Genomic DNA, 55,438 nt, shown 5'->3' with positions numbered 1-55,438 from the left:
CTGGACACCGGCGTGGTCGTCGCGCTGGTCGACCCGACCGGCGAACGCACCTTCGCGACCGGCACCGGCGCCGAGGGACGGCTGAAGGCGCTCGACGATGTCGTCCCAAAGGATGACGACATCGTGTACGTGACCGGCTACAGTCTGTTGCATAAGACCAACCGTGCGGCGCTTCTCGACTGGCTGCCCCGGTTTCCCGGCACGCGGATCCTGTTCGATCCCGGCCCCCTCGTCAGCGACATCACCCCTGGAGACCTCCATGCCTTACTGTCCACAATAGACATACTGAGCTGCAACGCGCGCGAAGCCGCCGTGCTCGGCGAGCTTCCGCCGGTCGCCGTCGTCCGCGACGGCGCGAAGGGCTGCCGGGTCCACGAGCACGGCCGGACCACCGAGGTCCCGGGCTTCGCGGTCGACGCCGTCGACACCAACGGCGCGGGCGACACGCACTGCGGCGTTCTGGCCGCTGAGCTGCTCCGCGGCAGTACCCTCCTCGACGCCGCCGTGCGCGCGAACGCGGCGGCCGCGCTCTCGGTGACCCGCCGCGGCCCGGCGACCGCACCGGACCGCGCGACGATCGACCACCTACTGACCAGGGACGGGTCATGACCGGTACCGAACGCAAGCTCAAGGTGGAGACCAACGGCCTCGACGTGATCACCGACGCCGAGCGCCGCGGCACGCCGCGGCAGCTGTTCTGGCCGTGGTTCGGCGCGAACGTGTCGGTGCTGGGGCTGAGCTACGGCTCGTTCACGCTCGGCTTCGGCATCTCGTTCTGGCAGGCGCTGGTCGCGGGTGTGGTCGGCATCCTGTTCTCGTTCCTGCTGTGCGGGTTCATCGCGATCGCGGGCAAACGCGGGTCGGCGCCGACGATGCTGCTCTCGCGCGCGGCCTTCGGCGTCCGCGGCAACCGGCTGCCGTCCGCGATCTCGTGGCTGCTCACGGTCGGCTGGGAAACCGTGCTGACCGCGCTTGCGACACTGGCGACGTCGACGGTGTTCGAACGCCTCGGCTGGGGCGGCGGCACGGCGACGAAGGTGGTGGCGCTGGTCGTGGTCGCCGCGCTGACCGTCGCCGCCGGCGTGCTCGGGTTCGACGCGATCATGAAGCTGCAGACGTGGATCACCTGGATCACCGGCGTGCTCACGGTGGTCTACGTGGTCCTCGTGGTGGGCGACATCCACTGGGACGCGGTGAGCGCGCTGCCGTCCGGGTCGGCGCAGCAGTGGGTCGGCGCGCTGGTGTTCCTGATGACCGGCTTCGGCCTCGGCTGGGTCAACGCGGCGGCGGACTACTCGCGGTACCTGCCGCGCTCGTCGTCCGGGCGCGGCGTGGTCGGCTGGACGACCTTCGGCGCGTCGGTGGCGCCGCTGGTGCTGCTGGTGTTCGGGCTGCTGCTGGCCGGGTCGTCACCCTCGCTCAACGACGCGATCGCGAAGGACCCGATCGGCGCGCTGACGACGTTGCTGCCGCTGTGGTTCCTAGTGCCGTTCGCGATCGTCGCGGTGCTCGGCCTGGTCGGCGGCGCGGTGCTGGACATCTATTCGTCCGGGCTGGCGCTGCTGTCGGCGGGCCTACGCGTGCCGCGCCCGGTCGCGGCGCTGGTCGACGGTGTGCTGATGATCCTCGGCACGGTCTACATCGTGTTCTTCGGCGGCGAGTTCCTCGGCCAGTTCCAGGGGTTCCTGGTGACGCTGGGCGTGCCGGTGGCGGCGTGGTGCGGCGTGATGCTCGCGGACGTCCTGCTGCGGCGCCGCGACTACGCCGAGCGGGAGCTGTTCGACCAGACCGGCCGCTACGGCGACGTCCGCGTCGGGCCGATCACCGTGGTGCTCGTGGCGACGGCGCTCGGCTGGGGCCTGGTGACGAACACGTCGGCGGACTGGCTGAAGTGGCAGGGTTACCTGCTGGAGCCGTTCGGCCTCGGCGGCCGTGACGGCTCGTGGGCGTTCGCGAACCTCGGCGTGCTGCTGGCACTGGCCCTGGGTTTCTTGGCGACTTTGCTTACCCGGCAAGGCATCCGGGCACAGGAGGCCGTGTGAGATCGGTACTGGCGGTCATCGACCTGCAGAACGTGTTCGCGGACCAGGCGAGCCCGTGGTTCACACCGCGGTTCGCCGAGGTGGTCCCCCCGATCCAGCGCCTGGTGACGGCTTTCGGCGACAACGTGGTGTTCACGCGGTTCGTCGCACCCACGCGTCCGGAAGGAGCGTGGAAGCAGTACTACGAGCGGTGGCCGTTCGCCTTGCAGCCACCGGATTCACGGCTGTACCAGGTGGTGGCGGGATTCCAGCCGTCGTCCACAGTGGACGCAACGACGTTCGGCAAATGGACCCCGCGGATGGCGACCCGAGTGGGTGGGTCCCGGCTGGTGCTGGCCGGGGTGTCGACGGACTGCTGCGTGCTGTCGACAGCATTGGCGGCGGCGGACGCGGGCGTGTCCGTGACGGTGGTTTCGGACGCATGCGCGGGTGTCGACGACGAGAGCCACATGAAGGCGTTGGACATCATGCGGCTGTACGGACCTCTGGTGACGGTGGCCACAACGGAGGAGGTGCTCGGCTAGGCTGGGCTCGGTGAGCCTCGAAGCCTCGGCGATCGCGTTGACAACTGCGGTGGTGAAAGCCGCCGCGAAGATCTGGCTCGGCGACCGCCCGAGCGCCGCCGACGCCTCGGCCAAGGTGTTCGACCTGCTGGAGAAGCAGGTCACCGGCCTCAACGACCGCCGCAAGCTCCGGCTGCTGTTCACCAACCTCGAGTCCCGGGTCGCGGACCGGCTGCTGCCGTTCATCGACGTCGAGTTCCGCGCCCTGCCCGAGAACGAGCGGGCCGCCGCGGTGGAAGCGGCCCGCGAGACGATGGACAGCGCCGCGTTGACGGACGACGACCTGTTCGCATCCGACCTCGACGCGGCCTACCTGTACCGCTACCTGCTGCGCACGGTCCCCGACGTCACAACACTGCTGTCGAGGGACGCCGTCGAGCTGTACCAACGGGTCCTGCGGGAGTGCTGCGCGTACCTGGTCCAGGTGACGAGCACGTTGCCACGCTTCCAGCCCGGCGCGCTGGTCGAGGTGCTCCGCCGGGAGACAGAGATCCTCGAGACGGTCCGCACCGTGCTGGCCGCGCTGCCCGAGCGCCGCCACCCGGACGACTTCGCGGCGGACTTCCGCCGCCAGGTGGTCACGGCGCTGGACCGCATGGCCCTGTTCGGGGCCGGCCTGTCCGACGCGACCCGGCTCTACCCGCTGTCGGTCGCTTACTTGAGCCTGAGCGTCAGCTCGGAAGGCAACGTCGCGGCCGGCGACCGGATCGAGCAGGTCCTGCCACGGACGTCGAGGATCCTGCTGCGGGGCGAGGCCGGCTCCGGCAAGACGACGCTGCTGCAGTGGCTGGCGGTGCAGTGCGCGAGCCGCCGGCTGGGCGACATCGAAGGCTGGGACGGCCTGGAGCCGTTTCTCCTGCGGCTCCGCCGGTTCAGCCAGGCCGCGTTGCCCACCCCCGAGCGGTTCCTGGACGAGATCGGCCGGCACATCGCCGACGAGATGCCGCCCCATTGGGTGCACCAGCGGCTGCGGCTGGGCCGGGCCGTTGTCCTCGTGGACGGCATCGACGAGCTGCCCGAGAACCGCCGCGAAGAGGTCCGGGCCTGGCTCGGCGAGCTGATCAGCGCGTTCCCGCGGGCCCGGTACGTGGTGACGACCCGCCCGGCGGCGGTCGACCCGAACTGGCTGGCCACCGGGAACTTCACCGAGGTCCGCCTGCAGCCGATGACCCCGCGCGACGTCCGGACGTTCGTAGCGCGCTGGCACCGGGCGATGCCCGCCCTCGAAGGCCGCGGCGACGCGCTGGTCGCCGCGATCGGCGCGCGGAGTGCGTTGCGCCGGCTCGCCGAGAACCCGTTGCTGTGCGCGTTGCTCTGCGCCCTGCACCACGAGGGGAACGGGCAGCTGCCGGACAACCGGATGGAGCTGTACGACGTCGCGCTGCGCATGCTGCTCGACAGCCGCGACCTCGAGCGCCACGTCGAGCTGGATGTCCGGCTGTCCTTGACGGACAAGCTCCTGCTGCTGCGCCACCTCGCGTACTGGCTGGTCCGCAACGGCTACAGCGACATCTCGGCGGCGGACGCGGAGGCCCGGATCGCGGCGAAGCTGACGTCGATGGGCCAGATCGCGGCCACCCCGCACCAGGTGTTCCGCCACCTCCTCGACCGCGGCGGTGTGCTGCGCGAACCGGTGGTGGGCCGGATCGACTTCGTCCACCGCACGTTCGGGGAGTACCTCGCGGCCAAAGCGGCGGTCGAGGAGGACGACATCGGGGCGCTGGCGGCGAACGCCCACCTGGACGAATGGCGCGAGGTCGTCGTGCTGCCGCGGGCCACGCCCACCCGGCCCAACGCGAACGGCTGATCGAAGGGATTCTCGAGTCGACCGACCCGAACGCCGACCTGATCGCGCTGGCCTGCCTGGAGACGTCCCCCGAGCTGCCCGGGCGGTTGCGCACCGAGATCGAGCAGCGGACGGCGTCACGGATCCCGCCCGAGAACTTCGAAGTCGCCGAATCCCTGGCGATCGCCGGCGAGTTCGTGCTGGACCTCCTCGCGGCCCGCGAGCCGCGGGAGCCGCTGACCGTGGCGTCGACGGTCCGCGCCGCGGCGCTGATCGGCGGCGCGGGCGCGCTCGAGCTGATCACCCGCCACCGCGGGAACGCTCACCGGGCCGTGACGCCCGAGCTGATCATGGCGCGGGAGCGGTTCGACCCGGCCGAATACGCGGAGCGCGTCCTCGCCGACGTCGAGCTGCCGGACCGGCAGCTGGAGGTGTCGGACCCCGCGATGCTCGCCGGCCTGCCTCACCTACGCCACCTCGAACGGCTCACTTGCCGCTTCGCCGAAGGCTACGACGACCTGGACGGGTACGACTTCCGGTTGCTGGCGGGCGCGTCGCTGCGCCACCTCACCCTCACCGGGAAGCTCCCGGCCCGGTCGACCGACCTCGGCCCGCTCGCGGACGTCCCCACGCTCCGCGAAATCGACGCCGAGGTGCAGACCCACGGGTGGGGCCGGTTGGGCGAACTGCCGGACCTGACGTCCCTGAACCTGAGGTGGATCGACGACGTGCGCCGGCTCGACGAGCTCGCGTCCGCGGTGCGCCTGCCGTCGTTGCAGCTGCATCGGGTTCCCCGGCTCGAAACCCTGTCCCCGCTGTCGTTCTTGGAGCGGCCGCGAAGCCTGCGGTTCGTCAACTGCCCCGCGTTGCGCGACATCTCCACCCTCACGAACTGGGCCCACAGCCTGAACGAGCTCAGGCTCGAGCTCTGTCCCGAAGTGGACCTGACTCCCTTGGCGGCGTTGACCGAACTGGGCTCGCTCTGGCTGCTGGACATCCCGACCATGGACCTGAGCCCGCTCGCCGGGCTCAGGGGGTTGAAGAAGCTCTGGCTCGGCAACAGTTACGGCGACGACGTCGACCTGCGGCCGCTGGCCGGGACCTCCGGTCTGAAGGTGTGCGTCGGCAAGAACACCCGGCTCGTCGGCGAACACCTCCTCGGACCACGGTGCCGCATCGAACGGTTCTGACCGGCCACCACCCGTTCAACCGCGCGAAGTAGATTCGAGCGCGTGATCGACCACATCAGCATCCCCACCGAGGCCGGTTCCTTCGACGCCATCGCCGCCGGGCCCGAAGACGGGCGGCCCGTGCTGTTGCTGCACGGTTTTCCCGAAGCCGCGACCGAATGGGAGCACCAGGTCGCCACCCTCGGGGTGCTCGGGTACCGGGCCGTCGCGCCCGATCAGCGGGGTTATTCGCCTGACGTGCGGCCCGAAGCGGCCTCCGACTACTCGATCGACCACCTCGTCGGGGACGTCGTCGCCGTCGCCGAACAGCTCGGGTGGGAGCAGTTCGACCTCGTCGGCCACGACTGGGGTGGCGCTGTCGCCTGGTGGACCGCCGACATGCACCCCGAACGGCTGCGCAGCCTCACCGTCGTCTCGACGCCGCATCCCGGCGCGCTCGCCGATGCCATGAAGAACGACGAAGACCAGTACCTGCGGACGCAGTACATGACCGAGTGGCGGCAGACGCGCGTCACCGAGCGGCGGATGCTCGAGAACGACGCCCGCGCGCTGCGGGACATGTTCGAGCGGCGCATCTCGCCGAGCAAGGTCGACGACTACGTGCGGCGGCTGTCCGAGCCGGGCGCGCTCACCGCCGCGCTCAACTGGTACCGCGCCGGGCGGCCGGGCGGGAAGATCGGGCCGATCTCCGTGCCGACGCTCTACATCTGGAGCACCGAAGACGTCTCGTTCGGCTCGACCGCCGCCCTCGACACCGCGAACCGGGTCACCGGGCCCTACCGCTTCGAAATGCTCGAAGACGTCACGCACTGGGTGCCGGAAGAGGCGCCGGAAGCCGTCACCTCGCTGATCGTCGAGCACCTCGACGCGCGGTGACGGCCCGTCACCCGGGCGGGCGGACCGCCGGTAACCCACCCGCCTTGCGGTACGAGGCGCTCGGGCCCGTCGTGTTCACTGGGCGCGTGGATACCGCGACCGAACCCGAAACCGAGCAGGTCGTCTTCGTCACCGAGGACGGCGTGCCCACCGGCGAGACCGGCCCGAAGCTCGCCAGCCACCACGAGCACACCCGGTTGCACCTGGCCTTCTCGTGTTACGTCCTGCGTCGCAGCGACAACGCGCTGTTGATCACGCAGCGCGCGCTGCACAAGAAGGTCTGGCCGGGGGTCTGGACCAACAGCGTCTGCGGCCACCCCGCGCCCGGCGAGTCGCTCGAGGACGCCGTCGGCCGTCGCGCCGGTTACGAGCTCGGGCTGCCGTCGCTGTCCGGGCTGCACTGCGTGCTGCCGAAGTACCGGTACCGGACGCCGCCGTTCGAGGGGATCGTCGAGAACGAGTTCTGCCCGGTGTTCGCCGCCTGGGCCGACGCCGAGCCCGAGCCCAACCCGGCCGAGGTCGGCGACTGGCGCTGGGTCGCCTGGAGCGACTACCAGCAGTTGCTGACCGACAAAACGGCTAATGTGAGTTACTGGGCCAAGGACCAGTATTCCCAGCTCAAGGGCCTTGAGCCCTTCGTCGGACTCTGAGCGCGCAACTCCTCAGAGTAACCATCGTCGTCCCGTTGAGCTAAATTCGCCTTTCGGCCGGACCGACACCTCAAGCGCGGTCTCCACTGCGACGACAACCAATGCGTGGTGGAGGTGGGCATGGTCGCCGAGGACGACGGCGCGCTGCGCCGGAGCCCGCGGGCGCCGGACCTGCTCCGGCTCCACGAGGCCATCGCCGGCCTGTTCGCCACCCAGGGCGACTGGCGCCGCGCCTACCAGCACCTTCGCTCCGCGCTGGACATCGCGCGCGACGGCAGCCTGCGGGACGCGCTGACGTCGAGCTACAACCGCCGTTACCTCGACGAGCGGTTGTACGGACCGTTCGCCGACCGCCAGACGGCCCGGCCGCGGCCGCCGCTGGGCCTCGCGCTCATCGATCTCGACCGCTTCAAGCGCGTGAACGACACGTACGGTCACCTCGTCGGCGACCGCGTCCTCCGCCGGGTGGCCGACCTCCTCCAGGAGGAGCTGCCGCCGGACGGTTTCTGCGCCCGCTACGGCGGCGAGGAGTTCGTGCTGTGGCTGCCGGGGGTCGACGCCGGGCAGGCGGTGCGCATCGTCGACGCCGCCCGGCTGCGGGTCGCCCGTCACCCCTGGTCAGAACTCCAGCCGGGACTGAACGTCACCATCAGCGCCGGACTGGCGCACGCGGGCGCGCCGACGTCACCCGAGCGGCAGCTGCGCAGCGCGGACTCCCTGCTTTATGCGGCGAAACGTGCGGGCCGGAACAAAGTCGCCTATCACGACGCGCAAAGCACGCAGTTAATAACACACTCTGAGTAACGTAAACGCGGCATTACTCCGGATTGCCGATGCCGGCCTTCACCCGTTTGTCGACGCCCAGCGGCCGTTCGTCGACTCAAGGTGAAGAAAATTCCGGGAGGGTGTCGTCACGAACGGGGGGTATCCGTACGATAACGAAAACCGCCGGGGGAACGATCACCTCCTGCGGGGGAAGACGGCCAACCAGAGCCCAACCCCTCGACCGTGCGAAAGGAGACCGAGTGCCGGACGAGCACGACAGCCCGGGAACCGGTCGCCGCACCGATGGTCCCGCGCGTCCCCGCACCGGCAGACGCCGGTCGATGGAGGACCAGGGCGGGCTCAGCGTTTCGGACGTCGTCGCGAAGACCACCGGGGTTCGCCCCGTGCCCCCTGACCAGCCGGGACGCCGGGCGGCGGAGCCCGCTCCGCAGCCGCCGCGCACGCCGCGACAGGCCCCTGCGGAGAACTCAGTACCCACGGACGCGACACGTCAACCGCGCCCGCCCCGCCCCCGCCAGCCCCGCCGCACGACGGCGGCGGCCCCCCAGCCGGAGGCCCCCCTCCAGCGCCGCCCGCCGGCGGCCAACCCGGGCCCGCAGCAGACCTCGGCGGCACCCCAGCCCCCACGCCGAATGCGCCGCCCGGCGCCTGAAGGCACAGAGGGGACGGCTCCTCGCCGCCCTGGTGCGGCTGCTGAGGAGGCGGAGCAGCCTCGACGTGCAGCTCCGGCTGATGGTCGCGCGACGGCCAGGCCCGCGCCTCGTCGCGCTGCGGCTGCTGAGAGTGCCGGTTCGCCGGGCGAGGGCGCTGGTCCTCGACGTGCGGGTGGTCCGGATGGAGCTGCGCCTCGTCGGGCCGCCGAAGGTGCTGGCTCGCAGGCCGAAGCTGGTCCTCGCCGGGCCGCACCTGACAGCCCGCCGGGCCGCGGCCTGGCCGAGGGCACTGGTCCCCGCCGGGCAGCCGGTCCCGATGGGTCCGCACCTCGCCGCGCTGCCGAAAGCTCGGCCTCCCAGGCCGAGGGCACCGGTCCCCGCCGCGCAGCCGGTCCCGATGGACCCGCGGCTCGCCGCGCCGCCGCTGAAAGCGCCGGTTCCTCGGCCGAAGGCACCGGCCCGCGCCGGGTCGCACCTCGCCGTGCCCCCGCCGATGGGCCTCGCCGCCCGGGCGCGGCCTCCGAAGGCGCTGCTCCCCGCCGTCCGGGCGCTCCCGAGAGCGAGTCGCAGCGACCCGACGGGCCCGCGCCGCGCCGCGCCGCCGCCGCCGCAACATCCGCGGCCGCCGCCGAGGCAGCCGCCGTGTCCCCGGACGCGCCGACCAAACGACCGGCGAACGCCGTCCCACCTCGGTCTGCTCTCGATCCGCTGACCATGACCGACGAGATGGAAGCGATCGACGAGGCGACCCAGTACCGCCGCAAGATCGACCACACCCTCGCCCGGTTCTCGGCCGCGCACGACGAGATGGAAGCCGAAGAAGCGAAGCGGCGCGAACGCCGTGAGCGTCTCTCGCCGGCTTCGCTGATCGAGAGCACTCGCACGGCGCTTCAGCGCGTCGTCACCACTGCCCCTTCTCCGGAAGAAGAGGCCGAGCAGGCCGCGCAGACCCGGCTCCAGGAGAAGAAGCAGCGGAAGATCGAGCGCTCGATCCGGTTCGGCCGGATCGCCGCCGCCGTGATCGCGGGGCTCGTTTTCCTCGGGATCGGCGGTGCGTGGGGCGCGCAGACCTACTTCGACGCCAAGTTCACCCAGATCTCCGCGCTCGACGAGAACTCCTCCGACATCCAGGACGCCGCCGGCCAGGCGAACGACGAGAACTTCCTCATGGTGGGCTCCGACACCCGGGACGGCGCGGCCGCCGAGGAAGGGGTCGGCACCGCCGACAGCACTCCCGGTGCCCGCAGTGACACCGTGATGGTCGCCCACATCCCGGCGGACCGGCAGCGGGTGGTCGTCACGTCGTTCCCGCGCGACCTCGAGATCAACCGGCCCGACTGCCAGCGCTGGGACCCCGCGCAGAACAAGAACACCGACGAAAAGGTCCCCGGGCAGAAGATCGCCAAGCTCAACACCGCGTACGCGGTCGGCGGCCCGTCGTGCGTGACCAAGGTCATCCAGCAGATCACCGGCCTGCGGATCAACCACTTCGTCGGCATCGACTTCAACGGCTTCAAGGAGATGGTCGACGCCGTGCACGGTGTCACCATCCACAACGAGATCCCGATCGACGACACCATCCTCGGCAAGGTGCTGCTGGAGACCGGCGACGTCACGATCTCCGGCGACCAGGCGCTGAACTTCGTGCGCGCCCGGCACGTCAAGGGCGACCCGACGTCCGACTACGGCCGGATCAAGCGGCAGCAGGAGTTCATCGGCGCGCTGCTGAAGAAGGTCATGTCGTCGGACGTCGTGCTCGACCCCGGCAAGCTCAGCGACTTCATCACGGCCTTCGCGAAGGCCACCTTCGGCGACAACCTCGGTGTCAAGCAGATGATGACGCTGGCGCAGTCCATGAAGGGCCTCGACCAGTCGAAGATCACCTTCCTCACCGTGCCGACGACCGGGGAGTCCAACAACCGCGGCAACGAGGTCCTCGTCCGCAGCAAGACGAAGGCCCTCTTCGACGCGCTGCGCAACAACACCCCGCTGCCCGACCCGAACGCCCCGATCCCGGCGAGCGAGCAGGCTCCGCCGACGAGCACGTCGAAGTCGTCGTCCAAGACCACCTCCAAGACGACGACCAGCAAGAAGACGAGCAGCACGGGCTGACCCGCGAGGATCGTTAGTCCGGGTTCACGTGCGGTTCACCCGGCGATGCGGTGTTTGGTCACGGTTGCCCGTAGGGTTGGGCCATGCGTGAGGCTTACCATGTCGAACTCGAACAGCTCGCCGACAACCTGGCCGCGATGTCGGTCCAGGTCGCCGACGCCATGGAGCGTGCCACGCGGGCACTGCTGGAGACCGACCTCAGTCTCGCCGAACAGGTGATCAGCGACGACGCCAAGGTCGACGACGCCCGCTCCCTCTGCGAGGAGCAGGCGTACGCGCTGCTCGCCCTGCAGGCGCCCGTGGCGACCGATCTCCGCACCGTGCTGGCGGCGATCCACGCCGCGGAAAGCCTCGAGCGGATGGGCGACCTGGCCCTCCACGTGGCGAAGGCCGCGCGGCGGCGCCACCCCGAGCCCGTGCTGCCCGAGGCGGTGCGCGGGTACTTCGCCGAGATGGGCGAGGTCGCGGTGAAGCTGGCCCGGCAGACCGAGCAGGTCATCAAGTCGAAGGACGTCGAAGCGGCGAAGACGCTCGAGTCCGAAGACGACCAGGTGGACGACATCCACCGCCACCTCTTCACCGTCCTGATGGACCGCGACTGGCCGCACGGCGTGGCCGCGGCGGTCGACGTCACGCTGCTCGGCCGCTTCTACGAGCGCTACGCCGACCACGCGGTGTCGGTCGCCAAGCGGATGATCTTCGTGGTCACCGGCCGGATGCCGGGCTACGGCACCGACGACGACATCTGAGCACTGCGCGAAAAGCCCCTGGCCGTCCGGCCGGGGGCTTTTTTGCGTGCCGGCCGATTAGGGTATCGGCCATGCGCACCGTAATCGCCTATGTCAACGTCACCCTCGACGGCCACCTGGCCGGCCCGGCGGGCGAGCTGGACTGGATGCTGCCCGATCCCGAGCTGAACATCGCCCTGTCGAACGAGATGCGGTCTCGCTGCGACACGATCCTGACGGGCCGGAACTTCCACCACGGCATCGAGCAGAACTTCAGAGCCCAGGCGACAGACCCGGCGAGCCCAGCCGAGCTGGCCGACTTCGCCACGTGGATGATCTCGACCCCGCAGGTGGTCTTCTCACGCTCTTCGGCCGAGGTGGCCGCTCCCCACCGCCTCGCCGGGCCCGACCTCGCAGCGGAGTTGGCCGAGCTGAAGGCGGTGCCGGGCAAGGACATGGTGCTCTTCGGCGGGGTCTCGATCGTGCAGGAATTCGTCCGGGCCGGACTGGTCGACGAGTACTGGATCAAGCTCTACCCGACGGCGATCGGCGCGGGACAACCGCTTTTCCAGGACCGGCGGACAGAACTCACTCTCACGGAAAGCAAAGCCTGGGATTCGGGAATCCTGACCCTGCGCTATCTCCCGGCGACCTGATCCACAAAGGACGAACAAAAAGAAGAAGGCCTTTCTCGCCGACCCCGAGCACCGGCGAGAAAGGCCTTCGACCACAACGACGACTCAGCCGAAACGGCCGGAAATGTAGTCTTCCGTAGCCTTTTCGTCCGGGTTGGAGAAGATCTTCTCCGTGTCGTTGAGCTCGACCAGACGTCCCGGCTGGCCCACCCCGGCCAGGTTGAAGAACGCCGTCTGGTCGGAAACCCGGGCCGCCTGCTGCATGTTGTGCGTGACGATGACGATCGTGTAGTCCTTCTTCAGCTCCCCGATCAGGTCCTCGATCGCCAGCGTCGAAATGGGGTCCAGGGCCGAGCACGGCTCGTCCATCAGCAGGACGTCCGGCTGGACCGCGATCGCGCGGGCGATGCACAGCCGCTGCTGCTGGCCGCCCGAAAGACCGCCGCCCGGCTTGTTGAGGCGGTCCTTGACCTCGTTCCAGAGGTTCGCGCCGCGCAGGGCGCGCTCGGCGATTTCGTCGAGCGTCTTCTTGCCCTTGGTGCCACCGAGCTTCAGGCCCGCGACGACGTTGTCCTTGATGGACATCGTCGGGAACGGGTTGGGGCGCTGGAACACCATGCCGATCGTGCGGCGCACCTGCACCGGGTCGACCGACGACGCGTAGATGTTCTCGCCGTCCAGCAGGACGTCACCCTCGACGCGGGCGCCGGGGATGACCTCGTGCATGCGGTTCAGCGTGCGCAGCACCGTCGACTTGCCGCAGCCGGACGGGCCGATGAACGCGGTGACGTTGCGGGGCGGCACGGCAAGGGTGACACCGTCGACGGCGTGGAACTTGCCGTAGTAGATGTCCACGTCCTTGACGTCGATTCGCTTGGCCATGGCTTACAGCTCACTTCTTCTTCGGGGCGACAAGGCGCGCGAACACGGTGGCGAGAAGGTTGACGATCGCGATGATGAGCACCAGCGTCAGCGCCGCACCCCAGATCCGGTCGAAGCCGACCGAGCCGGGGTCCATCGAGTTGGTGACGCGCTCGTTGTTCATCACCAGGGGCAGCGCGGCCTGCTCGCCGCTGAAGATGTCCCAGTTGACGTAGGCCGAGTAGCCGACGAGCACCAGCAGCGGCGCCGTCTCACCCATCACGCGGGCCAGCGCCATCATGATGCCGCCGATGATGCCGGACAGGGCCGTCGGCAGCACGACCTTCATGATCGTCTTCCACTTCGGCACACCCAGCGCGTACGACGCCTCGCGCAGGTCGTCCGGGACGATCCGCAGCATCTCCTCCGACGACCGGACGACCACCGGGATCATCAGCAACACCAGGGCCAGCGAGACGGCGAAACCGCTGCGCGGCAGGCCGAGCGTGGTGATCCAGAGCGCGTAGATGAACAGCGCGGCGACGATCGACGGGACACCGGAGAGGATGTCCACCATGAACGTGGTGGCCTTGGCGAGCTTGCCGCGGCCGTACTCCACCAGGTAGATCGCGACCAGCATGCCGATCGGCACCGCGATGATCGCGCAGACGAGGCCCTGCAGCAGGCTGCCGATGATGGCGTGCAGCACACCGCCGCCGACCTCGTCGGACAGCACGTCACCGAAGTCCTGGGTCCACCAGTTGCTGTACGGCAGCCGCTTGATGCCGTTCGCGACCACCGTGTAGAGCACCCACACCAGCGGGACGACGGCAACCAGGAACGACAGCCACACCAACGTGGTCGCGACCACGTTCTTGATCTTGCGGGCCGCGCTGACCTGCTGGAACGCGGGCGTCGCGGCCGGGGCCTCGAGGGTCGACGTGGACATGCTCAGTCCCCCTTCTTGGCGATGATGGACCGGGCGGCGAAGTTCACGACGAACGTCAGCACGAACAGGACCAGGCCGGCCGCGATGTACGCGCCGGCGGAGACCTCGTTGTTGAACTCGCTGTAGTTCGCGGCGATCTTCGACGCGAACGTCGACCCGCCGTCGAAGAGGCTCCAGTCGAAGTTGCGGCCCTGCGGGATGAGCAGGATGACGGCGAGCGCGATCGTCTCGCCCAGCGCGCGGCCGAGGCCGAGCATGGACGCGCCGACGTAGCCGGCCTTGCCGAACGGCAGCACCGTCGTCCGGATGACCTCCCAGCGCGTGGCGCCGAGGGCCAGCGCGCCCTCGATGTGCGGGACCGGCGTGCGCTCGAACACCTCGCGCGAAAGCGACGTGATGATCGGCAGGATCATCACGGCCAGCACGATGCCGGCGGTGAAGATCGTGCCGCGCACGCTCGGCGCGACGTTGCCGGGCGCCAGCAGCGGGAACCACGAGAAGGTGTCGTTGATCCACTGCGAGAACGGCTCGATCGCCGGGGCGAACACGAGGATGCCCCAGAGGCCGAAGATGATCGACGGCACCGCGGCGAGCAGGTCGACGATGTAGGCGAACGGCCGGGCCAGGCGCGGCGGCGCGTACTGCGTCAGGAACAGCGCGATGCCGAGGGAGACCGGCATCGCGATGACCAGCGCCACGAGCGACGTCGCCACCGTGACCTCGAGGAGGTCGAGGATGCCGAACGACATGTTCGCGGGGTCGCTGGTCGACCAGCCGTGGTTGGTGAGGAAGTTGGCCTTGTTGGCCTGCAGCGCCGGGATCGCCTGGATGAGCAGGAAGAGCCCGATCACGCCGATCAGGACGACGACGAAGATCCCGGCCCCGGTGGTCAGGTTCTGGAAGATGCGGTCACCGGGACGCACCTTCTTCGGTTTCTCACGCGCGGGCGGTTCTTTCTCCGCCGGCGGGGCTGCTTGCTCCGAAATCGGGACCTCCGGGGGCGTGGTGGCGGACGACGAACGCCCACCGGGGTCGCCGGTGGGCGTTCGCGTCGAGGATGACTCGCTCATCGACTAGTTTGTCCAGCCTGTTTCAACTCGGGGAGCGGCCGTGGGGACCAGGTCAGGAAATCGCCTTGATGGAGTCCAGGACCTTGGTCTGCAGCGACTGCGGGATCGGCACATAACCCTTGGCGGACAGCGGCTGCTGGCCGTCGGTGGCCGACACCGTCAGGAACGCCTTGACAGCCTTCGCCACGTTCGGGTCCGCGTACTTCGAGCAGACGATCTCGTAGGTCGTCAGCAGCAGCGGGTAGGCGCCCGGGGTGTTGCTGGAGTAGATGCCGTTGAGGTCGAGCGCCAGGTCCTTCGAGCCGTCCTTGAGGAACTTGGCCGCGTCCAGGGACTTCGCCACGTTCGCCGCGTTGAGCTCGACACCGCCGGAGCCGCTGTCGATCAGGGCCGGCGTGATGCCGTCCTTGGCGAACGCGCCCTCGACGTAGGTGATCGCGCCGTCGGCGGCCTTCACCGCGCTGGCCACACCGTTGGACTTCTCCGCGCCGTTGCCGACGCCGCCCTTGAACGCCTTGCCGTCACCCTGGGTCCAGGCGCCCTTGGAGGCGGCCTTCAGGTACTTCTGGAAGTTGTCCGTGGTGCCCGACTCGTCGGAGCGGGAGACGACCTGGATGGCCTTGTCCGGCAGGGTCAGGCTCTCGTTGCCCTTGACCGCCTTGATGGCCGGGTCGTTCCAGTTCTTGATGCCGCCGTTGAAGATCTTGGCGATGACCTCGGGGGTCAGGACCAGCTTGTCGACACCGGAGAGCTTGTAGGCGACCGCGACCGGGCCGACGACGAGCGGGATGTTCCAGGCGTCGCTCGCGCAGCGCTTGTTGGCCGCGGCGAGGTCCGCGTCCTTGATCGGCGAGTCCGAGCCGCCGAAGTCGACCTGGTTGGCGTTGAACTGCTTCACGCCGGCGCCCGAACCACTCGGGTTGTAGTTGACCTGCTGGCCGGCGCACTTCTTGGTGTACTGCTGCGTGAAGATTTGGATGGCGTTGGCCTGCGCCGACGAACCTTCCGCGGACAGCGGGCTCTTGCCACCGCACTCCACGTCGGCGGTGCCGGTGGCGGCCGGGGCGGCAGCCGAGTTCGAGCTGCTGCTGTTCGACGCCGCGGGATCGGAACCGCAGGCGGCGAGCACGAGGGCGGCGCTCGCGACGATGCCCACCGCGCTCAGGGGCCGCATGATCTTCACTGCTGTTTCCTCCATCAGGAGCTTGACCGGGTCGTCGCGGCGTGCTGCCGCGCCGGATCCGGACATTAGGCAGCCCCGGTGGACGGTCGCCCCTGTCCAGGTGAACGGAAGTTGAACAAGGCCCCGGATGTGAGCAGTGCTACTAGTCCGAAAGGGTGTCGTGTCCCGCCCGTGACCTGGGCGTTCGCACACTGTGACGGACTGTTGGCACGGCGTTTGTAACGCTCACCGGCCGTACTGGACGTCGGTTTCGTGACGCGCAAACCCCAGCTTGGTGTAGACCGCCAACGCCGGTGCGTTGTCACCCTCGACGTACAGGATGATCTGCCGCAGCCCGCGCCCGGCGAGGTACCGCAGCCCGGCGAGCGTCAGCGCCCGGCCGAGCCCGCCGCCCTGCGCGGCCGGGTCGACGCCGACGACGTAGACCTCGCCGACGCGCTCACCGCCGAACCGGCCCGGCGTCGGCTCGTGGACCTTCGTCCAGTGGAAGCCGATCACTTCGCCGTCCTGCTCGGCGAGGAAGAAGCCGTCCGCGTCGAACCAGGCCCGCGCTTCGTCGGCGCGGACGTCCTCGGCGGTCAGCGCGCCCTGCTCGGGGTGCCAGTCGAAGGCCCGCGCGTTGACCCGGACGACGGCGTCCTCGTCCTGGCCGGGCACGAACGTCCGCAGCGTGACGCCTTCGCGCAGCACCGGCTCGGGCCAGTCCGCGCCCTCGACGTCCGTGTGCAGGATCAGCAGCTCGCGCTTGCGCTCCAAACCGGTCTTCACGGCCAGCTGGAGCGCCGCTGGGTGGTCACCGTGGGCCCAGACCCGGAACCCGACCGCGGCGCGCTCGTCGAGCGCCTGAAGCAGCTTCGCGCCGTACCCGCGGCTGCGGTGGGCGGGGTGCACGAACAGCTCGGCGACCTGGTGGCCGAAGGAGTCGCCGGTGGTGTCGAGGTGGACGTACCCGACGACCTCGCCCTCGACGCAAGCGACGAGGTGCTCACCGCCGTCGAACTCACCGGGCAGCGGGCCTTCGGCCGCGACCTCAGGCCGGCCGTCGGCCTCCCGCACGGCCAGCAGCAGCCCGCGGACGTCCTCGAGCTGCTTGTCGTCCAGTTCCTGCCGCCATTCGCCTTCTCCGGTCACCCCGTGACCGTACCCGCGCGCGAGGCAACGCGATGGTTGCCGACGCGTCTTGGGAAGGTGGCGTCAGTGTGCGAGTTCGGGGGTCTCCACCGGGACCTCGGTCGGCGCCGGCGCGGCCTGACGCGGCATGGCGCCCTTCGCGGGCCGCTCGAACTTGTACCCGACGTTGCGCACGGTGCCGATCATCTGCTCGTGCTCCGGGCCGAGCTTGGCGCGCAGCCGCCGCACGTGGACGTCGACCGTGCGCGTGCCGCCGAAGAAGTCGTAACCCCAGACCTCCTGCAGCAGCTGGGCGCGGGTGAACACCCGGCCGGCGTGCTGCGCGAGGTACTTGAGCAGCTCGAACTCCTTGTAGGTCAGCTCGAGGGTGCGCTTGCGCAGGCGGGCGGTGTAGGTCGCCTCGTCGATGACCAGCTCGCCGACGCGCAGCTCGGCGTCGACCTGCGCGGACCCGCCATCGCGCGTCGTGACCAGCCGCAGCCGGGCGTCGACCTCGGCCGGGCCGGCGGTCGGCAGGAGGATGTCGTCGGTGCGCCACTCGGCGCTCACCGCGACGAGCCCGCCTTCACCGACGACCGCGATGATCGGGGTGGACGCCTCGTCCTCTCCGGCGCCCTTCAGCAGCCGGCAGAGGCTCTTCGCCGAGGCCAGGTCGCTGCGCGCGTCCAGGACGATGACGTCGCGGTGGCCCGCGTCGAGCAGGGCGGTCACCTCGGGAGCGCGTACGCGTACGGTGTGCGGCAGCAGGTCCAGGGCGGGCAGCACCGAAGTGGCATCGGCTTCCGCAGTCAGCACCAGAAGGTCCAGGCTCATGAGCCGCACCGCCTTCACAAATCGTCGCCTCACGGTGGCGTTGTTCGGTGCTAAGTGAGAATAGCGGCTCGACGGCCGGGCACCTAACCCTTGCTGGATCGATCACACCGGGGGAAACGCCGGTGGACCCGACGAACAGGAGTACGGACGCGATGGTGAGCAGGCCCGTGACCCGGGACGACCGACCCGCACCGAGGCCGGACGCGCGGCGCCGGGGGCGCCGGCTGCGCCGCTGGGTGATCGCCCTCGTGGTCCTGGCGCTCCTGCTGGTCGGCGCCGATTTCGGGGCCGCCGCGTACGCCGAGCACATGATCTCGCAGAAGGCGCGCACGCAGCTGCAGCTGACCGACGACCCGTCGGTGACGATCCACGGCTTCCCGTTCCTCACGCAGGCGCTCGGCGGTGAGTACGGTCACATCAGCGTGTCGGCCGCCGGGGTGCCGGTCGCCGACAAGCTCCAGGACGTCGCGGTGAACGCCGAGCTGGAGAACGTCACGGCGCCGCTGTCGGACATCACCTCCGGCAACACGAAGGCGATCACCATCGGCCAGCTGACCGGCTCGGTCACGATCAAGGCCGCCGACCTGTCCCGCCTCGCGCCGCTGGACAAGATCAAGGACCTGCGGATCGAGCCGGCGACCACGGACTACGTCGAGAACGGCGACTCCGGCCAGGCCGAGGCGACCCCGACCCCCACCACGACGACCGACGGCCAGACCGTCGACGAGTCGACCACCGGTGTCCGCATTTCGGGACACCTTTCGTTCGCGGGCAAGGACCTGGAAATCTTCTGCTTCGCGATGATCGAGGCCGACGCGAAGGGCGGGACGATCAACTTCGTGCCCAAGCGGCTCCAGTTCGGGAATGACCAGGAGACGACGGTCGTTCCCCAGGCGGTGCAGAACGCGCTGATGCCGAACTTCAAGGCGTCGATCAGCACGAAGGACCTGCCGCTGTCGGTCACCCCGACCGGCGTGCGCGTCCAGAGCGGTTCGGTGACGATCAAGGGCGAGGCGACCGACGTGTCCTTCGCGGACTTGAGCAAGTAGGGAGCGGTGCGTGACGGGGCTGTGGGTGCTCGTGGCGGTGCTGGTGGCCGGGTCGGCCGCCGGACTGCTGCTGCGGGCGCGCAACGGCCGCGTGCGGGCGGCGAAGCCCATGCGTGAGCTGCCCGGTCCCGTCACCGCCGTGCTCGACCCGGCGTCCGCGGTGACGCTGGTCCAGATCTCCACCACCTTCTGCGCGCCCTGCCGGCACGCGAAGGCCGTGCTCGCGCCGCTCGCCGAGCGGACCGACGGCCTGCACCACGTCGAGCTCGACGTGACGAACCAGCCCGAGGTCGCCCAGTCCCTCGCCGTGCTCCGGACGCCGACCACGATCGCGCTGACCCCGGACGGCCGGGAGCTGCTGCGCGTCGGCGGTGTCCCCAAGGGCCCCGAACTGCTGGACGCGCTGCGCCCGCATCTCACGGCTCGGACCCCCTGACCAGGGCTGTGTCCCAGATGGCGGAACTTCTCCCAGAGTGTGAACGTGGTTCCCACTCTGAGGGAGAGCTGGGTACGCTCGCACCCGTGACCAGGCTGACCAACTTCCTCACGCAGCGACGCGCAGTCGACCTCTGCCGCGTCCGCAGCAGCCTGTGTCGCGTTCCGTCCGACCGGCGCTGAACCACGCCCGGAACCAGCCAGCCCCGAAGCCGCTGAAGCGTGCCGTCCGCACGCACCCCCTCTGCTCCAGCTGGAGGAACCATGTCCGCCGGACCGGCCGTCGACCCGCGGGGCCCGCGGTTCGCCGCCATCCTGACCACGGTCGTGCTCGCGGTCGTCCTGGTCACCCAGTGGTGGCCGTTGCTGGCGATCCAGACCGTCGTGTTCGCCATCGGCGCGTTCGTCGGGCTCAAGCCCGCGCCTTACTCGATCGTGTACCGCACGCTCGTCGCCCCGCGCCTCGGCCCGACCGACGAGCGGGAGGACGCGGCGCCGCTGCGGTTCGCCCAGGCCGTCGGTTTCGTCTTCGCGCTCGTCGGCACGATCGGCTTCGCCCTCGACGTCACCCCGCTCGGCATCGTCGCGACGGCCTTCGCGCTCTTCGCGGCCTTCCTCAACGCGGCCTTCGACTTCTGCCTCGGCTGCGAAATGTTCTTGCTCATCAAGCGCTTCACCCCCGCCCGCGCGTCCTGAAGTTCAACCCCAGAAAGAGAGTCCGTTCCATGAGCCGTGAAGACGTCCTGGTCACCACCCAGTGGGCCGAGGAGAACCTGGACACCCCCGGCGTCGTGTTCGCCGAGGTCGACGAGGACACCACCGCGTACGACGGCGGCCACATCCGGGGCGCGGTGAAGTTCGACTGGCGCAAGGACCTGCAGGACGGCGTGCGCCGCGACTTCGTCTCCAAGGAGGGCTTCGAGAAGCTCCTCTCGGAGAAGGGCATCTCCAACGACGACCGCGTGATCCTCTACGGCGGCAACAACAACTGGTTCGCCGCGTACGCGTACTGGTACTTCAAGCTGTACGGCCACCAGAACGTCCAGCTGCTCGACGGCGGGCGCAAGAAGTGGGAGCTCGACGGCCGTGAGCTGAACTCCGACGAGGTCAAGCGCGACTCCACCGACTACAAGGCCCAGGACCAGGACCTGTCCCTGCGCGCGTTCCGCGACGAGGTCGTCCAGTCCATCGGCGCGAAGAACTTCGTCGACGTGCGGTCGCCGGACGAGTTCTCCGGCAAGCTGCTCGCCCCGGCGCACCTGCCGCAGGAGCAGTCCCAGGTTCCCGGCCACATCCCCGGCGCGCTGAACGTGCCGTGGGCGAAGGTCGCCAACGAGGACGGCACCTTCAAGACCGAGGCCGAGATCGACGAGCTCTACAAGGAGCAGGGCATCGACGCGGGCAAGGGCACCATCGCCTACTGCCGCATCGGTGAGCGCTCCTCGATCGCGTGGTTCGCGCTGCACGAGCTGCTCGGCCACGAGGACGTGAAGAACTACGACGGTTCATGGACGGAATACGGCTCGCTCGTCGGCGTGCCGGTCGAGTTGGGAGCCAAGTGATGGCGGTTGACGACAGCTGCGGCGCACCGGTCCAGGAGGCCACGCCGGCGGACTACGACACTCGCGGCCAGGTTGTGCTCGCGGGCAAGGTGACCGGTGCGGACGGGCCGGTCGGCGGCGCGTTCGTCCGGCTCCTGGACGGCGGCGGCGACTTCACCGGCGAGGTCGTTTCCTCGGCCGACGGTGACTTCCGCTTCTACGCGGCGCCCGGCGACTGGACGGTGCGCGCGCTGCACCGCACCGGCAACGGCGAAGCGTCCGTGACGGCCGACGGGCCGGGCGTGCACCAGCTGGCCATCTCCGTCGCCTGACGCACTTTTCGCGAAGGCCTCCCTACTCCGGCGGGGAGGCCTTCGCTGCGTTCAGGACCCGGTCGGTGTGGTCCCGCAGCGAGGGGCACGTCTCGATCGGGTGGTCACGCGGGCAGCGCAGGAAGTGGTCGAGGAACGTCTCCGCGACGGCGAGCTTCCGCCGCCGCTCGGCGAGCTCGGCGATCCGGGCGCGGACCACGGCCCGCCAGTCACCGTGCTCCGGGCCGCGCAGCACGGCGGCGATCTCGTCAAGGCTGCAGAGGCCGGTGTCCTGCAGCATCTTCGCCGCGGCCAGCCGGTGCAGCTCGTCGGGGCCGTAGAACCGCTTGCCGCCGCGGCGCGCGGCGGGGCGCACGATCCCGCGCTCGTCCCAGTAGCGCAACGCGGACACCGCGACCCCCACCGTCGAGGCCGCTTCACCGATGGAAAGCATGCGATGAGTTGACCTCAAGCCGGGTTGAGGTCGCAAGCTGTTTAGGTGACCCTTACCGCTCCCGTGACGCGCCGCGCCGGCCTGCTCGCCGCCGTCTTCCTGGGCAGCTTCATGGCCCTCCTCGACGTCAGCGTCGTGAGCGTCGCGCTGCCGACCATGCAACGCACGCTCGGCACGAGCTTCAGCGGGCTGCAGTGGATCATCGACGGCTACACCGTCGCGCTCACCGCCGTGATCCTCTCCGGCGGCACGCTCGGCGACCGCTACGGCCGCAAGCTCGTCTACCTCACCGGGCTGTCGCTGTTCACGGTCGCGTCGGTCGGCTGCGCGCTCGCGCCGACCCTCGAGCTGCTGGTCACCGCCCGGATCGTCCAGGGTTTTGCGGCGTCCGCCGTGATCCCGGGCTCGGTCGCGCTGCTCGCGCACGCCTTCCCGGCGCCGGCCGAGCGGGCGCGGGTGATGGGCCTGTGGGGCACGGTCGCGGGCTGCGCGCTGGTGCTGGGCCCGCTGATCGGCGGCCCGCTCACCGACGCCTTCGGCTGGCCGGCGATCTTCCTGATCAACCTGCCGATCGGCGTGGTCGCGGTGGTCCTCGGCCGCCGCGGGATCACCGAGTCGCGCGACCCGGCGCACGGCGCGCTCGACCTGACCGGGCAGGTGCTCGGCACGCTGTGGATCGGCCTGCTGACCTTCGCCGTGATCGAGGCCGGACGACTCGGGCTGAGCACGTCCGTGCTGCTCACCGGGGTTCTCGGGCTTGCCGCGCTGACCGCGTTCATCGTGGTCGAGCTGCGCGTGCCGCACCCGATGCTGCCGGTGCGGCTGTTCGCCGGGACCCGGTTCTCGGTGGCGATCTTCGCCGCCTGGAGCCTCGGGTTCGCGGCCTATCCGGCGGTCTTCCTGATCGGCGTCTACCTGCAGCAGGCCCGCGGCGCGACGGCGACCGAGGCCGGGGTCCAGATGCTGCCGTACGTGCTGACGAACGTCGTCGCCGCGTTCACCGCCGGACGGCTCTCGGCGCGCTACGGCGCGGAGCGGCTCCTGCCGGTCAGCTACCTCGTCGCGGCCGTCGGCTCCTTCGCGTTCCTCCTGCTCGACGCCGAAAGCCCGTACTGGCTGGTGGCGGTCGCGTTCGCGCTGGCCGGCGCCGGGGTCGGGCTGTCGGTGACGCCGTCGAACATCGTCGGGCTGGCCGGGCTGCCGGGCAACCGCAGCGGGATCGCGTCGGCGACGGTCAACGCGGCCCGCCAGACCGGCACCGCCCTCGGGGTAGCCGCGCTCGGCGCGCTGCTGGCCGCCGGTCCGACACTGCCGAGCGGCCTGCACGCGGCGATGGGCGTGGCCGGGGTGGTGCTGCTGGCGGTGACCGTCCTCACCGCGACGACCCTGCGCCGGGCCGGGTGAGCGGCGGCGGACTATCCTGCTGGACGTGGAAGCTCTGTTTACGACCTTGCTGGTGCTCGCGGGCGTCGCCATCACGTGGTTCGCCGTGTACGTCGTCTACCGGCTTTACGCGGACCAGCGCTGACCCATGACCGCCAGCGGCGACGACGCCATCGCAGCAGCGGAGATGCGCGCGGAGAGCACCCGCGAGCGCAACCTTCCGCTGTGGGACGACCTGCCCATCCCCAACGACACCGCGAACCTGCGCGAGGGGCCGAACCTCAACGACGCCTGCCTCGCGCTGCTGCCGCTCGTCGGTGTCTGGCGCGGTGAGGGCGAGGTCGACTACCCGACCATCGAAGGCCCGCGCAAGTTCGCGCAGCAGCTGACGATCTCGCACGACGGCCGGCCGTTCCTCGTCCACGAGTCGCGTGCGTGGCTGCTCGACGACGAGGGCAACGTCATCCGCCCCGCCGCCCGCGAGTCCGGGTTCTGGCGGCCGCAGGAGGACGACACGCTCGAGCTGCTGCTCACGCACAACACCGGCATCGTCGAGCTGTACTACGGCAAGCCGCGCAACCAGACGTCGTGGGAGCTCGGCACCGACGCGGTGATCCGCACGGCCTCCGCGAAGGACGTCACCGCGGCCCAGCGCCTGTACGGCCTGATCGAAGGCTCCCTCGGCTACGTCGAGGAGCGCGCCATGGTGGGCCAGGAGATGCAACCCCACTCTTCGGCCCTGCTTCGCCGCGTCGTCGGCTGACAGCGTGCGCTGGCGGCGGTGTGGCGAGGACGCCGCCCTGCTCGACTGCGACTCGCTCGAGCAGATGCGCGCGGCCCACGCGACCGTCTGCGCGGCCCGCCCCGAAGACGTCGTCGAGCTGGTGCCCGGCGCCCGCAGCCTGCTGGTCGTCGGCGGGGTGGCGGCGGTCCGGACTTTGCTCGAAGACGCCGACCTGACGCACCCGCCCGCCGGCGAGCCGCGGGAAGTGACCCTCGACGTCCGCTACGACGGCGAGGACCTCGCGCTCGTCGCTTCGGACGCCGAGATGTCCGAGGAAGCCGTCGTTTCGCTGCACACCGAGACGGTCTACACGGTCGCGTTCACCGGCTTCGCGCCCGGATTCGGTTACCTGACCGGGCTTCCGTCGTCGCTGCGGCAGCCGCGGCTTGAGTCGCCCCGCACGCGCGTCCCGGCCGGGTCGGTCGGGCTGGCGGGCGAGTTCACCGGCGTCTATCCGCGCGAGTCACCCGGCGGCTGGCGGCTGCTCGGGCACACGTCGGCGACGTTGTTCGACCCACGCGCGGACCCGCCCGCGCTGTTCGCCCCGGGTGACCGCGTGCGGTTCCGGAGCGTCCGGTGAGGTCCCTGGAGGTCCTCGCACCGGGCCCGCAGGCGCTGGTCGAGGACCTGGGCCGGCCGGGTTACGCGCATCTCGGCGTCGCGCCGTCGGGGGCGTTGGACACGGCGTCGTTGCGGCTGGCGAACCGGCTCGTCGGCAACCCGGCGGGGGCGGCCGGGATCGAAGCCCTGCTCGGCGGCCTTTCGGTGCGCTTCACGGCGTCCGCGACGGTCGCGGTGACCGGCCCGCCGGTCTCGGTGGTCGTCGACGACCGCGCGTTCGGCTCCCACGTGCCGGTGCCCGTGCGGGCGGGCCAGACGCTCACCCTCGGGACACCGTCGGCCGGGCTGCGCTGCTACCTGGCGGTGTCCGGCGGGATCGCGGTGGAACCGGTGCTGGGCAGCCGCTCTCGCGACGTCCTGTCCGGCATCGGCCCTTCGCCGCTTCGCGCGTCAGACGTGCTTCCGCTCGGCGCGCCGACCGGAATCCCGGCCGGCGCGGACGTCGTGGTGCCCGCTTCGGCGCCGGACGAGCTGGTGGTGCCGGTGACGCTCGGCCCGCGCGACGACTGGCTCGCATCCGCGGCCGACGGTCTGGCCGCGTGGTGGACGGTGACGGCGGAGTCCAACCGCGTCGGCCTGCGGCTCGACGGGACGGCGTTGCAGCGCGCGGCGGAGTACACCGAAGGCGAGCTGCCCAGCGAAGGCGTCGTCACGGGCGCGATCCAGGTGCCGCCGAACGGCCTGCCGGTGGTGTTCCTGGCCGACCACCCGACCACGGGTGGTTACCCGGTCGCGGCCGTCGTGCGCGGGGCCGCGCTGGGCGCGCTCGCGCAGGCTCGGCCGGGCACCCGGGTGCGGTTCCGGATGTCCTGAAAGTCCGGTACCGCCGCGCGGGTGAGACCCGGGTCACCCGGTGCACCCTTCCGGGTAGCGGCTGGAACCATGTCGCGCCGCCGCCCGTCCTGATAGGCGTGGAACAGGTGACGATCAGCGGTGGCACGGGTTTCCTGGACGTGAACAACCGGGCGCGGGCCGAGCTGCCCCAAGCGCTGCGGATCGCGCTCGCCACCGGCCAGCTCCGGCGTCCGCTGGCCACCACGCTCGGCCCGGTGCTCGACCTGCTCGTCGACGGCGACTACCGCGTGAGCGGCCCCGAGCGGCTGCCGGACGACCAGCTGCTCACCCCGACCGACGTCTGGCCGCCGTCCGACGAAGCCCGCGTCGGCTACTACCGGACGGCGATCCGCAGCGGCCACCGCCCGGTCGCCGTCGTGCTGGCCGACGGTGACCGCGAGCTGATCATCGACGGCCACCACAAGATCGCCGCCTACCGCGCCGAAGAGGTCGCCCCCGCGATCGTGCGGATCACTCAGGCGTATTCGCCCTCGTAGGCCGACAGAAGCTCGGCGTACACGGCCGACGAGTCGGGCAGGCGGGCGCCGTCCAGCGTGTGCACCCGCGTGAGCTTGCGCACGCTCGACGCCATGAACACCCCGTCGGCCGCCACCAGGTCGGCCACCCGCAGCGGCTCCACCTTGACCGCCCAGCCGGCCTTCTCGGCGCCGCGGAACAGCGCGGCCTGGGTCGTGCCCGGCAGGATCCCGATGGCCGGCGGCGGGGTGTAGAGCGTCCGCCCCTTCGCGAGCACCACGGTCGACGTCGGGCCTTCGAACACCGAGCCGTCGGTGGCGGTGAAAATCACATCGTCGGCCCCGCGGCGGCCCGCCTCCCGCACGGCGGCCATGTTCACCGCGTAGGACAACGGCTTCGCGCCGAGCAGCAGCCACGGCGCGCGCTCGGCGAGGTCCGGCGGGAAACCCCGGTCCAGGGTGACCGCGGCGACCCCCTCGGCGCGGGCCCGCAAGATCGACGGCGAGACCTCCGAACCCAGCGCGAACCCGGTCGGCACCGCGTCGGGGTCACCGTCGGAACCCCTGGTGTACACCAGTTTCAGCGCCATTTCGGGGCCGCCGGCCCACCGGTCGAGCACCACCGAGACCACGTGCTCCCAGGCCGCGAGATCGGGCTCCGGCAGGTCGAGCATGGCCGCCGAACGCGCCAGCCGCTCCAGGTGGGGCCGCAGTTCGCGGGGCTTCCCGCCGACCACGAGGATCGTCTCGAAGACGCCGTCGCCACGGGTCAGGCCGAGGTCGTCGGCCCTGATCTGGGCGGTGTCGGGGTCGGCCGGGGTTCCGTCGAGGAAGACGAGCACGCGCATACAAGCACGGTACTCACCTAGGCTGGGTGGTATGCCGTACCGCTCGCCGCTGCTGGACGTGCCCGGATCCATCCCTCCGCCCGACGACCACCCCGAAGCCGGCGTCCCCTGGCACTGGGGAGACCCCTTCGCGGAGCAGCGCACGGCGTCGCGTGGCGCTGTCGTGATCGACCGCTCCCACCGGGAGTTCATCGCCGTCACCGGCGAAGAGCGGCTCTCGTGGCTGCACCTGGTGATCTCGCAGCACGTGACCGAGCTCGCCGAGGGCACCGGCACCGAGGCGCTGGTGCTCGACAGCCAGGGCCGCGTCGAGACGCACATGGTGCTCGCGCACCTCGACGGCACCGTCTGGCTCGACACCGACCCGGGCACCAGCGTGACCAGCGCGCTGCCCAAGGGCGGTCCCCAAACACTGCGTGAATACCTCGAGGCCATGAAGTTCTGGTCCAAGGTGGACATCCGCGACGCGACCGGCGAGCTCGCGCTGCTGACCGTGCTCGGCCCGGACGCCGAGCGCGTGCTGAGCGCGGCCGGCGCGGAAGTCGGCCCGGAGCCGTACGCGGTGACAGCGCTTTCCGGCGGCGGGTTCGCCCGGCGGATGCCGTGGCCGGGCCGCTCCAGCGTCGACCTGGCGGTGCCGCGCGATGCCCTCGCCGACTGGTGGAAGCGCCTCACCGACGCGGGCGCGCGGGCGGCCGGCAGCTGGACGTTCGAGGCCCTGCGCGTCGAGTCGGTCCGGCCGCGGCTGGGGGTCGACACCGACGACCGCACGATTCCGCACGAGGTGGGCTGGGTCGGCTCCGCCGCGCACGTCGCGAAGGGCTGTTACCGCGGCCAGGAGACGGTCTCGAAGGTGCATAACGTCGGCCGTCCGCCGCGGAACCTGCTCCTGCTGCACCTCGACGGCTCCCCTGAGATCCGGCCGGAGCCCGGCGACCCGGTGCTGCTCGACGGCCGGACGGTCGGCCGCGTCGGCACCGTCATCCAGCACCACGAGCTCGGGCCGATCGCGTTGGCCCTGGTCAAGCGCTCGACGCCGGTGGGCGCGGAGCTGCTGACCGGGTCGGAGGACAACCTCGTCCAGGCGGCGATCGATCCCGACTCCGTCCCGTCGGAGCAGCCCGCGCCGGGGCGTGCGGCGGCGGCCCAACTTCGTGGCTGAACAAAAGCCCCTGACAGCGACATCACCCTCAACCGGGATAAACTGCGCTGTGATCGAAGTGCGGCCCGGCGGCAGGCGGCGGATCGACCGCGTGCTCGGCCCGGGGTACCTCAGCGGCCTGGGTGAACTGCCGCTGAAGGTGCTGCGCGAGCGGCGCGACGAAGCCGCGCAGGAAGAGACGGACCTGTCCTACCTGCGCCGGCTCCTCCACGCCCGGATCGACATCGTGCGCGCGGAGCAGGCGCGGCGCAGCTCCGGCGGGGAAGACAGCATCGTCGACCAGCTCGCCACGATCCTGGCCGACAACGCGCTCGGCCCGGCGGCCGGCTCCGGACGTCACCAGCAGCTCGAACCCTCCCGCGCCGGCGAGCACCGGCGCCACGCCGAGGCCCTGATCGGCGACACCGACCTGACCGACGTCGAGTCCCTCTCGGACGAGAAGCTCGCCTCCGCTTTGGACACCTACGCCCGCGAAGAGCTGTCGGTGTCGTCCTTCCGGCGTGAGGTCCAAGGCGTGATGGACACCTTCAACGCGGAGATCGCGAAGCGCTACCAGCAGGGTTCGGCCACTGTGGACGAGCTGCTGGAGAGCGAAGGCGGACGCGGCGAGGCTCAGTGACCAACCCCGTCCTCGCCGAAGTCGTCCGATCCGGTTTTGTGGAAAGCGTCCACCGCGGCGCGCTCGTGGTGACCGGCCCCGAAGGCGACGTCCGGATGGCGCTCGGCGACGTCACTTCGCCGGTCTTCCCGCGCTCGTCGAACAAGCCGCTGCAGGCGGTCGGCATGCTGCGGGCCGGGCTCGGCTTCACCGGCGAGGACCTCGCGCTGGCGTGCGCGTCGCACTCCGGCGAGCCCGGGCACGTCAAGCGGGTCCTCGAACTGCTCGAAGCCGCGGGCCTGCACGAAGACGACCTCGCCTGCCCGCCCGACTTCCCGCTGCACGTGCCGAGCATGCGCGACGCCGCCGAGCCGCGGCGCGTGATGATGAACTGCTCCGGCAAGCACACCGGGATGCTGACCACCTGCGTCCGCGCGGGCTGGCCGACCGCCGGCTACGAGGCGCCGGACCACCCGCTGCAGCAGGCGATCGCCGCCGCCGTCACCGACCTGACCGGCGAGCCGATCGCGCACACCGGCGTCGACGGCTGTGGCGCCCCGCTCTTCGCGTTTTCGCTGACGGCGCTGGCCCGCGCGTTCAGCCGGGTCGCGAGCGCGACCGACGGGCCCGAGTGGACGGTCGCGTCGGCGATGCGCGCGCACCCGTGGCTGGTCGCCGGCACCGGGCGCGAGGACACCGAGCTGATGTCCGCCGTGGACGGTCTCGTCGCGAAGGGCGGCGCCGAGGGCGTCCAGGCGTTCGCCCTCCCGGACGGGTTCGCGGTGGCGATCAAGATCGACGACGGCGCGAAGCGGGCCTGCGCGCCCCTGGCCATCGAAGCGCTCCGGTACCTCGGCGTCGACGTCTCGGGCCTCGCCGAGCTGGCCCGTGGTTCGGTGCTCGGCGGCGGCCGGCCGGTCGGTGAGCTCCGGGTGCCGGAGCTGCGCGGTTAGTTCGAGCGTTCGCGGGCGGCCAGGTCGCCCCAGAACTCCCGCAGGTCGGAGAACAGTTCGGCGAGCTCCTCGACGTTGCCCGAGCGCAGCGCGTCCAGGATGTCGTGCACCTCGTCGGCGGTGTTGTCGGCTTCGAGGACGGCGTCGGTGAACAGCTGCACCAGCCCGCCGTAGTCGAGCTCGACCACGGAGTCCGCGTGGAAGTTGTCCAGCCACCGCCGCGTCTCGAACAGCACGCGGCCCGGCCCGGAGTCGCCGAAGGTCTGTTCCAGCAGCTCACCGGCTTCGCGCGCCCGGTGCTGGGCGTCGGCCAGAGTGGTCCGCCAGGACATCTCGCGCTCGGGATCGTCGCGGCCGGTGCCGAGCACGAGCCGCCGTTCTTCGGGGTCGACCAGGACGAACCACGGCAGGGGGACGGTCCACGTCGTCGAGAGCGTGTGCGCCGCCGAGGTGCTCAGGTCCGCCATCGCCGACTTCGTCCGGGCGCGGATCGTCTCCTGCGTGAACCCGCCCTCGTCGAGGACGACGTTCTTCAGCGCGGGGTGCGCGTCGCCCAGGAAGGTGACGAGCGCGGCGGCCGAGCGGGCCCGCAGTTCCAGCGGGCACACGAACGGACCGCTCCCGGCCTTGCCCTCCGGCACGTCCTTGGGGTCGAGCACCAGGACGTCGGTCAGCAGGCTCGGCGCCGGCCGCCCGTCGGCGAGCTCGGCGGGCAGCAGCCGGCGCGGCGCGGCGACCTGTGACTTGAGCCACATGGCCTGCTCGCGAGCGCCCGCATCGGTCCGCCGCAGCTTGGCCGCCGCGACGGCCGCACGCAGCCGTTCGTCCGGCTGGTCGCCCAGGGCGAGCAGGGGTTCGTACACCCGCAGGTAGGCCACGAAGGGACGGAGCACCAGTAGATCGTGGCACGTCTACCTGCGCCGATCGCCACCGACCGGCCGGTAACCGGTGTCCGGCGGACACTGTCACGACCAGCACACCGTGCCACGTCGCATCGAACCCCCCGGACACGGTACGGTGTGAGCAGGAAAGAATTGTCGAGACGATGCGGGGCCGCCGATTCCCCCGGCCGCCCCGCCCCTGTGCGAGGGGGTCGAGCCATGGGGCGCGGCCGGGCTAAGGCCAAGCAGACGAAGGTGGCGCGCGAGCTCAAGTACAGCTCGCACGAGACCGACTTCGATGCTTTGCAGCGCGAGCTGTCGAGTGGTTCCTCGAGTGGTCATTACGAGGAGCCGGACAGCGATGATCAAGACCCGTACGACGACGGGTACGACGAGTACCGTCGTTGAGCACGCGTAACCGCGCGAGGGCGTAGCCGGGCACAACTCGGTGACCGCCCTCGCGCGCTGCGTGCTGCCCTCGAACAGGGTGCGGGCTGCGAAGCGGACGAAGGAGTGAGCCGGTGGTAAGTCGGGTTGGAGTCGTCGGAGCGGGACTGATGGGGTCCGGCATCGCCGAGGTGCACGCACGGTCCGGGTTGGACGTCGTGGTCACCGAGGTGAACCAGCCGGCGCTCGACGCGGGCCAGGCCCGCATCGAGAAGTCCCTGCAACGCGGCGTCAAGAACGGCAAGATCTCCACCGAGGACGCCGACGCGGCGCGGAGCCGCCTCCGCTTCACCACGGACATCGCCGAGTTCGCCGACCGCGAACTGGTCATCGAGGCGATCCTCGAGCAGGAGCAGGCGAAGGTCGACGTCTTCCGCCAGCTCGACAAGATCGTCGAGGCCGAGGACGCGCTGTTCGCGTCCAACACGTCGTCGATCCCGATCATGAAGCTGGGCATGGCGACGAGCCGTCCCCAGCAGGTGGTCGGCATCCACTTCTTCAACCCGGTCCCGGTGCTGCCGCTGGTGGAGCTGGTGCCCTCGCTGCTGACGAGCGAGGAGACCGCCCGCCGCGCGGAGGAGCACGCGACGACGGCCCTGGGCAAGACCGTGATCCGCTCGCAGGACCGCGCCGGGTTCATCGTGAACTCGCTGCTGGTGCCGTACCTGCTCTCGGCGATCCGGATGATCGAGTCGGGCTTCGCCTCGGCCGAGGACATCGACCGCGGCATGGAGCTGGGCACCGCCCACCCGATGGGCCCGCTGCGCCTGTCCGATCTCATCGGGCTCGACACGATCAAGGCCATCGCGGACTCGATGTACGCGGAGTTCAAGGAGCCGCTGTACTCGTCCCCGCCGCTGCTGCTGCGCATGGTCGACGCGGGCCTGCTGGGCAAGAAGACCGGCCGCGGCTTCTACTCCTACAGCTGATCGACGTTCGTCGCCGCCCGACCAACTTTTGGTGGTCCGGGCGGCGACTTTGTCGTCTTGGGCGAGAGTGGGTGGGCTCGCTTCACTGTCAGGTATGCCTGAGTTGAGCCGTCGTACCGCCCTGGCCGCCGCCGGTCTCGGAGTCGTGACGCCCGTGTTGGCCGCCACGCCCGCCGCCGCCTCGCCTGCCGCGGGGTCCGCTGGTGCCGCCTCGCCTGCCGCTGCCGCTGCCGCGGGGCGCGCGGCAGCCGCGTCGCCCGCTGGTGCCGCCGCAGCTGCCGGAGCCACCTCGCCCGTCGCGGGGCGGCCGTCGCGCGGTCGCGTGACCACCTTCGTCTTCGCCGCGGGCGCCAACGGTGTCTCGGCCGCCCCGAACGAGCTCGTCCTGCGCGGCCACCGCGGAGTCGGCGTCGACCAGCCCGGCCAGCAGTTCCGCCGCTCCTACCAGGCGCCGCAGGATCTCGCGGCGTTCGCTACGGAGCCGTCGGCGCTGGCCGGCGTCACGGTCGCCGACCAGGTGGCGGCCACCGTCGAGACGGTCCGCCGCGCGGCCGCGCACGGCCCGGTCGTGCTGGTGGGCGCGAGCATCGGCGGGGCGATGATCAGCCTGGTTGCGAACGCCGTCCCGCACCTGATCGACCTTCTGGTGTACGACACGGCGTTCTGCTGCGTCGACCTCGCGACCCCGGACGAGTACATGGCCACCCCCGAGGCGTCGACGTCCCGGGTCGGCGACCTCCTCGGCTTCCTCGCCGCCGACCCGGCGGTGATCGGCGCGGTCCGGTTCAACTGGCGCCTCGCGGACCCGAAGCTGCTCGCGGCGGCGAAGGCGGCGTTCCTGGCCGACGCGACGGACGCCGAGTTCTACGCGTTCCTCAACACGATGGCGCCGGACGACCTCCTCACCAAGGGCGCAACCCCGTCCCGCGGCGACCGCGCGCGGTGGGGCCGCGTGCCGCGGGTGTACGTCCGGCACCTGCGAGACCGGATCGTCCCGCTCCCGTTGCAGGACCGCATGATCCGCGAGGCCGACGCGGCCACGCCAGGCAACCGCTTCCGCGTGTTCGACCTCGACACGAGCCACGTCCCGGACGCGCGCAAGCTCGCCGAGCTGGTCGCGATCTACGACAAGCTGGCCTGATCGAACTCGGCGGGCGCGTCGAAGGCCGCCCGCCGAGCCGCCCGGCGCAGCACCGTCAGGACAGCCGGCCCCAGCAGCAGGATCGCCACGGCGTTGGTGATGGCGCGGCCGGTGTCCCAGCCGAGGGTCGACGTCAGCACGGTGAAGACGGCGAACCGGTGCAGGTTGTCCAGCAGCGGCGCACCGGGCACGAACCCGAGCCCGGCGTGCGAGCCGCTGAACGACGAGCCGGCCAGGAACGGCCACGTCCACAGGCTCATGAGGAGCCCGAAGAAGTAGGCCGCGGCAACGCCGTACACCACCAGCAACGCGATCTCCGCCTTGCCGCGGGGTCGCTTCGGCAGCAAGCCGGCCCCGAGCCCGATCAGCGAGGAAGCGAGCATCTGGAACGGCAGCCACGGCCCGACCCCGGCGGTGAGCAGCGCCGAGGTGAACATCGACGTCGAGCCGAGCACAAACCCGAAGCCCGGCCCGAACACCCGCCCCGCGAGCACGAGCAGGAAGAACACCAGCTCGATGCCCCCGGTCCCGGCCCCGAGCGGCCGCAGCCCGGCGTTGACGGCCGACAGCACGCCGAGCAGCGCGAGCGCCTTGGCGTCGATGCCGCCGCGCGACAGCTCGGCCAGCACGACCAGGATCAGCACGGGCAGGGTCGCCATGAAGACGAACGGCGCGTCCGCGGTGTGCGCGGCGCCGCTGGGCTGCGGGTGCGCGAAGAGCGGCCAGCAGAACATGGCGATGCCGAGCAGGCTGGCGACCCCGAGGACCAACGCGGGCCGAAGGGTGAGCCGAACCGCACGCGGCGGCGGGCCGAGGAAGCCGGTCACGCCGGACCACCGGACCAGGGCAGCACGACGAAGCCGGGCACCCCGGACCTGCGCAGCTCCGCGGAACCGGGCACGCCGAACCCGCACGGCACACCCGAACCGGCCACGCCGAACCGCCGCGGCCGTCGGCCGCCGCGGCCGCGCTGCGGGTCCGGCAGAGCCCCGCGATGCAGCTCAACAGAACCGGGCACGCCGGACCAGCGCAGCACGGCGAAACCGGGCACGCCGAACCGGCGCGGCCGTCGGCCGACGCCCCGCCGCTGTGGGTCCAGCCGAGCCCCGCGATGCACCTCAACAGAACCGGCCACGCCGAACCCACGCAGTACACCGAAGCCGGACCCACGCAGCACCACAAACCCGGTCATGCCAGCGCCTCGGCTACTTCGTCCACCGTCAGCCACTGCTCCGGCGCCAGGATCTTCGCCACCTGTGGCGCGAACGCCGGTGAGGCGACGACGACCTCCTTCGTCGGGCCGTCGGCCACCACCTCGCCGTCGGCCAGGACCGCCACTCGGTGGGCCACCGTGGCCACGAACTCGACGTCGTGGGTGGCCAGCACCACCGCGTGACCCTGCGAGGCCAGCTCGCGCAGGGTCGCCGCGAAGCGCCGTTTTGCGTGGTAGTCGAGGCCGCGCGTGGGCTCGTCGAGGAGCACGACCGGTGGGGCCGCCGCCAGCTGGACGGCCAGCACCAGCGCCAGTCGCTGCCCTTCGGACAGGTCACCGGGGTGCGCTTCACCGGTGATCCCGGGGGCGAGCCGGTCCAGCAGGGCCCGGGCCGTGCCCGCCGGGACCTCGGATTCGGTGTCGGCCTGTACGCACTCGGCGTCGACCGAATCGAGGTACAGCAGGTCGGCCGGGGTCTGCGGAACCAGTCCGACGCGCCGACGAGCCACTCGTGGCTTGAGCGACGCAGGATCCGCGCCGCCGACGTCGACCTTCCCCGCCAACCTCGGCCCGCTGCCCTGCACCGCCCAGAGAAGCGACGACTTGCCGGAGCCGTTGCGTCCCATCAGCGCGACAATCTCCCCCTGCCCGACGCGCAGGTCGACCCCGCGCACCGCCAGGACATCTCCGTATCGGACCACCACCCCTCTCACGTCCAGTGCTTGACCGGTCACCGAGAGAGTAGAACCCACCACCGACAATTTCTGACGACCCGACGCCAGCCGCGTCCGCAACGGCCCCGCGACCCGCCGCGCGTCCCGCACCGAAAGCGGCAGCGGCGACCACCCCGCGAGCCGGCCCAGCTCCGCGATCGGCGGCGCGATCTCCGACGTCGCCAGGATTTCCGCCGGCGGCCCGGACCGCACCGAGCCGTCGCCCGGCAGGTACAGCAGCCGGTCGGCGTACTGCGCGACGCGCTCCATCCGGTGCTCCGCGACGACCACCGTCGTCCCGAGGTCGTGCACCAGGCGCGTGATCACCGCCAGCACGTCCTCGGCGGCGGTCGGGTCCAGCGCGGACGTCGGCTCGTCGAGCACCACGACGCGCGGGTGCGCCGTCAGCACCGAGCCGATCGCGACGCGCTGCTGCTGCCCGCCCGAAAGCGTCCGAAGTGGACGGTTGCGCAGCTCCGCGATCCCCAGCAGGTCCAGGGTTTCCTCGACCCGCTTGCGCATGACGTCCGGCGCGACCGCGAGCTGCTCCATCGCGTAGGCGAGCTCTTCCTCGACGGTGTCGGTCACGAACCCGGCCAGCGGGTCCTGCCCGACGACTCCGACGACCGAAGCCAGCTCCCGTGGCGGATACACCGACGTGTCCAGCCCGTCGACCAGCACGCGCCCGGCCAGCCGCCCGCCGGTGAAGTGCGGGACGAGCCCGTTGATCGCACCGAGGAATGTCGACTTGCCGACACCGGTGGGCCCGGCGACCAGGCAGAGCTCACCCTCCTCGACCGTCAGCGAGACGTCGGCCAGCACCGGCCGCGTGGCGTCCGGATAGGTCACCGTGACCTGCGAAAACTCGATCACCGGCCCACCTCCGACGACGACAACGAAGGCGGCGGCGGCGCGACGAACGCCGGCAGCACCGCGACCAGCAGCGACAAGGCGTGCACAACCGACACCTCGGGCCACCGCAACGGGCTCAACGACGGGTAGAGGTTCTCCGGATCAACGCGCGAAGTCACGAACAGCAGCACACACGCTCCCACCCCGGCCAGCACGACCAGCGTCTCCGGCCACCGCCACGGATCCGGCCGGTACGCCGTCCGCCGCACCCGCTTCCCGCCGACGACAAACCCCGCCACGGCGACGGCGAGCCCGGCCGCCAGCAGGGGCACGCCGAGCCACGTCGACGTCCCGTCGAGCACCCCGTAGACGCCGACGCACACCCCGACCAGCCCGAACAGGACACAGGACGCGATCAGCACCCGCACACCGCGGCCCAGGTACGCCCGCCGTCCGTACCCGCGGGAGTCCATCGCGGCCGCCAGCCGCAGCGACCGGTCCATCGCGTCTTCCAGCACCGGGACCACGATGCCCTTGACCGCCCGCAGCCCGCGAGCCCGGCCTGCCCGCAGCCGCCGGGCCCGCCGCACGCGCTGCACGCTCTCGACCAGCTGTGGCGCCACGGTCAGCGCGACCGTCACGGCCGTGCCCACCTCGTACAGCGCCCCCGGCACGGCTTTGAGCAGGCGTTTCGGGTTCGCCAGGGCGTTCGCCGCGCCGACGCAGATCACCATCGTCGCCAGCCGCAGGCCGTCGTAGAACCCGCCGAGCAGCTCCTCCGCCGACGTCGACCCGAGCAGCGACACCCCGGCCGCGAACGCCGGCAGCGGGATCCGCGGCAGCGTGAACAGGACGTGCCCGCCGTCCTCACCGCCGATCAGGATCCGGAACAGCACGCGCGACACGACGATCAACGCGCCGACGTACGCGTACAGCCGGAACGCCAGCGCCCAGGGCGCGTCACTCCGCCGGTTCGCGACGACGAACCCGGCAACGGCGATGACGAGCCCGAGCAGCAGCGGGTTCGTCGTCCGGCTGGCCGCGATGGCCAGCGCGAGCGCCCAGACCCACCAGGCGCCCGGGTGCAGCGCCCTACTGCGCACGCCGCCGTCGCGCCACGACGACGCCCGCGCCCCCGACCACCACGATCACCACGGCCCCGATCACCACACCCCACGGGAACGAACTGCCCTGGTCAGCGGGCGCGGGACCCGGCGACGCAGCCTGCCGGACCGGCGCGACACGCGGCGGCGCGGGCAGGTCGTTGGCCGTCTTCGGCTTCGCGTACGCCCAGCCTTCGAAGCCGTTCGGCGTCGGCTTCGAGGTCTGGGCGCCTTCCTGGCTGGACGTCCACGCGCCGCCCGGCGCCGCGTGCCAGTAGCTCCAGTACGCCGTCGCCGACGGCATGCCCGCGCAGGACTCGACGTCGGGGCCCGGTTTGCCGTTGATCCGGCAGGCCACGGCGAGGCCGTACTTCTGCGAGCCGGCGACGTCGATCCCGGCGTCCTGCAGGGCGGCGATGCCGGTCGCGGGTGTCCCCGGCGCGCAGCGGACCAGGGACTGCGGGCCCAGGTCGCCGAAGTCGACGATGACCGTGACCCCGCCGCCGTCCGGGCACGAGCCGTCTGAGCCCGCCGCCGACGCGGGCGCGGCGCCCACCAGAGCGGCGCCCAGCAGCAGGGCACAGGCGGCGGAGAAACGGGCGAAGCGCGCGGCGATCATGCTGGCACCTTAACCAGTGGAAGACGCGGTTCCGGCGCGACGAGGGACACACCTAGACTGCGGCGCGTGGGACAGCTCATCGCGGACGAACAGCTGCGCGTCGGCCTGATCGGCGCCGGGCCCTGGGCGGCAACGGTGCACGCGCCCGGCCTGGCCGACCACCCCGGCACCGCGCTGACCGCGGTCTGGGCCCGGCGGCCGGAGGCGGCGCAAGCGCTTGCGGAGACGCACTGCGCGGCCACCGCCGGCAGCGTCGAGGAGCTGTTCGAGCAGGTGGACGCGGTGGCGCTCGCCGTGCCACCCGCGATCCAGGCCGAGCTGGGCGTGCGCGCGGCCGAGGCCGGGAAGCACCTGATCCTCGAGAAGCCGATCGCCGCCGACCTCGCCGGCGCACAGCGGCTGGCCGACGCGGTCGCGGCCGCCGACGTCGCCGCACTCGTCGTGCTGACCCTGCGGTATTCGGCGCAGACCCAGGAGTGGCTCGCCGGCCTCGCGCAGGCGGGCGGCTGGGCCGGCGGCGGCGCGCGCTGGCTGTCCGGCGCCCTGCTCGGCGGCCAGTACGCGTCTTCCGAGTGGCGGCAGGACGACGGCGGCGCGCTCTACGACATCGGCCCGCACGCGCTCGACATGCTGGACGCCGCGCTCGGCCCGATCACGCAGGTCGTGGCCGCGCGGCGGAGCCCCGGCGACCTCTGGCACCTGATGCTGGCCCACGAAGACGGCGTGGTCAGCACGGCGACGCTCTCGCTGCGGCTGCCGGTGCAGCCGACCGTCGTCGAAGTCGCCGTCTGGGGTCAGCACGGCTACCGGACGCTGGGGCGCAAACCGGGCTCGGCGCAGGAGTCCTACACCGCCCTGCTCGACGACTTCGCGGCGATGATCGCCAGCGGCACCACGGCGCACCCCTGCGACGTCCGGCGTGGTCTGCACCTGCAGAACCTGCTCGAGCAGGCCCGCGAGCTCGCCGAGTAGTACACAGGCCTCCTCGCCGGATTCACGTTGTGAAGTAAGGCTTCTTCACAAACTCCCCGAATTCATCCACAGGGTTGTCCACAGCATCCACTGTGGACAGTGCGCCTGCCGACCGAACCACGGAAAGCCCCGTCGCGCCACCGCAAAGATCACCGAATAGTGCGGCCCGCTCGGACTGCCGAGACGATCTTGTGATGCGAAGGTGATCTTGGGAGGGCTGTTTTCATCGCGCATCGAAGATCTTGAGGGGTTCGAGAAGGGAGGCGCATGGAAGCCCTGCTGCGCGCCTTCTGGGGGATGATTCCGGTTTCGGCCATCGCGCTGCCGTACGCGCTGCTCGGCTGGCCACTGCTCGCCGCCCGGCGCCGCCGAAGACTCCCGGCCCGCTACGCGACCGCGACAGCCGGTGTCGACAGCGCCGTCCTGCTGGTCGCGTTCCTGGTGTTTTGCCTGGTCATCATGCCCGTCGGCAACTCGCACACGAGCACGCTCGACCTGGTGCCCGGCGCCGACATCACCGCCGCCTTCGCCGACGACGGGTCGCTCTGGCAGGTGATCGGCAACGTTCTGCTGCTGGCGCCGCTCGGCGCGCTGCTCCCGCTGCGGATGCGCCGGCTGCGCACGCTGGCCAAGGTCGCGCTGGCCGCCTTGGCCGCATCGCTGCTGGTGGAAGGTACGCAATATCTGATCCACACGGGCCGGGTGACCTCGACCGACGACGTCCTGCTCAACACCGCGGGCGCAACGCTCGGCGCGGCGCTGAGCCGGCGCGGCTGGCGAGCACTGGACCTGCCACCGCCGGTGCCGGTGGCCATCCCGGCCCAGCGGCGGCGGATCTGCGAGTCCCCGACGCTCACCCTGCGCGTCCCGCGTTCGGTGTGGGACACGCGCTACGCGGCTATCGCGCACCCGGACCGGCAATAAACCGGTTGCGGGCCCTGCGACACTGGCCCGGAAGAGCCCCTTCGAGTCAAGGAATGACCGCCTATGCCTGGCGCCGCTCCCGGCGTCGGCCCGCGCTAGGCCCGACGCCCAGCGTCCACCCCGCAGGTCCCGTTCCGGGCCGCGGTTCCTTGACACGCTCTCGAAAGGCTCCAACCCAGCAATGTCTGCCATCCAGACCTATGTCCGCAAGACGGCGCCCCGCGGCCGGGACACCGAGCGGGTCGGCCCGTTCCTGGCCACCTACTCGGTGGGCACCGGCCACCCGATGCTCAACTACGCGATCCCGGACGACGGCGCGAAGCCGACGGCGGCCGAGATCGCCGCGCTGACCGAGGCCTACCGGCGGCGGGACCTGCTCCCGCGGCTGGAGTACTTCACCGAAATCGCCCCCGACCTGGAGAAACTGCTCCTCGACGCGGGGTACGAGCTCGAACGACGGGTGCCGCTGATGACGTGTGCTCCCGCCGAGCGGGTCGACAAGCCGGTTCCCGCCGGGATCCGGCTGCGCGCGCCGGAGTCCGACGAAGACTTCCGGCGCATTCGGTCGGCGCAGAACACCGCGTACGGCGAAGCGCCGGACGTCAGTGGCGAAGAGGTCGAGCAGGTGAAGGCCGGTCTGGCCGCCGGCGTGCGGCACGTCCTGGTCGAGGACGTCGAAACCGGGACGGTGGCCGGCGGCGGGCTCGCGCTCGAAATCGTCGACGGCACCACCGAGATCGCCGGCATCGGCGTGCTCGAGGCGTACCGCGGTCGCGGCATCGCCGCCGCGCTCACCGCCCGACTCACCCGCGACGCCCACGAAGCCGGCGCGCACACGGCGTTCCTCACCCCGGGTGACCTGGGGATCGGGAGTATCTACGCCCGGGTCGGCTACCGGCCGGCGGGCGAGTGTGTGCACTTGTCGCTGAGCTAGTCGTCGAAGCGGCCGGAGCGGCCTCGTTTCACGTCGCTCCGGCGCTTCTTCGACGCCAGGCGACGCTCCTTCGAACCGCGAGACGGCTTCGTGGGGCGTCGCTTGGCGGGCGGCGGGGCCGACGCGTCGAGCAGCAAGTTCGTCAGCCGGCCTCGCGCGGCTTCGCGGTTCTGCAGCTGGGAGCGGTGTTCGCTGGCCGCGATCGTCAGGACGCCGTCGACCAGGCGCGGGCCGAGCCCGGCCAGCACGCGGTCACGCAGGTGCTCGGGGATCGACGGCGACGCGGCGACGTCGAAGGACAGCTCCACGCGCGAGTCCGTGGTGTTCACACCCTGCCCGCCCGGGCCGGACGAGCGCGAAAAGCGCTCGCTCAACTCGGCTCCCGGGATCGTGAACCGGGAGCCGACCACCACGTCTTCGGCTGCCACCCGATCAGTGTGACAGCCCTGCGCAACGGCGTTTCAGAACCTGGGGTGGTCGCCCGAAAGCAGCGCACGCGGGCCGTCGACGTCGTCGGCGGGCTGGACGTCACCCAGCACCCACGCCGGGACGTGCCGCGCGGTGAGCATGGCCAGCGCCCGGTCGACGTCCTCGGGGCCGACGATCGCGACCATGCCGACGCCCATGTTGAACGTCTTCTCCAGCTCGGCGCGCTCGACCTTGCCGCGCTGGCCGATCAGGGCGAACACCGCCGACGGCGTCCACGTGCCGCGGTCGAGCCGGGCGACCAGGCCGCGCGGCATGACACGGGCGAGGTTGGCCTCCAGGCCGCCGCCCGTGATGTGCGCGAACGTCCGGACCTCGGTCTCCGCGGTCAGCGCGAGGCAGTCCTTCGCGTAGATCCGCGTCGGCTCCAGCAGCTCCTCGCCGAGGGTGCGGTCGAACTCCTCGACGTGCCCCTCGAGCGGCATCCGGGCGATGTCCAGCAGCACGTGCCGGGCCAGGGAGTACCCGTTCGAGTGAAGTCCGGACGAGCCGAGCGCCAGCACGACGTCACCCGGACGGACCTTTTCCGGCGAAAGCAGCGCGGACGCCTCGACCACGCCGACCCCGGTGGCCGACATGTCGTAGTCGTGCTCGCCCATCAGGCCGGGGTGCTCGGCCGTCTCGCCGCCGAGCAGCGCGCAGCCCGCCTGCACGCAGCCCTCGGCGATGCCGCCGACCAGCGCCGCGATCTTCTCCGGGTGCACCTTGCCGACCGCGATGTAGTCCTGCAGGAACAGCGGCTCGGCGCCGGTCACGACCAGGTCGTCGACCACCATCGCGACCAGGTCGATGCCGACGGTGTCGTGCTTGTCCAGCGCCTGCGCGACGGCGAGCTTCGTGCCGACGCCGTCGGTCGACGACGCGAGCACCGGCTCCTTCCACTTGTCGAGCTTCAGCGAGAAGAGCCCGGCGAAGCCGCCGACGCCGCCCATCACCTCGGGACGCGTCGCCCGTGCGGCGTGGGGCTTGAGCAGCTCGACGGCTTGGTCGCCGGCGTCGATGCTGACGCCGGCGGCGGCATACGTGGCGCTCGTGGACTCGCTCACGGCTGAAGGACTCCCAACTGGAAGGACTGGCCCGGACGGGCTAGGGACGCCGGATGGCGTCTTCGGCACCGTACCCGGCCGGGCTGACCGGCTTCGCCGCGCCATTGACCGCGTCGAGGCTTTCCAGCAGGTGCTTCCCGATCAGCGCGTCTTCCGGCAGCGGGATCGGGTACTCGCCGGAGAAGCACGCCGTGCACAGCCGCGACTTCGGCTGCTCCGCGGCCGCGACCAGGCCGTCCAGCGAGATGTAGCCCAGGGAGTCCGCGCCGATCGAGCGGCGGATGCCGTCGAGGTCGACGCCGTTCGCGACCAGCTCGGCCCGCGAGGCGAAGTCGATGCCGTAGAAGCACGGCCAGCGCACCGGCGGCGACGCGATCCGGACGTGCACCTCGAGCGCGCCGGCCTCGCGCAGCATCCGGACGAGCGCGCGCTGGGTGTTGCCGCGGACGATCGAGTCGTCCACCACGACCAGGCGCTTGCCGCGGATGACGTCGCGCAGCGGGTTGAGCTTCAGCCGGATGCCGAGCTGGCGGATGGTCTGCGACGGCTGGATGAACGTGCGCCCGACGTAGGCGTTCTTCACCAGGCCGGTGCCGTACGGGATGCCCGAGCCCTGCGCGTAACCGATCGCGGCGGGGGTGCCGGACTCCGGAACCGGCATGACGAGGTCGGCCTCGACCGGCTGCTCGGTGGCGAGCCGGCGGCCGATCTCGACGCGGGTGGCGTGCACGCCGCGGCCGGCGATCGTGGTGTCGGGGCGGGCGAGGTAGACGTACTCGAAGACGCAGCCCTTGGGGTCCGGGTTCGCGAAGCGGGAGGAGCGCAGGCCCTCGGCGTCGATCGCGATGAGCTCGCCCGGCTCGACTTCGCGCACGAAGGACGCGCCGACGATGTCGAGGCCCGCGGTCTCGCTGGAGACGACCCAGCCGCGTTCGAGCCGGCCGAGCACCAGCGGGTGCACGCCGTGCGGGTCACGCGCCGCGTACAGCGTGTTTTCGTCGGAGAACACCAGGCAGAACGCGCCCTGAAGGGTGGGCAGCAGCTCCATGGCGGCGGCTTCGATGCCCTTGTCCGCGGCGTTCGCGGCGAGCAGTCCGCAGATGAGGTCCGAGTCGCTGGACGAGCCGGTCAGGCCCGCGTGCGGCTTGAGCCCGGCGGCGATCGTGCGCTCGCGCAGCTCCGCCGTGTTGACGAGGTTGCCGTTGTGCGCGAAGGAAAGGCCGCTGCCGGTCTCGGTCGTGCGGAAGATCGGCTGGGCGTTCTCCCAGACGGTGGCGCCGGTCGTCGAGTACCGGCAGTGCCCGACGGCGATGTGGCCCTGCAGCGACTGCAGGATCTGCTCGTCGAACACCTGGCTGACCAGGCCGAGGTCCTTGAAGACCACGATCTGCGAGCCGTCGGAGACGGAGATGCCGGCGGCCTCCTGCCCGCGGTGCTGCAGGGCGTAGAGGCCGTAGTAGGTCAGCTTGGCGACTTCTTCCCCGGGAGCCCAGACGCCGAAGACGCCACACTCCTCGCGGGGTTCCGGGTCGGGCTGGTCGGACACGAGCTGCGGGTCGGAAACCACCGAGGTGCTCCCAGGAAGACGTGGTCAGGCCGATTTCAGTGTAGACGGTCCGGACATGGGTCAGGCCCCGCCCGGAGTGGTTCCGACCACTTCGGACAGGGCCTGCAGACAGTGCTGACTAACACGCGTCCGGCAACGAGAGGATCTCCGTGAGCACCTGGGCTCCTTCACCGCTGCGGCGCCACAGCCAGCGCTCCGGCTCGAAGATGTTGTCTTCGGTGCCGGGCATCCGGGTCGCCACCACGTCGTCTTCGGCGTTGAGCCGGACGACGTCCACCACGTCGTCGTGCACCCGCACACCGACGACGGCGAGGACCTCACCGCGCTCGTCGGCGGGGTGGACGAACTGGTAGCCGCGAGCCACCAGTTCCTGCAGGCCGGTCTCGATGTCGAAGACGGGGGCGACGGCCTCAGCCGAGGACATCGTCGAACTCACCGTCCTTGGCGCCCGCGAGGAACGCCGCCATCTCGGCGCGGGTGTAGACGAGCGCCGGGCCGGTCGGGAAGCGCGAGTTGCGCATCGCGATCTCGCCGCTGGACAACGGGGCGACCTCGACGCAGTTGCCGACCGAGCCGCTGTAGCTCGCCTTGCGCCACGCGGCTCCGGACAGCCGGTCGGCCGGGATGCCGTTCTCGAATCGCTCAGCCATGGGGTCCCACCTCTCCATGCGGAAGATTTCAAGGCGATGCATCTGCATGTGCATTTGCCCGCGTGACGAACGCTAGCACGTGTTCTTGCAGCGGTAAATGCACGTGCAGAATTTTGTGCACAGTAACTCTATAGAGTGAACGTCACCGGATCAATGAACAGTGAAAACTACGCCACGTGACCGGCCTGACCAGTGAACTTAGATCTCTTGGCGACGCTTCGAGATCCACTCGCGGCTGCGCTCGGGAGTGGCCGCGTCGACCGCCAGCATGTCCAGCCGCCGGCTGTACTTTTCGATCTCTTCACGCTTCTCGACGTAGTGCGCGCCGGTGAGGTACTCGATGTAAGCGATGTTGGGCAGTTCCGGCTCGCCGAACCGCAGCAGCGAAAACGCGTGCTCGGCCGACAGCCCGCTGCGCTCGTACGGCAGGACCTGCACCGAGACGTTCGGCAGTGCGCTCATCTCGAGCAGGTACTCGAGCTGCTGCTTCAGCACGCGCGTTCCGCCGATGGGCCGGTGCAGCACGGACTCGTCGAGCACCATCCACACGCGCGGGGCGTCCGGCCTGCTGAACATCTTCTGGCGCCGCATCCGCAGCGCGACCAGCTGGTCGACGCTCTCGTCCGCCATCTCCGAGCGGCCGTGACTGAAGATCGCGCGGGCGTACGGCTCGATCTGCAGCAGTCCCGAGACGTACAGCGGCTCCCAGATCTGGATCCGCGCGGCCGCCTCTTCCAGGCCGACCAGGTCGGTGAACCAGTTCGGCATCGTGTCGCCGAACCGCCGCCACCAGCCTGGCTCGTTCGACTGCTTCACCATGTCGAGGAAGCTCTGGCGCTCGCCTTCGTCCTCGACGCCGTACATCGTCAGCAGGTCGGTGACGTCGCGTTCCTTGAAACCGACCCGGCCCAGCTCGAGCCGGCTGATCTTCGACTCGGAGCCGCGGATGTTGTACCCGGCCTGCTGCCGGGTGATGCCGGCCTCTTCACGGAGCCGCCGCAGCTGGGAGCCCAGGATCATCCGGCGCGCCGTGGGGCCGATGTTCTGTTCGCCTGCGGACGCGTTCACCGCGTTCATTCCCGGACCTTCCGCGCTCACGTCACCAGGGGGTTCTAGCCCGACTACCGAAAGTACACGTTGGGCCGTCCTGCGCAAAGAGGTGACCCGGTTTACCGCATGCGTGTGTAGTCCTACTCTACGTAGAGTACGAGACTTTCGACACAGAACTTGCGAGGTTCAAGATGCCCGACGCCGCGACCCGGACCGAACGAGTTCCCGTGGGGGTCGACCCGACCCGAGCGAGCATCGCGCGTGTCTACGACGCTTTCCTCCTCGGGAAGGACAACTACGAGATCGACCGCGAGGTCCTGGGGCAGGTGCAGAAGGCCGCTCCGGAGGCGCAGGACCTCGCCTTCGAAAACCGCGGTTTCCTGATCCGGGCGTGCCGGTTCCTCGCCGGTCAGACGGGCATCACCCAGTTCCTGGACCTGGGATCCGGCCTCCCGACGGCGGAGAACACGCACCAGGTCGTCCAGCGCATCCACCCGGAGGCCACGGTCGTCTACGTCGACAACGACCCGGTGGTCCTGGCGCACGGCCGCGCGCTGCTCGAGGAGAACGAGCACACCCACTTCGTCGCCGAGGACATCTTCGAGCCGCAGCGGATCCTCGAGAACGAGGTCGTGCGCGAGCACATCGACTTCACGCAGCCGCTGGTGCTGCTGCAGATGGGCACGCTGCACCACTTCAAGGGCGACAAGGGCCGGCCGAAGGAGATCATGAAGGAGTACGTCGACGCGCTGCCGTCCGGCTCCTTCGTCGGGCTCAGCCACTTCTTCGACCCGCAGAACGACGACTCCGCGACCGCGCGCCGCATGGAGGACTTCTTCGTGCACAGCCCGATGGGCTCCGGCACGTTCCGGACGCAGCAGGAGATCGAAGAGCTCTTCCCCGGCCTCGAAATGGTCGACCCCGGCGTGACGCTGTGCGCCGACTGGTGGCCGGACGGCCCGCGGCTCAAGGAGCTCAACGTCGCCCAGCGGACGATCGCCGGCGGCGTCGGCCGCAAGCCGTAGCTAGCCGCGGACGATCGGCAGCCACTGCGAAAGGTCGGCCCGGGTGCCCGAAGCGGACACCCGGCCGCCGGCCACCGCAGTGGTCCAGTCCAACCGGCCGGTGGCGAGCTCGAGCCACGTGCGCGGGTCGGTCTCGATGACGTTCGGCGGCGTGCCGCGGGTGTGCCGCGGCCCGTCCACGCACTGCACCGCGGCGAACGGCGGCACGCGCACCTCGACCGTCCGCCCCGGAGCGTCGGCCGCGAGCGCGCGGAGACTCAGCCGGACCGCGGCGGCCAGCTCGGGCCGCGCCGGGTCGGGCGCATCGCCCTGCAGCCACGGGGAAATCGCCAGCACCGCCGCACGTAACTGTCCGGGGTCGACCGAACGCGAAGAGGCCATGGGCAAACAGTAGAGTGGCGCACCAAGAGTTTTCAGGCACACCCGAGAACGTGGGGATGAGATGGCGCAGCGGGACGAGGCAGATCGGATGGTTTCGCAGCAGCCCACCGGAAGCGGGGCCGATCACCCCGGCAAGCACAGCCGCGCGGCGCGGCGCAGCGGCCGTCAGGCACGGCGTTCCGGCAAGCACGGCACACCCGAGATCACCGCGGAGATGCGCGAGAACGCCCGCGCCAACCCGAACAGCTGGCTCTACGTCATCGACGAGGCCTTCGACCCGAACGGCCCGGTCCCGTCGTGGGCGGTCGTCGGCGCGTACCCCGTGAACGGCGCGGGCGACGTCGTCGCGGACTTCCACCCCAACGACCGCTACCGGCCCTCGCCCAAGGCGCTCGGTTTCCCGGAGCCGTCGAACGACCTCGAGCACGCGCTGCAGCTCGTCCGCACCGAGCACCGCCCGGCGTCGGACCTGCCGAAGATCGTCCTCGACGCGACGCTGTTCGTCTACGCGATGTCGCCGGTGCAGCGGACCGTGATCGGCTTCCACAACACCGACGGCCGGGTGATGGTGCCCGCGTACACGCGCAAGACGCTCGTCCCGCGCGAGTGGCCGCACGCCCGCGCGGTGCTCGGCCGCGACATGGTCGGCCTGCTCGGCGGGCACCCGGTCGCGATCAACCCGCACGACCTGATCACGGCCGTCGTGCCGGCGGAGCACCTCGTGAAGGCCCTCGCCGAAGAAACGCGCTGACCTGCGGGTATCACCCCATCGAGTGAGCATCGATTCGCCGGATCGGCGACACCGGTGCATCGTGAGGCTGACGGAAACTCACGGGACCGGTGGGGAGCATGAGGGTGAAACGTCGTTCGCTGCCGCCCGTCGTCCTAGCCGTGGGCCTGCTCTTCGCCGGGCAAGCCCCGGCGACGGCTGACGACGTCTACGCCGGGGCCGAAGAGCACTTCGCCGGTTCGCAGATCGCCAGAGTCGAAGGCGTCGAAGCGGTGCCCGGCGTCCTGTACGCGACCGAAGACCAGCAGCTCGGCCACGACGTCAGCGGGCACCAGGGCCCGGTCGACTGGTCCGGCGCGGCGGGGTCGGGCGCGAAGTTCGTCTACGTCAAGGCAACCGAAGGCACCGGCTTCGTCAACCCGCAGTTCGCCCAGCAGTACAACGGTTCCTACAACGCGGGCCTGATCCGCGGCGCCTACCACTTCGCCCGCCCGGACATCTCCGACGGCGCGTCCCAGGCCCGCTACTTCCTGGCCCACGGCGGCGGCTGGTCGGCGGACGGCCGGACCCTGCCGGGCGCGCTCGACGCGGAGTACAACCCGTACGGCGAAACCTGCTACGGCAAGGACGCCGCCGGAATGGTCCGCTGGCTCAGCGACTTCTCCGAGACCTACCGCGCGGCCACCGGCCGGTATCCGACGATCTACACGTCGACGAGCTGGTGGAAGCGCTGCACGGCGAACAACGGCGGCTTCGGCGGAAACCCGCTGTGGATCGCCCGCTACAACACGTTCGTCGGCGAGCTCCCGGCCGGCTGGGCGGTGCACACGATCTGGCAGTTCGCCGACCGCGGCACCCTGCCGGGCGACCAGAACTGGTTCAACGGCTCGGCCGACCGGTTGCGGGCGCTCGCCCTGGGCTGACCAGCGGCGCTCCGAGTGCCGCCCGATCGCGGGTTCCCACGCTCGGCCGAACGGCGCAGCATCCCGGTAATAGGTGTTAACCAGTCACCAATTGAAGATCGTCTTCCCGGGAAAATCACCCACACGTATACCCAATTTCACGGAACTGAGTGACAAACGCCACTTCGTCCTTAACAATCGTGCACGGGCGGCTACCTGCAGTAAGCCGCCCTCCGCGAGGGTATCCGTGAAGGGATTCAACGATGTCCATTCCCCGAAGAGGGCGGCTGTTCGCTGCCCTCGTCGTCCCGGCCACGCTGCTCCTGCTCGGCAGCACGGCCCAGGCGACGACCTTTTCCCCCGAAGTCGACCCCGTGTCCGCGATCAACGCGGACATCGCTCAGCACAACCACGAACTGGGGTCGCAGATCCGGCGCGTCGAAGGGGACACGTCGACGCCGGACTCGCAGAAGGCGGCGCAGCAGCCGCAGCCCGGCCAGGCCATCCCCGGCCAGGTGCTGGCCACCGTCGCCGGCATCGACGTCGCCAGCTACCAGGGCAACGTCGACTGGGCGACCTACTGGAACCAGGGCAAGCGGTTCGTCTGGACCAAGGCCACGGAGAGCACCAGCTACACCAACCCGTACTTCGCGCAGCAGTACAACGGCTCCTTCAACCAGGGCTTCATCCGCGGCGCCTACCACTTCGCGACCCCGAACACCGCGAGTGGCGCGGCGCAGGCCCGGTACTTCGTCGCCCACGGCGGCGGCTGGTCGAAGGACGGCAAGACCCTGCCGGGCGCGCTCGACATGGAGTACAACCCGTACGGCGCGACCTGCTACGGCCTGAGCAAGGCGGGGATGACGTCGTGGATCCTCGACTTCCACGACACCTACCACTCGCTGACCGGCCGGTACCCGGTGATCTACACGTCGACCAGCTGGTGGAGCCAGTGCGTCAGCGGTGACTTCTCCAGCACGGCCCCGCTGTGGGTCGCGCGGTACGCGTCGTCGGTCGGCACCCTGCCCTACAACTGGGGCTTCTACACCGTTTGGCAGTACACCTCCAGCCCGCTCGACCAGGACACCTTCAACGGTGCCTACGACCGGCTCCAGGCCCTAGCCAACGGCTGACCCGCACCACCCCGGCTCCCGGATCGTGACGACTTCGCGTCGGCTCGGCCGGGAGCCGGTTTCATGCCGTACCGTCCGAGCTTGCAGAATGCTGCGCACACGTCTGGGGGAACCGCACGGGGCTGCCGGACGTCGGAAGCGCACGAACAGCCAGCGCCCGGAAGGCACGAAAGATGACGTACCCGCCTCAGCCGGGCCAGCCCGGTCAGCCCGATCCGTACGGGCAGCAGCCGCAGTCCGGCGGCTTCCAGCAGCAGCCGTACCCGCAGCAGGGCGGGTGGGACCCCAACCAGCAGCAGCCCTACCCGACGCAGCAGTACCCGCAGGGCTGGGACCCGAGCCAGCAGCAGGGGTACCCGTCGGGCGGGTTCCCGGCAAGCCCGCAGCCGCAGTGGGGCGACCCGAACACCCAGCAGCAGTGGGGTGACCCGAACGCGCAGCAGCAGTCGGCGTGGGCGGACCCGAACGCGCAGCAGTACGGCCAGCAGGCCTGGGACCCGAACCAGGGTGGCCAGATGTCGGGCTGGGACCCGGCGACCGGGGGTTACTCGCAGGGCTTCGGCGGGCCGCCGGCGCCGCCGAAGAAGAGCAAGACGGGGATGTGGATCGCCGTCGGCGCCACCGTGGTGGTCGTGCTGGCGGCGCTGGGTGTGACCGGTTTTGTCGCGCCGGGGTTCTTCCTGTCGAAGGACGACAACACCAACGTCGCGGCCCCGCCGGCGTCGAGCACGTCCGCGAAGCCGACGGCACCGAAGTCGACCCCGAAGAAGACGACGACGTCGGCGTCCAAGCCGCCGGCCGGTGGGGACGGCAGCACGGACGCCAAGGCGGTGCTGCAGGGCTTCATCGACAAGCTGAACGCGGACGACAAGACCGGCGCGATCGCGCTGGGCTGCGCCGACTCGAAGGAACTGCTCGACTCGTGGCTCGACACGTTCCTCAAGCCGCCGCTGAAGCTGCAGCTCGGCGAGGTGCCGGACGACGAGTTCCTGGTCGAGGGCCAGGTCACCGGGACGTCCGCGGGCAAGAACGTCAAGGGCACCCTGAGCGCGACGAACTTCGACGACAAGGGTTTCTGCATCAGCACCATGCTGGTTTCCTGAGCGGGTGAAGCTGTGGCGATCACCGCTGGCGTGGACGTTCTTCGCGTCGCTGGTGCTGTTGGTGGGGGTCGGCGGCTGGCTGCTGACCGACCCCGCCACCAGCCGCAGTGACGCGCTGAAGACGGGCGGCCTCGCGGGCGGCGCGATCGTGGCGCTGTACGCGCTGTGGCTGAACGACCGGCGCCGCCGCGTCGAAGAACGGCGTCAGGACATCGAGCGCCGGCGGCACGAACTGGAGTCGCAGCGAGCGGAGCAGGACCGCGAGCGCGTCGCGGACGAGCGGTTCGCAAAGGCGGTCGAGCTGCTCGGCCACGACGCCGACCAGGTGCGGGTGGGGGCGTTGCACGCGCTGGCGGGACTGGCGCGGAGCCGGCCGGAGTACACGCAGACGGTGCTGGACGTGCTGTGCTCGTACCTGCGACGGCCGTTCACCCGTCCGTCCGCCGCGGCCGATGCCGGCGCCGACCCGGAACCGGAGCGCGAGCTGACGGTCCGGCTCACGGCGCAGCGGCTGGTCGCCGACCTGCTGCCCCCGCGAGACGACGACGCTCCGGCGTACGACCTGGACCTGACCGGCGCGTCGCTGGAGTACTTCGACCTTTCCGGCAAGCTCGTCGGCGGCCTCCTGCTGCGGTACGCGTCCTTGCACAGCAGCACGAACCTCAGCGGCAGCCGCTTCACCGGCCGGGTGTACCTCACCGCGGCGGGCACCGGCTCGGGCCGGCTGCTGGGCTACTTCCGCTGCCGCGGCGCGGTGTTCGAAAGCCACGCCTGGTTCAGCGGAACGACTTTCGCCGAGGACGCCGAGTTCACGGACACGACGTTCGCCGGGAAGACGACGTTCAAGGACGCGAAGTTCCGGAAGGACGCCGTGTTCACCGGCGTGGTCGCCTCGTGCGAGCTCGATCTGCGACGGACCGGCTTCGAGGGGCAGACCGATCTGCGGTTTGCCACGCTGCCGGAGTCGGTGTCGCTGTACAACACCCGCGTTCGGTCCGAAAAGGACACTCAGCTGCCGGCGGGCTGGAAGCTGGAGGAACTGCGCGACGGGGAGTCCCGGATCGTCGCCGAGCTCGGCTGAGCCTACGAGGGCGAAGACGGCGGGTTCCGCCGCCTTCGCCCTCGTAGGTCAGTCGAACAGCGCGGGAAGCGTGCTCTCCCAAGCGGTCCGCAGCTCGTCCAACGTGAACTCCGTAATCCCCTGCAGCTCCAACGTCCCCGACTCCGGGTCCACCACACCGGTCTTGCGCCAAGGCAGACCGCGCGCCGTGCACATCTCCGTGAAACGCAGCTCCTCCGTGCGCGGGACCGCCACCAGCACGCGGCCCGACGACTCCGAGAACAGCTGCACGAACGGGTCCTCGTCACTGTCCAGGAACACCCGCGCGCCGCACTGTCCGATGAGGACCGTCTCGATGAACGCCTGGATCAGGCCGCCGTCCGCGAGGTCGTGGGCCGCCGAGATCATTCCGTCGCGCGAACCCGCCACCAGGACGTCCGCCAGGAGCTTCTCGCGCGCCAGGTCCACCCGCGGGGGCACCCCGCCGAGGTGGCCGTGGAGCTCACGGGCCCAGGCCGAGCCGTCCAGCTCGTCGTGCGTTTCGCCCAGCAGCAGCAGGGTTTCGCCCGCCTCCGCGCCGATGCCCGTCGGGATGCGGCGGGTCACGTCGTCGATCACGCCGAGGACGCCGATCACCGGCGTCGGCAGGATCGCCGTCGAACCCGTCTGGTTGAAGAAGCTCACGTTGCCGCCCGTCACCGGGATGCCCAGTTCGACGCAGCCGTCCGCGAGACCGTGCACGGCCTGCTCGAACTGCCACATCACGCCCGGGTCGGTCGGCGCGCCGAAGTTCAGGCAGTCCGACACCGCCACCGGGGTCGCGCCGCCCGTCGCCACGTTGCGGTACGCCTCCGCCAGCGCCAGCTGCGCGCCGCGGTACGGGTCGAGGTAGACGAACTTGCTGTTGCAGTCCGTCGCCACCGAGACGCCGCGGCCACTCGACTCGTCGATCCGGATCATCCCCGAGTCGGACGGCTGTGACAGCACGGAGTTACCGCGCACGTAACGGTCGTACTGCGACGTCACCCATTCCTTCGACGCCTGGTTCGGCGACGCGATCAACCGCAGGATGTCCGCCCGCAGTTCGTCCGGAGTGGACGGACGCGGCAGCGACGCCGAAGTGTCCGCGATAAGCGCGTCCTGAAAGGACGGTCGCTCGATCGGCCGGTCGTACACCGGGCCCTGGTGCGCCACCGTGTGCGCCGGGACGTCGACGACGACCTCGTCGTTCCAGGTGATCACCAGGTGCTCGCCGTCGGTGACCTCGCCGATGTCGGTGGCGATGACGTCCCACTTGCGGCAGACCGCCATGAACGCCTCGACGTTCTCCGGCGACACGACCGCGCACATGCGTTCCTGCGACTCGCTGGAGAGCACCTCCGCGGGCGTCATTCCCGTGGCGCGCAACGGAACCCGGTCGAGGTAGATGTGCATGCCGCCGTCGCCGGCCGCGGCCAGCTCCGACGTCGCGCAGGACAGCCCGGCGCCGCCGAGGTCCTGGATGCCGACGACCAGCTTCTGCGCGAACAGCTCGAGGCAGCACTCGATGAGCACCTTCTCGGTGAACGGGTCACCCACCTGGACGCTCGGCAGCTTCTTGCGGCCACCCGACGACTCGTCACCCGAAAAGGTGTCACTCGCCAGGACGGAAACGCCGCCGATGCCGTCGAGGCCGGTGCGCGCGCCGAACAGGATGATCTTGTTGCCGGTGCCGGACGCGAACGCCAGGTGCAGGTCTTCGACGCGCATCGCGCCGACGCACAGCGCGTTCACCAGCGGGTTGCCGCTGTACGACGGGTCGAACACCAGCTCGCCGCCGATGTTCGGCAGGCCGAGGCAGTTGCCGTAACCACCGACACCCGCGACGACACCGGGCAGCACGCGCTTGGTGTCGGGGGCGTCGGCCGGGCCGAAGCGCAGCGCGTCGGCGACCGCGAGCGGGCGCGCGCCCATCGCCATGATGTCGCGCACGATGCCGCCGACACCGGTCGCGGCGCCCTGGTACGGCTCCACATAGGACGGGTGGTTGTGGCTCTCCACCTTGAAGGTGACCGCCCAGCCCTCGCCGATGTCGACGACACCCGCGTTCTCACCGATGCCGGCCAGCATCTTGGCCTTCATCTCGTCGGTGGCGGTCTCCCCGAAGTACCGCAGGTGCTTCTTCGACGACTTGTAGGAGCAGTGCTCGCTCCACATCACCGAGTACATGGCCAGCTCGGCGTCGGTGGGCCGGCGGCCGAGGATTTCCCGGATGCGGGCGTACTCGTCGTCGGCGAGCCCGAGCTCGCGATACGGCTGGCTGTGGTCCGGGGTCGCCCCGGCGCGCTCGGTGGTGTCAACGGTGCTGGTCACGGTGTCCGTGTCAGGGTTCGCCACGGCCGCCAGGATACGGGCAGCCCGGCAGCGCCCCGGACGGTGGGCCGCCGAAATCGGGTGCGCCGCGGCCGGTGTGAGCGGGCCGACACCGGAAGGGCCGCGGCGAAAATCGGTCGCCTTCCGCTGGTGGTCGGCTTACCGTCGGGAATCGTGCTTTCCGCCACATATCCCTTTCCGCCGCTGCGGCTGCCCGCACGGCCGACCGCGAGCCGCTTCCTGCTCGCCGTGTTCCGGGCCCGGGTGGGCTCGGTCCTCGGCGCGGCCGCGATCGGTGTCGTCTGGGCGCTCCCGGGCGCGCTGCTGCCGCTGGTCGTCGGCCAGGGCATCGGCGCCATCGTCGCGCACGACGGCGGGGCGATCTGGCGCTGGGCGCTGGCCGCGGCCGCCCTCGGCGTCGTCCAGACCCTGTCCGGGACCTGGCTGCACTTCCTCAACTACGGCCTGTGGCTGCACGGCGCGGGCTCGACGCAGCGGGCGGTGTCGGCGCACACCACGCGCGTCGGCGCCGGCCTGCGGGAGCAGACGACCACCGGCAACCTCGTTGCGATCTCGACGACCGACATCAACCACATCGGCAACACCGTCGAGATGACCGGACGCGCGTTCGGCTCGCTGCTGGCGTTCGTCGTGGTCGCGGTGTGGCTGCTCTCGACGTCACCGCTGCTCGGCCTGGTCGCGCTGGTCGGTGTGCCGGTCGCGGTGCTGGGCATCGGGCCGCTGCTGGCGCCGCTGCAGAACCGCAAGGCCAAGCAGCGCGAGAAGCGCGGAGACGTCAACGCGCTCGGCGCGGACATCGTGTCCGGCCTGCGGATCCTGCGCGGCATCGGCGGTGAGCGGCGGTTCTTCACCCGCTTCCGCGAGACGAGCCAGCGGGTGCGGGTGGCCGGCATCGAGGTCGGCCAGGCCGAGGCGTGGCTGGCCGCGGCCGAGATCGCGCTGCCCGGCCTGGTCACCGTGGTGATCACCTGGCTGGGCGCGCGGCTGGCCGTCGCGGGCTCGATCGACGTCGGGCAGCTGGTGGCGTTCTACGGCATCTCGGCGTTCCTCATCTGGCCGGTCTCCGCCGCGACGGAGGCGGTCGGGTCGATCACGTCGGGCCTGGTCGCGTCACGGAAGGTCGCGGCGCTGCTGGCGATCCAGCCGAAGCTGGCGGACCCGGAGACACCCGAACGGCTGCCCGAAGGGCCGCTGGAGCTGGTGGACACCGAGTCCGGGATCCGCGTCGCGGCCGGGCGGCTGACGGTCGTCGACCTCGGCGCCGACGGTGAGGCGGTGGCCGACCGGCTGGCCCGGTTCGCCGATCCGGCCGACGGCGAAGAGGTGCTGGTCGGCGGGATCCGCGCGGACCACGTCGCGCTCGCGGAGCTGCGGCGGCGGGTCGTGTACGCACACAACCAGGACATCTGGTTCTCCGGCGTGCTGCGCGAGCAGCTGGCGCCGGCGCGGCCGAGCGAGGTCAGCATCACCGAAGCGCTCTACGCGGCCGATGCCGACGACATCATCGAGGCGCTGCCCAACGGCGTCGACGAGCTGATCGGCGAGCGCGGCCGCGAGGTGTCCGGTGGTCAGCGGCAGCGGCTGAACCTGGCCCGCGCGCTGGCGGTCGACGCCGACGTGCTGGTGCTGGACGAGCCGACGTCGGCGGTCGACGCGCACACGGAGGCGCGCATCACCGAGCGCGTCACGGCGCTGCGCCGCGGCAAGACGACGGTGGTGTTCAGTCA

At 70.8% G+C, this 55,438-nt stretch carries 60 protein-coding genes (2 of these 60 only partly in view); 38 read left to right on the top strand and 22 right to left on the bottom strand.

The window, feature by feature from the left end:
- From ACZ63J_RS22610 to ACZ63J_RS22555, 12 genes are all read left to right on the top strand, one after another.
- On the top strand, window positions 1–609 hold the 3' portion of the coding sequence (locus ACZ63J_RS22610) for a PfkB family carbohydrate kinase (protein ID WP_465402910.1). 264 nt of this gene lie to the left of the window's left edge; the window shows 609 of its 873 coding nt (coding positions 265–873); the start codon falls outside the window, past its left edge; it ends in the stop codon at window positions 607–609.
- On the top strand, window positions 606–2,042 hold the full coding sequence (locus ACZ63J_RS22605) for a purine-cytosine permease family protein (RefSeq protein ID WP_465402908.1): 1,437 nt from the start codon (window positions 606–608) through the stop codon (window positions 2,040–2,042). The genes ACZ63J_RS22610 and ACZ63J_RS22605 overlap by 4 nt, the downstream gene beginning before the upstream one ends.
- Window positions 2,039–2,566 carry a cysteine hydrolase family protein gene (locus tag ACZ63J_RS22600; protein ID WP_465402906.1) on the top strand — a complete coding sequence of 176 codons (528 nt, stop codon included), beginning with the start codon at window positions 2,039–2,041 and terminating at the stop codon, window positions 2,564–2,566. The genes ACZ63J_RS22605 and ACZ63J_RS22600 overlap by 4 nt, the downstream gene beginning before the upstream one ends.
- A gap of 10 nt (window positions 2,567–2,576) precedes the next feature.
- On the top strand, window positions 2,577–4,412 hold the full coding sequence (locus tag ACZ63J_RS22595) for an NACHT domain-containing protein (protein WP_465402904.1): 1,836 nt from the start codon (window positions 2,577–2,579) through the stop codon (window positions 4,410–4,412).
- Entirely contained in the window at window positions 4,352–5,581 is a 1,230-nt protein-coding gene (locus ACZ63J_RS22590) for a hypothetical protein (RefSeq protein WP_465402902.1), read from the top strand. The genes ACZ63J_RS22595 and ACZ63J_RS22590 overlap by 61 nt, the downstream gene beginning before the upstream one ends.
- Before the next feature lie 42 nt (window positions 5,582–5,623).
- The gene (locus ACZ63J_RS22585; RefSeq protein WP_465402900.1) at window positions 5,624–6,457 is read left to right on the top strand and encodes an alpha/beta fold hydrolase; all 834 of its coding nucleotides are present in this window, start codon (window positions 5,624–5,626) and stop codon (window positions 6,455–6,457) included.
- Between the two features lie 86 nt (window positions 6,458–6,543).
- Window positions 6,544–7,107, top strand: coding sequence for an isopentenyl-diphosphate Delta-isomerase (gene idi / locus ACZ63J_RS22580; protein WP_465402898.1), 564 nt, complete (start codon window positions 6,544–6,546; stop codon window positions 7,105–7,107).
- 120 nt (window positions 7,108–7,227) lie between these two features.
- Window positions 7,228–7,911: a GGDEF domain-containing protein gene (locus ACZ63J_RS22575; RefSeq protein WP_465313005.1), complete on the top strand. Its 684-nt coding sequence runs from the start codon at window positions 7,228–7,230 to the stop codon at window positions 7,909–7,911.
- Window positions 7,912–8,610: 699 nt separating this feature from the next.
- The gene (locus tag ACZ63J_RS22570; RefSeq protein ID WP_465402896.1) at window positions 8,611–9,258 is read left to right on the top strand and encodes a hypothetical protein; all 648 of its coding nucleotides are present in this window, start codon (window positions 8,611–8,613) and stop codon (window positions 9,256–9,258) included.
- A 2-nt stretch (window positions 9,259–9,260) separates the two neighbouring features.
- Window positions 9,261–10,658, top strand: coding sequence for an LCP family protein (locus ACZ63J_RS22565; RefSeq protein WP_465402894.1), 1,398 nt, complete (start codon window positions 9,261–9,263; stop codon window positions 10,656–10,658).
- Between the two features lie 83 nt (window positions 10,659–10,741).
- On the top strand, window positions 10,742–11,407 hold the full coding sequence (gene phoU / locus ACZ63J_RS22560) for a phosphate signaling complex protein PhoU (RefSeq protein ID WP_465402892.1): 666 nt from the start codon (window positions 10,742–10,744) through the stop codon (window positions 11,405–11,407).
- Window positions 11,408–11,478: 71 nt separating this feature from the next.
- Window positions 11,479–12,042 (top strand): dihydrofolate reductase family protein, encoded by a 564-nt coding sequence (locus tag ACZ63J_RS22555; RefSeq protein ID WP_465402890.1) that lies wholly within the window; start codon window positions 11,479–11,481, stop codon window positions 12,040–12,042.
- A gap of 84 nt (window positions 12,043–12,126) precedes the next feature.
- Here ACZ63J_RS22555 and pstB read toward each other — a convergent pair whose 3' ends face one another.
- The 6 genes from pstB to ACZ63J_RS22525 all read right to left on the bottom strand — a co-directional run bounded on the left by pstB (window position 12,127) and on the right by ACZ63J_RS22525 (window position 18,028).
- The gene (gene pstB, locus ACZ63J_RS22550; RefSeq protein WP_465402888.1) at window positions 12,127–12,903 is read right to left on the bottom strand and encodes a phosphate ABC transporter ATP-binding protein PstB; all 777 of its coding nucleotides are present in this window, start codon (window positions 12,901–12,903) and stop codon (window positions 12,127–12,129) included.
- Window positions 12,904–12,913: 10 nt separating this feature from the next.
- Entirely contained in the window at window positions 12,914–13,831 is a 918-nt protein-coding gene (gene pstA, locus ACZ63J_RS22545) for a phosphate ABC transporter permease PstA (protein ID WP_465402886.1), read from the bottom strand.
- A gap of 2 nt (window positions 13,832–13,833) precedes the next feature.
- Window positions 13,834–14,754 (bottom strand): phosphate ABC transporter permease subunit PstC, encoded by a 921-nt coding sequence (gene pstC, locus ACZ63J_RS22540; protein WP_465402884.1) that lies wholly within the window; start codon window positions 14,752–14,754, stop codon window positions 13,834–13,836.
- Between the two features lie 199 nt (window positions 14,755–14,953).
- Entirely contained in the window at window positions 14,954–16,084 is a 1,131-nt protein-coding gene (gene pstS, locus ACZ63J_RS22535) for a phosphate ABC transporter substrate-binding protein PstS (protein WP_465402882.1), read from the bottom strand.
- A 225-nt stretch (window positions 16,085–16,309) separates the two neighbouring features.
- Window positions 16,310–17,215: a mycothiol synthase gene (mshD, locus tag ACZ63J_RS22530; RefSeq protein ID WP_465402880.1), complete on the bottom strand. Its 906-nt coding sequence runs from the start codon at window positions 17,213–17,215 to the stop codon at window positions 16,310–16,312.
- Window positions 17,216–17,278: 63 nt separating this feature from the next.
- A complete protein-coding gene (locus ACZ63J_RS22525) occupies window positions 17,279–18,028 on the bottom strand; it encodes a winged helix-turn-helix transcriptional regulator (RefSeq protein ID WP_465402878.1) in 750 nt (249 codons plus the stop codon).
- A 152-nt stretch (window positions 18,029–18,180) separates the two neighbouring features.
- Here ACZ63J_RS22525 and ACZ63J_RS22520 point away from each other — a divergent pair, with 152 nt between their 5' ends.
- The 5 genes from ACZ63J_RS22520 to ACZ63J_RS22500 all read left to right on the top strand — a co-directional run bounded on the left by ACZ63J_RS22520 (window position 18,181) and on the right by ACZ63J_RS22500 (window position 21,385).
- Complete coding sequence (locus ACZ63J_RS22520) at window positions 18,181–19,077, top strand: LmeA family phospholipid-binding protein (protein WP_465402876.1); 897 nt, start codon at window positions 18,181–18,183, stop codon at window positions 19,075–19,077.
- 10 nt (window positions 19,078–19,087) lie between these two features.
- Window positions 19,088–19,513, top strand: a complete 426-nt coding sequence (locus ACZ63J_RS22515) for a TlpA family protein disulfide reductase (RefSeq protein WP_465402874.1) — start codon at window positions 19,088–19,090, stop codon at window positions 19,511–19,513.
- Window positions 19,514–19,776: 263 nt separating this feature from the next.
- Window positions 19,777–20,208, top strand: a complete 432-nt coding sequence (locus tag ACZ63J_RS22510; RefSeq protein WP_465402872.1) for a DUF4395 domain-containing protein — start codon at window positions 19,777–19,779, stop codon at window positions 20,206–20,208.
- 29 nt (window positions 20,209–20,237) lie between these two features.
- On the top strand, window positions 20,238–21,074 hold the full coding sequence (locus ACZ63J_RS22505; RefSeq protein WP_465333762.1) for a sulfurtransferase: 837 nt from the start codon (window positions 20,238–20,240) through the stop codon (window positions 21,072–21,074).
- Window positions 21,074–21,385, top strand: a complete 312-nt coding sequence (locus ACZ63J_RS22500; protein ID WP_465312990.1) for a DUF1416 domain-containing protein — start codon at window positions 21,074–21,076, stop codon at window positions 21,383–21,385. Before ACZ63J_RS22505 ends, ACZ63J_RS22500 begins: the two co-directional genes overlap by 1 nt.
- A gap of 22 nt (window positions 21,386–21,407) precedes the next feature.
- On the opposite strand, the gene ACZ63J_RS22495 is transcribed toward ACZ63J_RS22500, so the two are convergent.
- Complete coding sequence (locus ACZ63J_RS22495) at window positions 21,408–21,818, bottom strand: MerR family transcriptional regulator (protein ID WP_465312989.1); 411 nt, start codon at window positions 21,816–21,818, stop codon at window positions 21,408–21,410.
- Window positions 21,819–21,863: 45 nt separating this feature from the next.
- On the opposite strand from ACZ63J_RS22495, the gene ACZ63J_RS22490 reads away from it, so the two are divergent.
- The 5 genes from ACZ63J_RS22490 (at window position 21,864) to ACZ63J_RS22470 (ending at window position 25,937) form a co-directional block, all read left to right on the top strand.
- The gene (locus ACZ63J_RS22490) at window positions 21,864–23,222 is read left to right on the top strand and encodes a DHA2 family efflux MFS transporter permease subunit (protein WP_465402870.1); all 1,359 of its coding nucleotides are present in this window, start codon (window positions 21,864–21,866) and stop codon (window positions 23,220–23,222) included.
- A 127-nt stretch (window positions 23,223–23,349) separates the two neighbouring features.
- Window positions 23,350–23,964 (top strand): heme-binding beta-barrel domain-containing protein, encoded by a 615-nt coding sequence (locus ACZ63J_RS22485; protein ID WP_465402868.1) that lies wholly within the window; start codon window positions 23,350–23,352, stop codon window positions 23,962–23,964.
- A 4-nt stretch (window positions 23,965–23,968) separates the two neighbouring features.
- On the top strand, window positions 23,969–24,565 hold the full coding sequence (gene pxpB, locus ACZ63J_RS22480) for a 5-oxoprolinase subunit PxpB (protein WP_465402866.1): 597 nt from the start codon (window positions 23,969–23,971) through the stop codon (window positions 24,563–24,565).
- On the top strand, window positions 24,562–25,419 hold the full coding sequence (locus ACZ63J_RS22475; protein ID WP_465402862.1) for a 5-oxoprolinase subunit C family protein: 858 nt from the start codon (window positions 24,562–24,564) through the stop codon (window positions 25,417–25,419). The genes pxpB and ACZ63J_RS22475 overlap by 4 nt, the downstream gene beginning before the upstream one ends.
- 98 nt (window positions 25,420–25,517) lie before the next feature.
- A complete protein-coding gene (locus ACZ63J_RS22470) occupies window positions 25,518–25,937 on the top strand; it encodes a hypothetical protein (RefSeq protein ID WP_465312984.1) in 420 nt (139 codons plus the stop codon).
- Here the strand turns inward: ACZ63J_RS22470 and ACZ63J_RS22465 are convergent.
- Window positions 25,916–26,764 carry an aminodeoxychorismate lyase gene (locus ACZ63J_RS22465; protein WP_465402860.1) on the bottom strand — a complete coding sequence of 283 codons (849 nt, stop codon included), beginning with the start codon at window positions 26,762–26,764 and terminating at the stop codon, window positions 25,916–25,918. The genes ACZ63J_RS22470 and ACZ63J_RS22465 overlap by 22 nt on opposite strands.
- A gap of 31 nt (window positions 26,765–26,795) precedes the next feature.
- On the opposite strand from ACZ63J_RS22465, the gene ygfZ reads away from it, so the two are divergent.
- The 3 genes from ygfZ to ACZ63J_RS22450 are packed head-to-tail and all read left to right on the top strand — an operon-like array spanning window position 26,796 to window position 29,477.
- Window positions 26,796–27,926 (top strand): CAF17-like 4Fe-4S cluster assembly/insertion protein YgfZ, encoded by a 1,131-nt coding sequence (gene ygfZ, locus ACZ63J_RS22460; RefSeq protein ID WP_465312982.1) that lies wholly within the window; start codon window positions 26,796–26,798, stop codon window positions 27,924–27,926.
- Between the two features lie 49 nt (window positions 27,927–27,975).
- A complete protein-coding gene (locus ACZ63J_RS22455; RefSeq protein WP_465333750.1) occupies window positions 27,976–28,545 on the top strand; it encodes an RsiG family protein in 570 nt (189 codons plus the stop codon).
- Entirely contained in the window at window positions 28,542–29,477 is a 936-nt protein-coding gene (locus ACZ63J_RS22450) for an asparaginase (protein ID WP_465402858.1), read from the top strand. Before ACZ63J_RS22455 ends, ACZ63J_RS22450 begins: the two co-directional genes overlap by 4 nt.
- Here the strand turns inward: ACZ63J_RS22450 and ACZ63J_RS22445 are convergent.
- A complete protein-coding gene (locus ACZ63J_RS22445) occupies window positions 29,474–30,370 on the bottom strand; it encodes a DUF8083 family protein (protein WP_465402856.1) in 897 nt (298 codons plus the stop codon). The two genes, ACZ63J_RS22450 and ACZ63J_RS22445, sit on opposite strands and share 4 nt — an antisense overlap.
- A 207-nt stretch (window positions 30,371–30,577) precedes the next feature.
- Here ACZ63J_RS22445 and ACZ63J_RS22440 point away from each other — a divergent pair, with 207 nt between their 5' ends.
- From ACZ63J_RS22440 to ACZ63J_RS22430, 3 genes are all read left to right on the top strand, one after another.
- On the top strand, window positions 30,578–30,766 hold the full coding sequence (locus tag ACZ63J_RS22440; RefSeq protein ID WP_465312978.1) for a DUF3073 domain-containing protein: 189 nt from the start codon (window positions 30,578–30,580) through the stop codon (window positions 30,764–30,766).
- Between the two features lie 113 nt (window positions 30,767–30,879).
- Window positions 30,880–31,734 carry a 3-hydroxybutyryl-CoA dehydrogenase gene (locus ACZ63J_RS22435; protein WP_465402854.1) on the top strand — a complete coding sequence of 285 codons (855 nt, stop codon included), beginning with the start codon at window positions 30,880–30,882 and terminating at the stop codon, window positions 31,732–31,734.
- 322 nt (window positions 31,735–32,056) lie between these two features.
- Complete coding sequence (locus ACZ63J_RS22430; RefSeq protein ID WP_465402852.1) at window positions 32,057–32,875, top strand: alpha/beta fold hydrolase; 819 nt, start codon at window positions 32,057–32,059, stop codon at window positions 32,873–32,875.
- Here ACZ63J_RS22430 and ACZ63J_RS22425 read toward each other — a convergent pair.
- From ACZ63J_RS22425 to ACZ63J_RS22405, 5 genes are all read right to left on the bottom strand, one after another.
- Window positions 32,857–33,702, bottom strand: coding sequence for an ECF transporter S component (locus tag ACZ63J_RS22425; protein WP_465402850.1), 846 nt, complete (start codon window positions 33,700–33,702; stop codon window positions 32,857–32,859). The genes ACZ63J_RS22430 and ACZ63J_RS22425 overlap by 19 nt on opposite strands.
- Window positions 33,699–33,926 carry a hypothetical protein gene (locus tag ACZ63J_RS22420; protein ID WP_465402848.1) on the bottom strand — a complete coding sequence of 76 codons (228 nt, stop codon included), beginning with the start codon at window positions 33,924–33,926 and terminating at the stop codon, window positions 33,699–33,701. The genes ACZ63J_RS22425 and ACZ63J_RS22420 overlap by 4 nt, the downstream gene beginning before the upstream one ends.
- A 137-nt stretch (window positions 33,927–34,063) precedes the next feature.
- Window positions 34,064–35,674, bottom strand: coding sequence for an ABC transporter ATP-binding protein (locus tag ACZ63J_RS22415; RefSeq protein WP_465402846.1), 1,611 nt, complete (start codon window positions 35,672–35,674; stop codon window positions 34,064–34,066).
- Entirely contained in the window at window positions 35,671–36,756 is a 1,086-nt protein-coding gene (locus ACZ63J_RS22410; RefSeq protein ID WP_465402844.1) for a CbiQ family ECF transporter T component, read from the bottom strand. Before ACZ63J_RS22410 ends, ACZ63J_RS22415 begins: the two co-directional genes overlap by 4 nt.
- Window positions 36,746–37,375, bottom strand: a complete 630-nt coding sequence (locus ACZ63J_RS22405; protein ID WP_465402842.1) for a hypothetical protein — start codon at window positions 37,373–37,375, stop codon at window positions 36,746–36,748. Before ACZ63J_RS22405 ends, ACZ63J_RS22410 begins: the two co-directional genes overlap by 11 nt.
- A 66-nt stretch (window positions 37,376–37,441) precedes the next feature.
- Here ACZ63J_RS22405 and ACZ63J_RS22400 point away from each other — a divergent pair, with 66 nt between their 5' ends.
- The 3 genes from ACZ63J_RS22400 (at window position 37,442) to ACZ63J_RS22390 (ending at window position 40,205) form a co-directional block, all read left to right on the top strand.
- Window positions 37,442–38,347 carry a Gfo/Idh/MocA family protein gene (locus ACZ63J_RS22400; protein ID WP_465402841.1) on the top strand — a complete coding sequence of 302 codons (906 nt, stop codon included), beginning with the start codon at window positions 37,442–37,444 and terminating at the stop codon, window positions 38,345–38,347.
- A 267-nt stretch (window positions 38,348–38,614) separates the two neighbouring features.
- Entirely contained in the window at window positions 38,615–39,271 is a 657-nt protein-coding gene (locus tag ACZ63J_RS22395; RefSeq protein ID WP_465402840.1) for a VanZ family protein, read from the top strand.
- A gap of 181 nt (window positions 39,272–39,452) precedes the next feature.
- Complete coding sequence (locus ACZ63J_RS22390) at window positions 39,453–40,205, top strand: GNAT family N-acetyltransferase (RefSeq protein ID WP_465402839.1); 753 nt, start codon at window positions 39,453–39,455, stop codon at window positions 40,203–40,205.
- Here ACZ63J_RS22390 and arfB read toward each other — a convergent pair.
- The 6 genes from arfB to ACZ63J_RS22360 form a co-directional block, all read right to left on the bottom strand.
- Entirely contained in the window at window positions 40,202–40,618 is a 417-nt protein-coding gene (gene arfB, locus ACZ63J_RS22385) for an alternative ribosome rescue aminoacyl-tRNA hydrolase ArfB (protein ID WP_465334360.1), read from the bottom strand. The two genes, ACZ63J_RS22390 and arfB, sit on opposite strands and share 4 nt — an antisense overlap.
- A 48-nt stretch (window positions 40,619–40,666) precedes the next feature.
- Entirely contained in the window at window positions 40,667–41,737 is a 1,071-nt protein-coding gene (purM, locus tag ACZ63J_RS22380) for a phosphoribosylformylglycinamidine cyclo-ligase (protein ID WP_465333724.1), read from the bottom strand.
- Between the two features lie 40 nt (window positions 41,738–41,777).
- Window positions 41,778–43,304 (bottom strand): amidophosphoribosyltransferase, encoded by a 1,527-nt coding sequence (purF, locus tag ACZ63J_RS22375; protein WP_465402837.1) that lies wholly within the window; start codon window positions 43,302–43,304, stop codon window positions 41,778–41,780.
- Between the two features lie 118 nt (window positions 43,305–43,422).
- Window positions 43,423–43,728 (bottom strand): hypothetical protein, encoded by a 306-nt coding sequence (locus tag ACZ63J_RS22370; RefSeq protein WP_465312965.1) that lies wholly within the window; start codon window positions 43,726–43,728, stop codon window positions 43,423–43,425.
- Entirely contained in the window at window positions 43,715–43,954 is a 240-nt protein-coding gene (locus ACZ63J_RS22365; protein WP_364522306.1) for a DUF397 domain-containing protein, read from the bottom strand. The genes ACZ63J_RS22370 and ACZ63J_RS22365 overlap by 14 nt, the downstream gene beginning before the upstream one ends.
- Before the next feature lie 198 nt (window positions 43,955–44,152).
- A complete protein-coding gene (locus tag ACZ63J_RS22360; RefSeq protein WP_465312964.1) occupies window positions 44,153–45,031 on the bottom strand; it encodes a helix-turn-helix domain-containing protein in 879 nt (292 codons plus the stop codon).
- 200 nt (window positions 45,032–45,231) lie between these two features.
- Here ACZ63J_RS22360 and ACZ63J_RS22355 point away from each other — a divergent pair, with 200 nt between their 5' ends.
- On the top strand, window positions 45,232–46,029 hold the full coding sequence (locus ACZ63J_RS22355) for an SAM-dependent methyltransferase (protein WP_465402835.1): 798 nt from the start codon (window positions 45,232–45,234) through the stop codon (window positions 46,027–46,029).
- On the opposite strand, the gene ACZ63J_RS22350 is transcribed toward ACZ63J_RS22355, so the two are convergent.
- Window positions 46,030–46,410, bottom strand: a complete 381-nt coding sequence (locus tag ACZ63J_RS22350) for a sterol carrier family protein (RefSeq protein ID WP_465402833.1) — start codon at window positions 46,408–46,410, stop codon at window positions 46,030–46,032.
- A 61-nt stretch (window positions 46,411–46,471) separates the two neighbouring features.
- Here ACZ63J_RS22350 and ACZ63J_RS22345 point away from each other — a divergent pair, with 61 nt between their 5' ends.
- The 5 genes from ACZ63J_RS22345 (at window position 46,472) to ACZ63J_RS22325 (ending at window position 51,359) form a co-directional block, all read left to right on the top strand.
- Entirely contained in the window at window positions 46,472–47,161 is a 690-nt protein-coding gene (locus ACZ63J_RS22345) for a type VII secretion system-associated protein (protein ID WP_465333717.1), read from the top strand.
- Window positions 47,162–47,259: 98 nt separating this feature from the next.
- Complete coding sequence (locus ACZ63J_RS22340; protein WP_465402831.1) at window positions 47,260–48,063, top strand: lysozyme; 804 nt, start codon at window positions 47,260–47,262, stop codon at window positions 48,061–48,063.
- Between the two features lie 242 nt (window positions 48,064–48,305).
- The gene (locus ACZ63J_RS22335; RefSeq protein ID WP_465402829.1) at window positions 48,306–49,175 is read left to right on the top strand and encodes a lysozyme; all 870 of its coding nucleotides are present in this window, start codon (window positions 48,306–48,308) and stop codon (window positions 49,173–49,175) included.
- Between the two features lie 173 nt (window positions 49,176–49,348).
- A complete protein-coding gene (locus ACZ63J_RS22330; protein WP_465402827.1) occupies window positions 49,349–50,278 on the top strand; it encodes a hypothetical protein in 930 nt (309 codons plus the stop codon).
- A 4-nt stretch (window positions 50,279–50,282) separates the two neighbouring features.
- Window positions 50,283–51,359, top strand: a complete 1,077-nt coding sequence (locus tag ACZ63J_RS22325; protein WP_465402825.1) for a pentapeptide repeat-containing protein — start codon at window positions 50,283–50,285, stop codon at window positions 51,357–51,359.
- Between the two features lie 48 nt (window positions 51,360–51,407).
- Here ACZ63J_RS22325 and purL read toward each other — a convergent pair whose 3' ends face one another.
- Entirely contained in the window at window positions 51,408–53,714 is a 2,307-nt protein-coding gene (purL, locus tag ACZ63J_RS22320) for a phosphoribosylformylglycinamidine synthase subunit PurL (protein ID WP_465312957.1), read from the bottom strand.
- Between the two features lie 150 nt (window positions 53,715–53,864).
- Here purL and ACZ63J_RS22315 point away from each other — a divergent pair, with 150 nt between their 5' ends.
- Window positions 53,865–55,438, top strand: partial view of an ABC transporter ATP-binding protein gene (locus ACZ63J_RS22315; RefSeq protein ID WP_465402823.1) — the 5' portion only. The gene runs 61 nt beyond the window's last position; the window shows 1,574 of its 1,635 coding nt (coding positions 1–1,574); its start codon is at window positions 53,865–53,867; its stop codon lies off the right edge, out of view.

It is taken from the genome of Amycolatopsis sp. NPDC104863 (assembly GCF_055582965.1).
The sequence above is the reverse complement of the archived record's forward strand: the minus strand, read 5'-3'. Positions and strand labels throughout refer to the sequence as shown.

What these genes read in the sequence shown, in the direction of transcription:
- ACZ63J_RS22605 (WP_465402908.1), top strand. Translation starts at nt 606, where the DNA reads ATGACCGGTACCGAACGCAAGCTCAAGGTGGAGACCAACGGCCTCGAC.
- ACZ63J_RS22590 (WP_465402902.1), top strand. Translation starts at nt 4,352, where the DNA reads ATGGCGCGAGGTCGTCGTGCTGCCGCGGGCCACGCCCACCCGGCCCAA.
- ACZ63J_RS22575 (WP_465313005.1), top strand. Translation starts at nt 7,228, where the DNA reads ATGGTCGCCGAGGACGACGGCGCGCTGCGCCGGAGCCCGCGGGCGCCG.
- ACZ63J_RS22565 (WP_465402894.1), top strand. Translation starts at nt 9,261, where the DNA reads ATGACCGACGAGATGGAAGCGATCGACGAGGCGACCCAGTACCGCCGC.
- phoU (WP_465402892.1), top strand. Translation starts at nt 10,742, where the DNA reads ATGCGTGAGGCTTACCATGTCGAACTCGAACAGCTCGCCGACAACCTG.
- ACZ63J_RS22555 (WP_465402890.1), top strand. Translation starts at nt 11,479, where the DNA reads ATGCGCACCGTAATCGCCTATGTCAACGTCACCCTCGACGGCCACCTG.
- pstB (WP_465402888.1), bottom strand. Translation starts at nt 12,903, where the DNA reads ATGGCCAAGCGAATCGACGTCAAGGACGTGGACATCTACTACGGCAAG.
- pstA (WP_465402886.1), bottom strand. Translation starts at nt 13,831, where the DNA reads ATGTCCACGTCGACCCTCGAGGCCCCGGCCGCGACGCCCGCGTTCCAG.
- ACZ63J_RS22525 (WP_465402878.1), bottom strand. Translation starts at nt 18,028, where the DNA reads ATGAGCCTGGACCTTCTGGTGCTGACTGCGGAAGCCGATGCCACTTCG.
- ACZ63J_RS22520 (WP_465402876.1), top strand. Translation starts at nt 18,181, where the DNA reads ATGGTGAGCAGGCCCGTGACCCGGGACGACCGACCCGCACCGAGGCCG.
- ACZ63J_RS22510 (WP_465402872.1), top strand. Translation starts at nt 19,777, where the DNA reads ATGTCCGCCGGACCGGCCGTCGACCCGCGGGGCCCGCGGTTCGCCGCC.
- ACZ63J_RS22505 (WP_465333762.1), top strand. Translation starts at nt 20,238, where the DNA reads ATGAGCCGTGAAGACGTCCTGGTCACCACCCAGTGGGCCGAGGAGAAC.
- ACZ63J_RS22500 (WP_465312990.1), top strand. Translation starts at nt 21,074, where the DNA reads ATGGCGGTTGACGACAGCTGCGGCGCACCGGTCCAGGAGGCCACGCCG.
- ACZ63J_RS22495 (WP_465312989.1), bottom strand. Translation starts at nt 21,818, where the DNA reads ATGCTTTCCATCGGTGAAGCGGCCTCGACGGTGGGGGTCGCGGTGTCC.
- ACZ63J_RS22485 (WP_465402868.1), top strand. Translation starts at nt 23,350, where the DNA reads ATGACCGCCAGCGGCGACGACGCCATCGCAGCAGCGGAGATGCGCGCG.
- ACZ63J_RS22465 (WP_465402860.1), bottom strand. Translation starts at nt 26,764, where the DNA reads ATGCGCGTGCTCGTCTTCCTCGACGGAACCCCGGCCGACCCCGACACC.
- ygfZ (WP_465312982.1), top strand. Translation starts at nt 26,796, where the DNA reads ATGCCGTACCGCTCGCCGCTGCTGGACGTGCCCGGATCCATCCCTCCG.
- ACZ63J_RS22440 (WP_465312978.1), top strand. Translation starts at nt 30,578, where the DNA reads ATGGGGCGCGGCCGGGCTAAGGCCAAGCAGACGAAGGTGGCGCGCGAG.
- ACZ63J_RS22405 (WP_465402842.1), bottom strand. Translation starts at nt 37,375, where the DNA reads ATGATCGCCGCGCGCTTCGCCCGTTTCTCCGCCGCCTGTGCCCTGCTG.
- ACZ63J_RS22395 (WP_465402840.1), top strand. Translation starts at nt 38,615, where the DNA reads ATGGAAGCCCTGCTGCGCGCCTTCTGGGGGATGATTCCGGTTTCGGCC.
- ACZ63J_RS22390 (WP_465402839.1), top strand. Translation starts at nt 39,453, where the DNA reads ATGTCTGCCATCCAGACCTATGTCCGCAAGACGGCGCCCCGCGGCCGG.
- ACZ63J_RS22370 (WP_465312965.1), bottom strand. Translation starts at nt 43,728, where the DNA reads ATGTCCTCGGCTGAGGCCGTCGCCCCCGTCTTCGACATCGAGACCGGC.
- ACZ63J_RS22365 (WP_364522306.1), bottom strand. Translation starts at nt 43,954, where the DNA reads ATGGCTGAGCGATTCGAGAACGGCATCCCGGCCGACCGGCTGTCCGGA.
- ACZ63J_RS22360 (WP_465312964.1), bottom strand. Translation starts at nt 45,031, where the DNA reads ATGAACGCGGTGAACGCGTCCGCAGGCGAACAGAACATCGGCCCCACG.
- ACZ63J_RS22350 (WP_465402833.1), bottom strand. Translation starts at nt 46,410, where the DNA reads ATGGCCTCTTCGCGTTCGGTCGACCCCGGACAGTTACGTGCGGCGGTG.
- ACZ63J_RS22345 (WP_465333717.1), top strand. Translation starts at nt 46,472, where the DNA reads ATGGCGCAGCGGGACGAGGCAGATCGGATGGTTTCGCAGCAGCCCACC.
- ACZ63J_RS22340 (WP_465402831.1), top strand. Translation starts at nt 47,260, where the DNA reads ATGAGGGTGAAACGTCGTTCGCTGCCGCCCGTCGTCCTAGCCGTGGGC.
- ACZ63J_RS22335 (WP_465402829.1), top strand. Translation starts at nt 48,306, where the DNA reads ATGTCCATTCCCCGAAGAGGGCGGCTGTTCGCTGCCCTCGTCGTCCCG.
- ACZ63J_RS22330 (WP_465402827.1), top strand. Translation starts at nt 49,349, where the DNA reads ATGACGTACCCGCCTCAGCCGGGCCAGCCCGGTCAGCCCGATCCGTAC.